Source organism: Pedobacter sp. AJM, from assembly GCF_002197755.1.
Taxonomy (GTDB): domain Bacteria; phylum Bacteroidota; class Bacteroidia; order Sphingobacteriales; family Sphingobacteriaceae; genus Pedobacter.
The window spans coordinates 1-57,671 of the sequence record NZ_NHOT01000001.1 but is presented as its reverse complement, the minus strand read 5'-3'; the positions used below and the strand labels follow the sequence as shown (position 1 = coordinate 57,671).

At 41.7% G+C, this 57,671-nt stretch carries 34 protein-coding genes and 1 tRNA gene (1 of these 35 running past the window's edge); 8 read left to right on the top strand and 27 right to left on the bottom strand.

Annotated elements, in window-relative coordinates; all coding sequences use genetic code 11:
• The 14 genes from CBW18_RS00190 to CBW18_RS00125 form a co-directional block, all read right to left on the bottom strand.
• Positions 1–427 carry the 5' portion of a DUF5627 domain-containing protein gene (locus CBW18_RS00190; RefSeq protein ID WP_088299256.1) on the bottom strand. The gene continues 605 nt to the left of window position 1, outside the view, so only the first 427 of its 1,032 coding nucleotides appear in the window; the start codon lies at positions 425–427; the stop codon falls past the left edge of the window.
• 28 nt (positions 428–455) lie between these two features.
• Complete coding sequence (locus CBW18_RS00185; protein ID WP_088299255.1) at positions 456–2,228, bottom strand: RagB/SusD family nutrient uptake outer membrane protein; 1,773 nt, start codon at positions 2,226–2,228, stop codon at positions 456–458.
• Positions 2,229–2,249: 21 nt separating this feature from the next.
• On the bottom strand, positions 2,250–5,117 hold the full coding sequence (locus CBW18_RS00180) for a SusC/RagA family TonB-linked outer membrane protein (protein WP_088299254.1): 2,868 nt from the start codon (positions 5,115–5,117) through the stop codon (positions 2,250–2,252).
• 16 nt (positions 5,118–5,133) lie between these two features.
• Positions 5,134–7,029, bottom strand: coding sequence for a RagB/SusD family nutrient uptake outer membrane protein (locus CBW18_RS00175; protein ID WP_088299253.1), 1,896 nt, complete (start codon positions 7,027–7,029; stop codon positions 5,134–5,136).
• 11 nt (positions 7,030–7,040) lie between these two features.
• Positions 7,041–10,121 carry a SusC/RagA family TonB-linked outer membrane protein gene (locus tag CBW18_RS00170; RefSeq protein ID WP_088299252.1) on the bottom strand — a complete coding sequence of 1,027 codons (3,081 nt, stop codon included), beginning with the start codon at positions 10,119–10,121 and terminating at the stop codon, positions 7,041–7,043.
• Positions 10,122–11,076: 955 nt separating this feature from the next.
• Positions 11,077–12,858 (bottom strand): glycoside hydrolase family 43 protein, encoded by a 1,782-nt coding sequence (locus CBW18_RS00165; protein ID WP_253248922.1) that lies wholly within the window; start codon positions 12,856–12,858, stop codon positions 11,077–11,079.
• Between the two features lie 165 nt (positions 12,859–13,023).
• A complete protein-coding gene (locus CBW18_RS00160) occupies positions 13,024–14,601 on the bottom strand; it encodes a glycoside hydrolase 43 family protein (protein ID WP_088299250.1) in 1,578 nt (525 codons plus the stop codon).
• Between the two features lie 26 nt (positions 14,602–14,627).
• Complete coding sequence (locus CBW18_RS00155; RefSeq protein ID WP_088299249.1) at positions 14,628–17,114, bottom strand: glycoside hydrolase N-terminal domain-containing protein; 2,487 nt, start codon at positions 17,112–17,114, stop codon at positions 14,628–14,630.
• 34 nt (positions 17,115–17,148) lie between these two features.
• Positions 17,149–19,572, bottom strand: a complete 2,424-nt coding sequence (locus tag CBW18_RS00150; RefSeq protein WP_216359172.1) for a glycoside hydrolase family 127 protein — start codon at positions 19,570–19,572, stop codon at positions 17,149–17,151.
• A gap of 18 nt (positions 19,573–19,590) precedes the next feature.
• Entirely contained in the window at positions 19,591–21,525 is a 1,935-nt protein-coding gene (locus CBW18_RS00145; RefSeq protein WP_088299248.1) for an alpha/beta hydrolase-fold protein, read from the bottom strand.
• A 78-nt stretch (positions 21,526–21,603) separates the two neighbouring features.
• The gene (locus CBW18_RS00140) at positions 21,604–22,572 is read right to left on the bottom strand and encodes a glycoside hydrolase family 43 protein (protein ID WP_088299247.1); all 969 of its coding nucleotides are present in this window, start codon (positions 22,570–22,572) and stop codon (positions 21,604–21,606) included.
• A 48-nt stretch (positions 22,573–22,620) separates the two neighbouring features.
• Complete coding sequence (locus CBW18_RS00135; protein WP_088299246.1) at positions 22,621–23,496, bottom strand: sialate O-acetylesterase; 876 nt, start codon at positions 23,494–23,496, stop codon at positions 22,621–22,623.
• A 260-nt stretch (positions 23,497–23,756) separates the two neighbouring features.
• On the bottom strand, positions 23,757–25,697 hold the full coding sequence (locus CBW18_RS00130; RefSeq protein ID WP_088299245.1) for a sialate O-acetylesterase: 1,941 nt from the start codon (positions 25,695–25,697) through the stop codon (positions 23,757–23,759).
• A gap of 259 nt (positions 25,698–25,956) precedes the next feature.
• Positions 25,957–30,126, bottom strand: a complete 4,170-nt coding sequence (locus CBW18_RS00125; RefSeq protein ID WP_088299244.1) for a hybrid sensor histidine kinase/response regulator transcription factor — start codon at positions 30,124–30,126, stop codon at positions 25,957–25,959.
• A 594-nt stretch (positions 30,127–30,720) separates the two neighbouring features.
• On the opposite strand from CBW18_RS00125, the gene CBW18_RS00120 reads away from it, so the two are divergent.
• From CBW18_RS00120 to CBW18_RS00110, 3 genes are all read left to right on the top strand, one after another.
• Complete coding sequence (locus CBW18_RS00120) at positions 30,721–31,809, top strand: endo-1,4-beta-xylanase (RefSeq protein WP_088299243.1); 1,089 nt, start codon at positions 30,721–30,723, stop codon at positions 31,807–31,809.
• A gap of 99 nt (positions 31,810–31,908) precedes the next feature.
• The gene (locus CBW18_RS00115) at positions 31,909–34,533 is read left to right on the top strand and encodes a glycoside hydrolase family 3 C-terminal domain-containing protein (RefSeq protein WP_088299242.1); all 2,625 of its coding nucleotides are present in this window, start codon (positions 31,909–31,911) and stop codon (positions 34,531–34,533) included.
• Position 34,534: 1 nt separating this feature from the next.
• Entirely contained in the window at positions 34,535–36,577 is a 2,043-nt protein-coding gene (locus CBW18_RS00110; protein ID WP_088299241.1) for an alpha-glucuronidase, read from the top strand.
• 70 nt (positions 36,578–36,647) lie between these two features.
• Here the strand turns inward: CBW18_RS00110 and CBW18_RS00105 are convergent, their stop codons facing one another.
• On the bottom strand, positions 36,648–37,517 hold the full coding sequence (locus CBW18_RS00105; protein WP_088299899.1) for an AraC family transcriptional regulator: 870 nt from the start codon (positions 37,515–37,517) through the stop codon (positions 36,648–36,650).
• Between the two features lie 231 nt (positions 37,518–37,748).
• Positions 37,749–39,410: an alpha-L-fucosidase gene (locus tag CBW18_RS00100; RefSeq protein WP_088299240.1), complete on the bottom strand. Its 1,662-nt coding sequence runs from the start codon at positions 39,408–39,410 to the stop codon at positions 37,749–37,751.
• 288 nt (positions 39,411–39,698) lie between these two features.
• On the opposite strand from CBW18_RS00100, the gene CBW18_RS00095 reads away from it, so the two are divergent.
• Positions 39,699–40,517: an alpha/beta fold hydrolase gene (locus tag CBW18_RS00095; RefSeq protein WP_088299239.1), complete on the top strand. Its 819-nt coding sequence runs from the start codon at positions 39,699–39,701 to the stop codon at positions 40,515–40,517.
• Between the two features lie 485 nt (positions 40,518–41,002).
• Here the strand turns inward: CBW18_RS00095 and CBW18_RS00085 are convergent, their stop codons facing one another.
• The 5 genes from CBW18_RS00085 to CBW18_RS00065 all read right to left on the bottom strand — a co-directional run bounded on the left by CBW18_RS00085 (position 41,003) and on the right by CBW18_RS00065 (position 44,192).
• Positions 41,003–41,998 carry an alpha/beta fold hydrolase gene (locus CBW18_RS00085; RefSeq protein ID WP_253248921.1) on the bottom strand — a complete coding sequence of 332 codons (996 nt, stop codon included), beginning with the start codon at positions 41,996–41,998 and terminating at the stop codon, positions 41,003–41,005.
• A 1-nt stretch (position 41,999) separates the two neighbouring features.
• Positions 42,000–42,560 carry a TetR/AcrR family transcriptional regulator gene (locus CBW18_RS00080; RefSeq protein WP_088299237.1) on the bottom strand — a complete coding sequence of 187 codons (561 nt, stop codon included), beginning with the start codon at positions 42,558–42,560 and terminating at the stop codon, positions 42,000–42,002.
• A 456-nt stretch (positions 42,561–43,016) separates the two neighbouring features.
• Positions 43,017–43,093 (bottom strand) — tRNA-Ala (locus CBW18_RS00075).
• 46 nt (positions 43,094–43,139) lie between these two features.
• On the bottom strand, positions 43,140–43,355 hold the full coding sequence (locus tag CBW18_RS00070) for a hypothetical protein (RefSeq protein WP_088299236.1): 216 nt from the start codon (positions 43,353–43,355) through the stop codon (positions 43,140–43,142).
• Positions 43,356–43,496: 141 nt separating this feature from the next.
• A complete protein-coding gene (locus CBW18_RS00065) occupies positions 43,497–44,192 on the bottom strand; it encodes an HAD family hydrolase (protein ID WP_088299235.1) in 696 nt (231 codons plus the stop codon).
• Between the two features lie 568 nt (positions 44,193–44,760).
• Here CBW18_RS00065 and CBW18_RS00060 point away from each other — a divergent pair.
• The gene (locus CBW18_RS00060; protein WP_088299234.1) at positions 44,761–45,375 is read left to right on the top strand and encodes a hypothetical protein; all 615 of its coding nucleotides are present in this window, start codon (positions 44,761–44,763) and stop codon (positions 45,373–45,375) included.
• A gap of 326 nt (positions 45,376–45,701) precedes the next feature.
• Positions 45,702–46,331, top strand: coding sequence for a carbonic anhydrase (locus CBW18_RS00055; protein ID WP_088299233.1), 630 nt, complete (start codon positions 45,702–45,704; stop codon positions 46,329–46,331).
• Positions 46,332–46,493: 162 nt separating this feature from the next.
• Here the strand turns inward: CBW18_RS00055 and CBW18_RS00050 are convergent, their stop codons facing one another.
• The 3 genes from CBW18_RS00050 to CBW18_RS00035 all read right to left on the bottom strand — a co-directional run bounded on the left by CBW18_RS00050 (position 46,494) and on the right by CBW18_RS00035 (position 49,461).
• Positions 46,494–47,261: an SDR family NAD(P)-dependent oxidoreductase gene (locus tag CBW18_RS00050; protein WP_088299897.1), complete on the bottom strand. Its 768-nt coding sequence runs from the start codon at positions 47,259–47,261 to the stop codon at positions 46,494–46,496.
• A gap of 72 nt (positions 47,262–47,333) precedes the next feature.
• Positions 47,334–48,173: a 5-dehydro-4-deoxy-D-glucuronate isomerase gene (gene kduI, locus CBW18_RS00045; protein ID WP_088299232.1), complete on the bottom strand. Its 840-nt coding sequence runs from the start codon at positions 48,171–48,173 to the stop codon at positions 47,334–47,336.
• A gap of 442 nt (positions 48,174–48,615) precedes the next feature.
• Positions 48,616–49,461 (bottom strand): hypothetical protein, encoded by an 846-nt coding sequence (locus CBW18_RS00035; protein WP_088299231.1) that lies wholly within the window; start codon positions 49,459–49,461, stop codon positions 48,616–48,618.
• Between the two features lie 720 nt (positions 49,462–50,181).
• Between CBW18_RS00035 and CBW18_RS00030 the strand changes: the two genes are divergently transcribed.
• Positions 50,182–51,498: a M23 family metallopeptidase gene (locus tag CBW18_RS00030; protein ID WP_088299230.1), complete on the top strand. Its 1,317-nt coding sequence runs from the start codon at positions 50,182–50,184 to the stop codon at positions 51,496–51,498.
• An 8-nt stretch (positions 51,499–51,506) separates the two neighbouring features.
• Positions 51,507–51,929 (top strand): secondary thiamine-phosphate synthase enzyme YjbQ, encoded by a 423-nt coding sequence (locus CBW18_RS00025; RefSeq protein ID WP_088299229.1) that lies wholly within the window; start codon positions 51,507–51,509, stop codon positions 51,927–51,929.
• Positions 51,930–52,007: 78 nt separating this feature from the next.
• On the opposite strand, the gene CBW18_RS00020 is transcribed toward CBW18_RS00025, so the two are convergent.
• From CBW18_RS00020 to CBW18_RS00010, 3 genes are all read right to left on the bottom strand, one after another.
• A complete protein-coding gene (locus CBW18_RS00020; protein ID WP_088299228.1) occupies positions 52,008–52,988 on the bottom strand; it encodes a YihY/virulence factor BrkB family protein in 981 nt (326 codons plus the stop codon).
• Between the two features lie 97 nt (positions 52,989–53,085).
• The gene (locus CBW18_RS00015; RefSeq protein WP_088299227.1) at positions 53,086–55,692 is read right to left on the bottom strand and encodes a PAS domain-containing protein; all 2,607 of its coding nucleotides are present in this window, start codon (positions 55,690–55,692) and stop codon (positions 53,086–53,088) included.
• A gap of 101 nt (positions 55,693–55,793) precedes the next feature.
• Positions 55,794–57,113 carry a DUF3887 domain-containing protein gene (locus CBW18_RS00010; RefSeq protein ID WP_088299226.1) on the bottom strand — a complete coding sequence of 440 codons (1,320 nt, stop codon included), beginning with the start codon at positions 57,111–57,113 and terminating at the stop codon, positions 55,794–55,796.
• Positions 57,114–57,671: the final 558 nt, after the last annotated feature.

The following is a 57,671-nucleotide window of genomic DNA, read 5'->3' as shown; positions in this document are numbered from 1 at the left end:
CTTTGGGATCAGCAAAAAATGCATCTGTTAATTGTACATCCACCCCACCTAAAACATCACCGGCATTGATTCTGATTTGGTTAGACATTAAGCGATAGTATTCTGCCGGCATCGGCAAAACCTGTCCGCCGCCATTATTAAACTTCAGCCCATTCAGCAATGTTTCAGCCTTCTGAATATCAATTACCACATCGTTTTTATTTTCATAACCTCCGCCAAGGGTAGCTTTAATGGAAACCATGTGGTTTTTATCCATTGAATTGTCTACAATTAAATCTTCTCCCAAAACCACTGTTCTTAAAGGATATTGACTGGCAAAATAAACTGTTTTATAGTCAAATTCAGGAAAGGCAATCTTCTCGTTTTTACAGGAGGCCATCAGGCTAAGTGCTAATGCGAGAGCGATATATATATTGTTAATTTTCATATTGTCTAAATGATTAATTCAGTGTTACTTATTTCCAACCTTGATTTTGCAGCAGTTGATTATACTTCAGGACTTCTGAGTTTGGAATGGGGCCGTAAATCATATATTGCTGAAAGGCCCTCGTTTCGGCATTAAATGGCTTATAAATACCGCTATTGACATCTAAGCCTCTGGCCGTTTCATTAAGTTTTGACAGATCTGCTTTCCAGCGCCTGAGGTCCCAAAACCTAAAACCTTCGAAAGAAAGCTCCAATCGGCGTTCATTCCTGATCAGTTCACGCATTTTGGCTACATCGGCCTTACATTCTTCCAGGTAAGGATCGTTATTGAATCCGAAAGCCCGCTTACGAATGGCTTTTATGATGTCGTATGCAGAATAGGTTCTGGTTCCGGTGGCGGTTGGCCCCCATGCTTCGTTTGCTGCTTCGGCATAATCGAGGTAAATCTCGGTATAGCGGATCCGTGGATTATAATGTGTTTTACCACTTAAAGAGATCGGGTTACGGTTAACATCCATCCTTAAACGCTTTTTCATGTAATAACCTGTACGCGTAGAAGTTGCACGAACATTAATACCGTTATCTGTGCCGGAAGCACTACCTGTTCTGATCACGGCATTGGTTACACCGGCGGTTGCCCCGTCAAAAATAATATATTTTGCAAACCTCGGGTCTCTCGACGCATATGGTGCATTGGCATTAAAATTAGCGTTCGGATGATTTATCGGGTAACCGTTTGCCATAGCAAAAGATTCTACCAGGTTTTGTGTGGGATTCATTAATCCGTTTCCGAATAAAGATGGCGGAAAATGCTGCCCTTCCTGGGTACCGTCATTAGTGATGATATTTTCACGCCAGATGATTTCAGAAGGATTACTACCCCCACCTAATCCATCAACCTCTGAGTTGTTGGCATAATAAGTACCTCCATTTGCCGGAAGGGCATTGGCTCCGCCTTTATAATCGATCACACGGCCGGCATATTCAGCAGCATCAGCCCAGGTAGTGGTATTGGCACTATTCTGAAATGCCGGACTGGCCGCCAGCAGTGCTGCTCTTGCCCTAAACGATCTTGCTATTAATCCATTAAACAACTGACGTGCATATTGTCCCATTACCCGATTGTAGGTTTCCACATTTCCGGTAAAAGCTTTAAAGCGATCGGGTATCTGGCTTGCAGTCGAAATATCATTATACTCCACGGGTAAGTAAGCTTCGGCGCTATCCAGGTCTTTGTAAATTTGTTTAATACAGGCATCAAATGTAGCCCGCGGAACATTAAAATCTGTTTTAGGGGTTTGATAGGCTGTTACAATCGGCACGCCCATCAGCTGTCCATTGGTGGCAATACCGCCATGGTTGCGCAACAGAAAATAGAGATACAATCCACGAAGACCGAAAGCCTCTCCCCTCATTCTCAGGTTAAAAAGCCTGGAACTTTCTGCATCCGTTGCCCACTTGACTTTCGGTGAATTTTCCAGGAAAAGATTGATGTATTGCATGGCTTCATAAGACTGGTTCCAAACCGATGCAGGATTATTGGTTGATGTCCATGAACCCGCAGCAGCCTGCAAATAACCATTGGTAAGCTGGTTGGTTACGGCATCATCAGTGGCATATTCAGAGTTATCGTAATAAGCGGGAATGGTACGGTAAGCGTTGATTAAAAAACCTTGTGCAAAATTCGCATCCGTATACATCTGATCAATCGTCTTCAGATTTTCTGGTTCAGGCTCCAGAATTTTTTTGCAGCCAGTGAACGAAAGCACTGCCAACCCTAAAATTAATATTTTGAATTTCATATCATTAAAAGTTATAGGTCATTAAAAAGATACCCTTGCACCCAGGTTAAAGAACCGTGTTTGCGGTGCTGTTCCAATGTTGGTTTCCATTAGTTTCCGTTCTGATGAAATCACCAGTAAATTATCTCCTTGTAGGTATAAGCTTAGTCCATGCACAAATGAATCATTGAAAATTTTCTTATCAAAATCATAAGTTAACTGTACCCGGTTAAGATCGAACCGATTCGTTTTATACATCCAGAAGGTAGAATTTCGGAAGTTATTATTGCTATTGGTGGTTAAACGCGGATAGGTTGCCGTTGCTTTGGTTTGCTCGGTCCATCGGTCTAACACCGCCTCAGAATATTTTCCACTTCCGCCAACCCAGTAGTACGAGCTGTTTTTAAATCCAACGGCTCCCCTGGTACCAGATGCCAGGGCAAATAAGGTGAAGTGCTTATATTTTAACGTGAGGTTTAACCCGAAGCTAAAAGGTGAAGCGGCCCATCCTGTATGGCCCAGATCCTGCTGATCCCTGTTATCAATTAAGCCATCATTATTTAAATCCTTGTATTTGATATCTCCTGGCTTCACTGTACCAAAGGTTTGTTTGGCATGAGCATCAATTTCTGCCTGATTTTGAAAAAGACCCTCACTGATGTATCCATAATAAGCATCTAACGGACGGCCGGCCCTGGCCAGATAAGCCTGATCAATGATTTCATCCCTTTGAACAGCCTTACTATTATAGAACATTCCTGATACGCCAAGCGAATAAAATAACTGTCCGGCTTGTTTGTTCAGGTTCAATGCAAAATCAAATCCTGTACGTTTGTCTTCATTAAAATTGATCCATGGGCGGAAATCTCCTGAGCCGGAAAAATAAGAAGGATAAATGGTGAGGCCCCGGGCAAGTAATCCTTTGGTGTTTTGTGAAAAATAATTAAAATCAAAAGTTAGGAGGTTTTTAAATATTGCAACATCCAGACCTAAACGAAACTCATTTCTTTTAACAAAAGTTAAATCAGGATTTTCTGCCTGTCCGGATAAGGTGGTTCTGCCACCCGCAACATTGTCTCTCCATTGGTAATATCCACCCAGGATAGCATTGTTGCTGTAATAACCCTGGTATAAATAATAATCTACCGGCTCATTTACATTATTGGCCCTGTAGCCCGTGATATCCAGATCTTGTTTAATAGAAGCATATGATGCAGATAGCTTAAGATCATCAATAAAAGATAAATGATCTTTAAAAAATGATTCATTAGACATGCGCCATCCAACTGTAACTGCCGGAGAAATTCCGTTTCTGTTACCTGGAGGTAGTTTTGCGGAGTGAATCAATGCCGCTGAAAAATCGAAATAATATTTACTCCTGAAGTTATAAGCCGCCTGAAAACCAAGATTCGTGTTGAGAACAGGTTGATAATCGCTGCCACCTTCATTGTCGATATCACTTGAAAACTGTGTTTTATACCACCAGCCTAAAACATTTGCAGAAACCGTATGGTCCTGAGCAAAAGTTCGGTTGTAATTAAACTGCGACCTGAATGACATGGTTTGCGTGTAAGTAGAACGGCCAACATATTCATTAGTGGAGTTTTTATCTTCTCCGAATTTCTCCAATGCGGTGATCACATCCTTACCATTTACAGTTGACCATGTTGGTCTGTAAGTGGCATAGGGTAATAGATAGGCTTCAGAATACAGAGAAGAATAATCCATACTGGTTCCGGTTTTAAAACTTAAACCCTCTGTTATTGAACTTAAATCTGCCTTCAGGTTCAGGTTGTAGAGAAAAGTATTGGATTTGGTCCGAATGTAACCTGCGGCAAGCATATCTGAGAATACGTTTGTAGGGTTGGTACTTTGTCCGCCCAGTAAAAATTTTCCATCGATAATATGATTGCTATTTTTAACAATCGTTTGCAAAGCCGCATTACCGGGGTCAAGCATATCAATTGGTATAAGTGGCGAAAACCTGTTGAAATTAGGTGCAATGGTAGAACTTGAACCCCAAAAATTTCCTCTGCCAGTGTAATTACTATTAGAGATGGCTACTGCATCAGCTGATGCGGTGAGCCATTTGGCAATGTTCATATCTACATTTCCCCTCACATTGAATGCCAGGTCGCTATTGTTTTTTTGTTCCCCGTATTTGACCAGGCTGTTGTTATAAGAAAGGCCAATATTGGTATAATAACGTGCAAAGTTGTTGCCACCGGAGACTTCAGTGGTTACATCTGAACGGGAATAGGTTTTCCTCAAATAATCCGAGCTGAAAAAATCTACATCAGGATACTTGTAAGGATTTACACCAGACCTGGTATTGTCAATATCCTGCTGCGTGTATCCCGCTCCTGAAGTGGCAATTCCATCATTGGTTAAGGCTTCATTGTACAAAGTCATGTAATCAGCTGATTTTAAATAGCCGGGAAAACTTTTAGGCACAAAAATCCCTGAATTGAGCCTTACTTTAATTTTTAAAGGATTTTCACTTCCACGTTTTGTGGTAATGAGGATTGCACCCTTGGCTGCGGTACTCCCGTATAAGACCACTGCACTGGCCCCTTTTAAAACCGTGATAGCTTCTACTTCCACCAAACGTACATCTGTGGCGCGGCGCGGAATACCATCAACCAATATTAATGGTGCCTGGCCCCAGATATTTCCGGTATAACCGCCAACAAAACTCTGAAGATTATCCAGACTATAGGTGCCGTAACTTTTATTCAGTAAATCTGAAACGTTTACGACAGACACCCCTCCGAGAAGATTTTTTTTCGCGACCTTATCAAAGGCAACATTTACCAAACTGTCTTTGGTTTCCTGTGCATAGGCTCCATTGAAGCTGAAAAAGCAGATCAGGAGCCAAAAGCAGTAAGCATTTATATTTTTTGTGTTCATCTTTTCTCCCTTAAAATTACCAACCTGGATTCTGCTTGAATTCTTTATACATGTTTATATCCTCTACACGGAAAGGCAGCCAGTAATGGCGTTGCCCAAGCTGTCTTTCAAACAACACTGTTTCCCTGAAATTTCTTACCCTTGCATTTTTAGGATCTGCGTAAACCTGAGCGTTTGGTATTGCCCGATCAAACTCTACTGCTTTTTTTAAAGTATAAGGACGTTCAGTAAGCAGTAACCATCTTCTTAAGTCATTGAAACGATGTCCTTCAAAAGATAATTCTACAGCTCTTTCGCGCCTTAATTCACCAAGAAAATCAGTAGTTGAGCCCAAAAATTTGCTGGCAACGCCTGCCACGCCGGCTCTGGTTCTGATTTTATTCACAGCCTCAACCGCACTAAGCGAATAACCTGCTGCCATACTTTGGGGGCTGCCATATCCTGTTGCTGTGGCTTCTGCATAAAGGAGGTATACATCTGCCAAACGCATTAAACTGAGCACAAACGTATTGTTCTCCCGGTATCCGTCATATTCGTTCATCAGTTTAGATACAAATTTGGAATTCAGGTATCCTGTCCACACTTTTTTATTACCGTCGGCAGTTCTATAAAGTCCGTTGGTATATAGGCTGGCATACTGGCGAAATTCATTGTTACCAACGCTTTGCGCGGTAAGTACACATTTCTCGCCGTCAATTAAAATATCGTTATAAAAACGTGGGTCTCTGTTTTTCCATGGATATTCCGGGTCATAACCACTTTCAGCATCCTTTTTTTCTGCATCTGTAATAGGTAAACCATTGGCCATGCCATAGTAATCTGCATAGTTAGCTGTTGGATAAACCTTAATTCCGGTTTGATGGATCACGAGAGGACGATAATCATTTACCTGGTTCCAACGCCAGCGTCCGCCCGCATTTGCTAAATTTTCCAGAAAAATAGATTCTTTTAATCCTGGAATTTTGCCGTTTTGGTTAAAGGTGTAAAACAAATCGCGATACTGCGAAAAAGGAGCCAGTTCATAGCGGTTTGTACTTTCTGTAATTTTTAAAGCTTCGGCCAGTACATCAGCGGCTTTTTTACAAAACTCAGTATTATAGCTGCTGTTTCCGGTTGACGCCCTGTTCATCAGCGGACTTCCTGCCCACAAGTAATTTTTCCCCATAAAACACAGGGCCATAATTTTATTAATCCGGGTGTTGTTGTTTCCTGAGGTTTGTTTGCCCACAAGTGTCTGATCCCAGTCTACAGGAAGCAAGTCTGCAGCACGCTTTAAGTCTTCGGCCACTTTATTGGCACTTGCCTGATAGCTGAGTCTTGGGATTTTTATCACCTCATCACTTGGCAATACCTGGTCAATGTAAGGCAATCCGCCCCAGTACTCCATTAACACAAAATGAAAGTAGCCCCTGAAAAAATAAAGCTGGCCTGCAATCAGGTCTTTTTCTTCCTGGGTGGCATCGGTTAGTTTATCCAGATTTGCCAGCCCTATGTTGGCTTTCCTGATGGCATACCAGGAGAGACCCCATAGTTTTCCTTTTGATCTGTTCGGATCATTAAGGGTTCCATTAGCCGGATCGCCTCCTGTACCTAAAAAATTGTAGAAAGTATTGGTCCAGGCCATGTAGTTACCCTGATCAATATGATAGGAGATCAGGCGGGTTTCGCCCACTTCCCAAAATTCCTCTTCACCAAGATTGAAACTGTTATGTGCTTCAACAACACTTAACAGCGGGATACAGTTATAGAGTTCTTCAGTAAAGCCCTGAAAGTTCCTGAAATTTTTGTAAGGATCGGTTTCCTGGATATCAGCTAAAGGCGATCTTTCCAGATACTTTTTACATGAAGGTAATGTTAATGTACCCACCAGGATAATTGCTGGGAACAAAATATTCTTAAAGAGATTTTTCATCTTCAAATCGTTTATAAAGTGATGTCAATACCAAAATTGAAACGTTTAACTGTTGGATATGCCCCACCTTGGGAAACTCCGCTGAAGTTGGATTCCCGGTCGTCCGGCATGTTTGTCCAAAGAAACAAGTTGTTGCCGTTCACATAAAACCTGCAGGACCTTATTCCCAGCTTGCTGATTGATTTTCCCGAAAGGGTATAACCCAGTTCTGCGTTTTTTAAACGGATGTAAGAGGCATCATAATAATAGCGGGTTCCGCTGCCACCAAAAGCATCAAGAACACTCCAGCGTGGTGGCGGAACTTCTCCTCCTCCATCCTGCAGATACCAGAAAGGACGTTCCACAAATACCACATTACTTTTTCCCTGGTAATTCGGAAATTCAATTTCACGGGTAACATTATTTACGGCATAAAATTGAAAGAACAGGTTAAAACGTTTCCATTCAAAGCCAATACTGGCATTATAGGTATTTTGAGGGCTTCCCGTGTAACCATAAGGCGCCCTGTCTTTATCATCAATCACCCCATCTGCATTAAAATCAATGATGTTATAATCTCCGGGAAGTTTGTTTTGATTGTTAGATAAGCGCACTGTGCTGCCGTATAAATCATCCCAGCTTTTGATAAAACCATTATCCAGAAAGGAACGGGTTTGGCCAATGGCATAACCTTCCTGTTTCTGATAATCTGGCGTGAGTTCCGGATCATCTCTGAAATTAGTTTTATTGGTGGCATGTGTTAAGGCCAGGTTTGCCCATGCCCTGATGCCTTGCCCAAATGAATGTGTTAGGCGCAGTTCAATTTCATAACCTCTACTGCTTACTTCACCCAGGTTTGCTCTCGGGGCACTGCTGCCAAATCCATAATAAGAAGGAATGGCCCGGGCGCCCCCGCCAATCATAATATCTTTTCTGTGATCTCTGAATATATCTATGTTTCCGGAAATATCACCTTTAAAAAAACTATACTCAATACCCAGATTTCGTTTTTCTACGGTTTCCCATGACAGGTTTGGATTACCCATTGTCCCGATCCGGTAAATGGTATAAGGCGTAGCAATAGCCGGACTGCCCATTGGCGTATTGTTTCCATACAGATAGGAATCGCGGAAGGGCCATCTTGGTCCTCCTAAAGCATCATCCCCAATTCTTCCCCATGATGCCCGTACTTTTAATAAATCAAGAAATTTTAAAGACTTCATAAATTCCTCGTTACTAATGGCCCAGCCAGCAGAAACTGAGGGAAAAAATGCAAAGCGATAATCCGGGCCGAATTGCTCAGACCCATTGTAGGCACCATTTGCTTCAAATAAGTATTTTGATTGATAATTATAAGTGGTTCGGAATACCCAATCTTCACGAAATGTTGGAAAGGCACTACCCCTGGCCGTTCGCTGACGTTGGACCAAACCCATTCCGGTAACGGCATGTGAACCGAATGTACGGTCATAGTTTACCTGAAACTGGTAGTTCATGTTCCGGAAGGTAGCATTTTTATCAACTTCACCGGCAGCTGTTGACCATTGAATGGCATCCGTAAAGTCAAACTGGGTTCCGGCATTCCTTTGTTGTTCAAATGAGATAATACCGGTTAGCGGATTAACATATTTTCGCTGTGCGGCGTTGAACTGGTCATTAACGCCCCGTTTTCTTTCCAGAAAAGTATTATCCAGCGATAAGCTACCTCTCAAACTCAATCCTTTGGTAAGCATATCAAGCTTTTGCTGTAGAATGAAATCCGTTGTCAGCTGCGTACTTGTTCTTTTTTCAACACCTGAATACGCCAGCCAGAAAGCCGCATTGGGCTGATCCTGTGTAGCTGTTGGAAAAAAACCATAGGTACCATCACTATAAATAGGACGAAATGAATCAGGTGCTGTTCGATAGGCAGATGACCAGAAAGACTGGTCGCCATCAGCCATATCATAAGGCAACTGGCGTACACCATTTGATCCGAATAATTTGGTTGAAAATTTGGTTGTCCTGGTTAAGTTGAAATCGAGATTACTCCTCACGTTGGTACGGTTATAGCCAAAATTTGATTCATAGCCACGCTGATTCGGAAATGTTTTAAATAAATCCCCTTCACGCGTCAGATCCAGGCCGGCAAAATAGGTCACAAACTTAGACCCACCGGAAACATTGGCAGAGGTATTGTAAGACATGGCCCTGTCTTTAAAAAGTTCTTTTTCCCAATCTACATTAGGATACCTGTCCCATTCGTTTGCATTTAGCGGATTCCGGTACTTATCAATCATCTGCATCGCAGTATAACCAGACCATGCGTTTTGATCTACCACAGATTCACGTTCAATAATCCTGTTTTTAATCATCAGGGCATCATATGAATCGTATTTTTCGGGCAGTCTCGAAGCAACTTTAGCCGTTAAGTTCGACCGTACCTGTACTTGTGCCCTGCCTTCAACGCCTTGTTTGGTAGTCACCAGAATTACACCGTTTGCCCCTCTTACACCATAAACTGCGGTGGCCGAAGCATCTTTAAGTACAGACACACTTTCTACTGATGAAATATCTATAGAACTGATAGAACGTTCAATACCATCGATTAGAATTAATGGCGAGCTGTTATTCCAGGAGCTTTGTCCACGGATCAGAATTTGCGGATCTTCTCCACCCGGCATACCGGATGAAGCGGTAGTAACCACGCCAGGAAGATTTCCGGTTAAGGCCATTCCCAGATTGGTTACCCCTCCGCTACGTTCCAATACCTTGCCACTGGTTTGGCTAATGGCACCCACCACACTGGCTTTCTTTTGTTGTCCGTATCCCACTACAATAACCTCGTTAAGCACTTTGTTATCATTGTTCATAGATACCACGATATCATTTTTATCAGTAAGGGTGATTTCTTTTTGGCTCATCCCGATATAATTAAATAAAAGCGTGCTTTTCTCTGTCGGGATTTCCATTGAAAATTTACCCTCACCATTGGATACCACACGGGTATTGGTGCCCTTTAATGTAATGGTTACACCCGTAAGCGGGTCATTCTGTTCATCTACAACGGTACCTCTTAATATCCTTTTTTGCTGAGCCATCACCGCATTGGCCATGAGCAATAAGGAGAGCATAATAAAAGTTATTCTGAGTAATAATGCGCTAAATTTTTGATGTATATGCCGGCCATTACTACTTGTAATTGTGTAATTGTCCATCATATTAATTGATTTAGAAAATGCAGAATTTGATTTGTTCGGTTGTGCATAGAAGGCTCATATTCTATGGCTTTGAAGTTGGATTTCTTCATCATACATGGGTTAGAATTTGGTTAGTATAAAATGCTGTAAACTGATGCAGGTCTGAGTTAGAGACATTGCTATTGTTTAGTTAGGTAGGCGGTCTCATATGGGCAATATTTGGTTTATTTGTATTAATGGATCATATCTAAAATCGTCCATTCAGTTCAATCCATTAATCAGGTGCAATAAATTCCATCATCGGACAGCTCACCTGCCCCATAAAAAATCTGTAATTAGTTAAAATGCACGCTAATGAAAAGGATTAAGTTTGGTTAAATTTAGATTCATAAGTTATTTGGTTAGCCTTACATCTCAGTTAAGATGTGTCTTATATTTGGTTGAGATAAATGTAGGATCGTGTGTAATTTATAGATAGCACAATTGTTTAAATTTATAGGATTCATGTTCAGGGCAGGTAAAAGCAGCCAAAAAACCGCCCTTAGAGACATATAAAAGCAATTATGACGAAAAATTATTTTAAAATATTTATTACCCTGAATAATATTTTTAAGACTTAGTGTATTTTAATCTCCAAAACATAAAAAAAACGCATAAGCATTCATAATGGGAATGTTTCAGCAGGATAACAAAACACCAAACCTGCGAAAAATACCGAAAAGACTAAATGATGTATGATGTATTAGTCATAAAATGGACATAGTGATGTTATTAATATTCATCCGATAATTAAATTGTCTCAATACAAAAGGAGGATAAATAAAAAGCCCTGGTCGTGTTTCCACAAACCAGGGCGCATACTTTAAAATTTACTTTTTATAACGATTGCTTACAATTTAACCTCGCTTGCTGAAGTAGCATAAAGTCCGATTAGGGCACCGGTGAATCCTTTTGCCACATTTGTTGAAAGGATATCACCAGAAACGGTACCACCCAGATTGGTAAATTTCTTGTTTCCTGTAGCATAGCTGAAAGTGTAATCATCACCCTTTGCAGCTACCTTCAAATTGATAGGGCGGTTAACATCAATTTTTACCTTTGCCAATATGGTTGAGGCATTGTCTTCCGTACGTTGCAATAAAAGGTAATAATCATTATCTTTTTTAGTGACACCAAAAACATAGTGATAGCTTTCCTTTTGCAGACAAACAATTCCGGCCAGATCTTTATCCGTATCTGGTTTATAATTCATCGTTACCGTGGTGGAGAAGCTATTGTGCTGCTGCCGCTGAAACAATGCAGAAATGGGTTCAGCCGCTTTTACATCTTTAGCAAAGGGCTTAATCTGCAAACCATTGGGCGTTACTGCAGCAAATTCTTCTCTCGGCCCTCTTAATCCAATCCAGCGGTAATCCAGCTTTCCTGCAGAAAAGTTATCCCGGAAAGTAAAGTTTCCATTTGGGAAAAAACCAGGTTTGCCGGTGTTATTTTTAACCCCTGCAGGCATTTTCAGTTTTGTTTTTAAAGGCTCCAGTCCACCTTCAAAAACAGGAAACTCTCCATCCCAGTTTACCGGAAGAATATACGTTTCGCGACCAGTATTTACACGGTCTTTTTCATTTGGCCTGATGCCCAGGAACACGCCATAATACTGTCCGTTCGGACCTTCTACCAGATCAGCATGACCTGCCCAGTCTATTTTATCTGCCCTTTTAGCCGGAAGATGACGCTGACTTAAAATTGGATTTTTTGCTGAAGGTACATATGGCCCTTTAACGTTATCGCTCACAAAAATAACCTCACTGTGCGCACCGCCTGTACCGCCTTCGGCACACATCAGGTAATACTTATTATTCTTTTTATAAATGTGTGGCGCTTCAATCCATATCGGGCGCTTGCTCAGGTCTACCCCGCCATTCACAATAATTTTATCCGTACCCGGAATAATCTGGTCATTTACCAAATCATACTCCCAGATTTTGATGGCACGGTGACCGGTATACAATTCCTTTTCAGGAGCATCATTGTGCACCACGTAGGCCGTTCCGTTATCATCAAAAAACAATGACGGATCGATGCCATCAAATTTTAGTTTATAAGGCTCACTCCATCCTTTGGCCGGATCTTTCGTTTTCACCACCATATTCCCCATTCCGCCTGCAATCTGCGTGGTAATCATATAGAAGGTATCATTAAGCTTGTTGTATAAGATGGCTGGTGCATAAATGCCGGCACTCATGCCCGAACGTGCCACTTTTAGTTGCGAAGTGCGGTCTAATACATGTCCGAGTTGTTTCCAGTTTACTAAATCTTTAGAATGAAAAATAGGAACCCCCGGAAAGAATGCAAAAGAGGAAACCACCAGGTAATAATCATCTCCTTTCTTGGTGATGCTGGGGTCTGGATAACACCCCTGAAGGATGGGTGTATAAAACTCATCGGCTTTTAGGGGATATTTTTTATAAATATCATCGTCACCCTGATAAACGTAATTACTAAATAAAGGAATAGCTGATGGCACTGGTTTACGGCCATCAGCATTCTGAGTAAAAGCGCTAAATAAAAAAAAGGTGAAACAGGTTAATGCACCTGCGAGTATAAGTTTAAAAGAAAAATATGGTTTGTCCAGATTTTTCATTTTTAGAAAAAGGTTTTCAAATGGTTTGTTCATAAATCAGTTTATATTGGTTATTCCAGATGAATGCTGGCCATTATCACCACACATTCATACCCTTAATAAATTCCGAAGATAGGCCTATCAGATACCGCAGCGTTGAACTATTGACTAAATTATTAGCATTATTGTTCAATTTTGGTATAAAAAAGGCTTGTCTTTTTATTCTGTGCTCTGAATGGAAGGCTTTTCTGACAAATGGAAATAATCAAAATCAACATAGCCACCTGATTCTTTTTCTGCATAGTTAAAAAGTGCAAAGCGATAACCCATAAAGTGCGGAATGGTATAGCTCATTTTTACCGGATCGCCAATGCTTATCCATGCTTTTCCATCCAGGCTATAAAAGAATGTAGCGAGATCTTTTCTTTCAGCAAAATTGCAATCAACCCTGAAGAATATTTTGTTTTGCTGAATGGGAATTGCTGTTGATAATTTGGCTTTCCCCCCGGTAGCATTGACGAAAACGATCGACTTATGCTCATTATCTACTTTTATACCGATTTGTCCATAATTTTTCTGTAAAACTGCCAGGCCGGCAAAATCACCGTTTTTCATATTGGAAAGATCCAAAGCCGTAGTGGCCGATGAAAATGGGCCGATGGTGCGTTGCGTAAGCGTATTCCTGGCAGTAAGAAAGCTGGTATCAATACGTCCGGTAGTTAACCGCAGATAACCTTTTCTTTGGTGAACCGACCAGTATTGTGCATCAGGATTATGGTTCCATTGCCAAACCAGTGGCAAATCACGTTCTCCTTTTTTTCGGATAAATTCATCTGAAGCAGCAATCGACGGAATCATTCCTTTACTTTTTGGCAAATGAAGTGTTTCGGGCACTTTGCCGTCAATCCCTAAGATGGGCCAGTCATTTTCCCATCTGATCGGCACGAGGTAAGGAATCCGTCCAACGGCGCCATTATCCCGAAACAAATAGGCAAACCAGTCTCCTTCAGGTGTATCAATCATGCCACCTTGCGCCACACCCTTATCCTGTAAAGCTACTTTCCCTTCATAAGGGCCGAATAAATTATCCGAGCGGTGGATCACTACGGTCCGCATTCCTCCTTTTGGCCAGGTGATATTGAACAGGTAGTATTTTCCTTTCACCTTAAATAATTGTGAGCCTTCGGCAGGCAAGCCGCCTGCATTACCCGAAGGCATTCCGGCATCTTCTATTAATATACGTTCAGGCACCTCGGTATTGATTCCGCTGAGGTCAGCCTTCAGCTCAACCAATTTAATTTTCCCGCTGCCATATACCATGTAGGCTTTTCCGTGATCAAAAAATAAAGAATGATCATGAAGACTGGGTTTGAAATCTATCCTTTTCCAGTTTCCTTTTTCGATATTTTTGGTGCTGAAGATGGTCGTCTTTCCGGTAGTCTGAGCGAAAGTGCTCACGTAATAAATCCCCTCATGATAGCGCAAACTGCTCGCCCAGGTACCTTTTCCATAGGCACTTTTACCATTAACCAGATTCAGTGCATCTACATTGGCCAGTGTATCATAGGCGTAACCCACCATTTGCCAGTTCACCAGGTCTTTTGATTTCATGATCGGCAAACCCGGGCTCATGTGCATCGTGGTGCTGCTCATGTAATAGGTATCACCAACCCGGATCATGGAAAGATCGGGTACATCGGCAAAAATAACCGGATTTTGTGCCTGTTGCTGAGCAAATGCCTGCAGGTTTAACAAGGCGATAAACAGCAGACAGGCCAGTAATTTTCTCATCTTCATTTTATATATTGTTTTGATTGTAAAGATCATTTTAACAGAAGTGTGTAAGATTTTCCTGCAACTGTAGGAATATCATATAAGAAAGTCTCCCGCAAAACCGGTTCGGCAGTTACTGCATGTTCAGACAACAGGGCAGCAGGTGTTTTAGCTACGGCATAAAATACATTTGGATTGCTTCCCTTAGCGGGTTGCAGTACAAATCCCCGGCCTTTTAGCTCATCGGGCACCCGAAGACGCAGGTTACCGCCAATGGTTGACCTGATTACAACTTTAGTCAGTTTACCCGCTACCCATCCCATTTCCTTTACTTCAAAACCACCCCTGGCGCGTAATCCTTTTATCGTTCCCTGCTTCTTCCATACCTCGGGAAGTGCCGGCAGGAGCTGCAGGGCTTCATCAGCACTTTGCATCAGCATCTCCGTAATCCCGGAGGTGCAACCAAAATTTCCGTCAATCTGAAAAGGCGGGTGCGCATCAAAAAGATTGTTATAGGTACCTCCACCGCCCGGATTTACGCCTAATGGTGTCAATTGGTTCTGGATTAGCCGATAGGCATGATTTCCATCCTGCATCCTGGCCCACCAGTTAATTTTCCAGCCCATGCTCCAGCCGGTTGAAACATCTCCCCGCTGCAATAGCGTATTTTTGGCTGCCGAAAAAAGTAAAGGTGTGCGATATGGCGAAATCTGATTGGAAGGGAAGAGCCCATAAAGGTGTGAAATATGACGGTGTTTGTCATTCGGACTGTCGATATCATCCAGCCATTCCTGCAACTGTCCGTACTTACCGATGTGCATCGGGGGTAATTGGGCCCGCATCTTCGCCAGGCTATCGGTGAAATTCTGATCAATGTTCAGGATTTTTGCGGCCTGGATCACCGAAGAGAAAACATCAAACACGATCTGGTTATCCATGGTTGTGCCGGCATCTATAGATGAACCCCCATGTGCCTGGGGTGCATTTTCGGGGGAAGTGCCCGGATTAACCACCAGCCATTTATATTTCGGGTGTACTACCAGAAAGTCTTTGTAAAAAGCCGCTGCTCCTTTCATCACCGGATAAACCGTTTTCAGGTAGTTTTTGTCGCCATTATAGAGATAATGTTGCCAGAGGTGCTGACTTGTCCACCCGCCACCGGCATTCCAGATGCCCCAAAATGCCCCATCCACAGGGCCGGTACTTCTCCAGATATCCGTGTTATGATGGGCGACCCATCCTCTTGCACCATACATGTTCCTGGCGGTGACTGTACCGGTTTCAGCCATTTCTTTTACCATTTTCAGAAAAGGTTCATGCAATTCAGCAAGATTAGTAGGTTCTGCCGGCCAGTAATTCATCTGTGCATTGATATTGATGGTGTATTTACTATCCCAGGCCGGATAAAGTTTATCATTCCAGATGCCCTGTAAGTTTGCCGGCTGCCCCCCGGGCTGCGAAGAACTGATCAGCAGATAACGCCCGAACTGGTAATAAAGGGCTACAAAAGCCGGATCATCTACCTTTCTGAAATTTGCCAGCCGCTGATCCGTAGGTAATGCAGCAGCAGGAGTTGTTCCCAGGTCCAATTGCACCCGGTTAAAATATTTTTGATATTCTGCTACATGGGTATGATACACGCTGGCATAAGATTTTGCCACGGCCTTTTTCAGGTATGCTGAAGCACGGGCAGCAGCATTTCCACTCACATCAAGATAATTATTAAAATTGGTGGCAATGGAAATATAAACCGTAACCGCATCTGCCCTTTTTACCGTGATACTGCTGTCTGAAACAATGGTACTACCCCCTTCATTTTTGAATTGGCTGATAACCTGGTATTTTACTTTTCCTTTTACCCCTTCATGGTCACTTGAAGTGCCTTCCATCATCAGGTCTTTTGCTTCCGAAGACCTGACCACATTTTTGTGTGGCGTAGTATAAGTCGCTGAGAAAGAAATTTGTCCAGGCTTGCTGGCCGTAAACCGCATCACAATCACCCGGTTACCAAAAGCGGCAAATGTGGTTCTGGTATAGGTTACCCGGGCAACTGTATAGCTGGTTTTCGCCACAGCCTTTTCCAGGTCCAGTTCCCGACGATAGTTTTGATAAACATCCTGACCTGGAAAACTGAGTTCGAGATTTCCTGCTGGCTGGAAAATCTGTCCGGAAGATTTTTTTCCAAACATCACTTTATTGGCCAGGTTTTCTGCCGCTTTGTGTTTTCCATCAAAAATCAACTGCCTGATTTCTGCTAAATAATTGATGGTTTCCGGAACATCATTCTGGTACGGGCCTCCGCTCCAAAGCGTATGTTCATTGAGTTTAAGGATTTCCCGTTCCACATTTCCATACACCATGGCACCAAGCATGCCATTCCCCACAGGCAGGGCATTTTCCCACACTTTTCCGGCAGGCTGATGATACCAGAGTTTTAATCTGGAATCATCAGCTTGCTGGGCTTTTAAAAAAGAACTAAAAGCAGCTGAAAATAAGAATATGAATGTCAGTATCCTGAGGTGTTTGCCTGGGTTCATTGAAAGGTTTTTATTGCTTTAGGAATGATATCGTTTATTCAGGCTTCACTAAACGGACATAATAAACCCTGCCGGTAGCTTTCTTATCCAGGGATACAAATTTCACCCGGATATTTTGTTTGCCTTTAAGCATGCTTACGGGAATTTTATATTCCTGGTTGTAAAAGCCAGGTTTATGTTGCACGGCAGCAGGATTAACGGTTAATAATTTTTGGTCGTCAATCAAAATATCAAACTGACCATTGGCATTGCCTATAGTATGATAACGGACATGAAGTAACAATGCGTCCGAACCGCCGGTACTTAACTGATAACTAAAATATCCGCCGTTGCCGGCATCCCGCCAGAATTCATCCAAATAAGATCCGCTTTGAGAACGTTCGCTCTTCAGCTGATGATCCACTTCGGGCTGCTGCTCGCCAGGGGCTACAAAATCCACCGTACGTGCTGAAAGTGCCATTTTCTCCGCCTCGGATTGCTTTACCTCATTCAGATAATCTTTATATTGACCTGGTGTTAAAGCCATCCAGTACATCATATACCTCGAATCATGAATGCGGTAAAAGGGTTCAAGCGTTAGTGGTTCGGGATTAATAATTTGTTCATTGACAAAAGAAAACTGCATGGGATGACCCGCAACCGGAACAAGCTTACCGGAGATTTTAGTTATATCCTGATCAATTAAAATTGGTGCCTGATCAATGGCTAACTTCTGACCACTGGCAATATGCCCCCAGCGACTATCATTTGCGATCAGTCCGTTAAGGTGTTCCGTTTTGGTTTTGGCACCCAGCAAAATTGGTCCGTGCATAATGGCCACATATTCCGGAAGGTTAGGCAGACGCTCAATGGTTGATTCCATCGGCATATCAAGTTCTACCACATCCCCTTTTTTCCACTTACGCTGAATAGCGATATAAGATGAAGGAGATAAGGTATAGCTTATTTTTTTTCCATTGATTTTGACTTCCATACTATCCTTTTTCACCCACGAAGGGTGTCTGAGCAGGAGGGTAAATGCTGCTGAACCATTTGTTACGGTTAGCCGGGTACGCGCTTCATCAGGAAACAGGGTTTCTTGCTTTAGTTTAATATTCTTTTCTTTCCAATCCAGTTCAGAAGCAATAAACAGATTCAGGTATAAGGAATCTTTACGATGTGTATAAATAAATTCGTTGTATTTACTATGGTTTTCCATGCCACTGCCCACACAACACCACATGGCTTCATTTGGTGCCGAATAAACCCGGTAGTGCCTTGGCCTGGCTGGTGTAAAATAAACATATCCGCCATGTTGCGGATGCTGCGTAGAAAGAATGTGGTTGTAGAGTGCGCGTTCGTAAAAATCAGCGTATTTCGCATCGGGTTTCTCCCTGAACAATCCCTCGGTAAGCTTAAGCATATTATAGGTATTGCAGGTTTCAGGGCCTTCCACATCATTTACAAAATCAGCACTGGCGGCGGCACTCGGAAAAAACTCCCTGCGGCTGTTTCCACCAAAGGCCAGACTGCGTTTTCCGGTAACGGTTTCCCAGAAAAAATGCCCCGATTCTTCATAAGCACTATTGTGGTTTAATTCGCCGATCCGCTGAAAACCAATGGCCTTCGGCACCTGTGTATTGGCATGTTTATTATCGAGGTTATCCTGATCATTTGACATTGGTTTGAGTAACATCTGATGCGAAAAACGCATGGCCGCATTCAGGTATTTCTGGTTACCGCTAAGCTGATAGGCATCAGCCAGCACCTCATTCATTCCGCCATGCTCTATATCTAACATTTCCTGCATCTGTTGTTCAGAAAGACCTGATGTGATGTCAATGGCCCAGTCGCAGAATTTAAGAAAAACATCTTTGGCTTCCGCACTTTTTCCGTATACCCAGGCATCACGCAAACCGGCAAATGTTTTGTGTAAGTTATACCAGGGCACCCAGGCCGCCTTATAAGCTTTAAAATCTCCGTTTTTAAGTTTCGACCATACCTCACGACTGTTTGGTACGCCACCTGCATAGCCTTTTCCCCAATCAGGCTGCCCTGCCGTATTTTTGCGCTGGCATGCTTTCAGCACCTCAACCATTTTATCCATGCGGCTTTTACATTCCGGGTTATTGGTAGAAGCATAATTAAAAGCCAGCGCAGAAAGGTAATGTCCGCCAACATGCCCGTCAAGGCCATCCCAGTTTTTATAGCCACTTTTAACAACTGGCAACTGGGCTTCCTTCAGGTAAGGATAGAGTAATTTATCCAGATCATAACTCAATAAAGTTTGAATGTTGAGGTCGCGGGCATGGCCAAATGGCCCTTTAAGCAAAGTGACCTGCTCGAGTGGAAAGGTATTGGGATACAACTTGTCCTGTGCAATCACGGTTCCGCAAAAGCTTGTCATCAGTACAGCAGCAAAGCAGCATTGCGGTAAAATAGTTTTAGCGGCTGGAAACTTCCATAGCATCTTCATCATTATATTATTTATATCGTGTTATTTAAAAAGTAAGGCAGAAAACTGGTAAAGATTATTGCGCCATACCGGCCAGGTATGGCCGCCAGGGTACTCCTGGTAAGTGTAATTGATGTTTAAATTTTTCAGTTTATCCATCATGACCTGACAGTTTTTATAAGCAATATCTTCCTTACCACCCATGGCAATCCAGAACTGTTTCAGGTTAGCATTGATTTTTTCACGGTTGTTTTTCATGAAATCGTATTGGGCATCGGCTACCTCATTCTGGCGACCAACAATCCAGCCGGAGCTGAACACGCCCAGATATGCAAAATCAGCTGTATTTTTGATTCCGGTATACAGGGTATGCATTCCGCCCATTGATAAACCTGCCAAAGCGCGGTTTGCAGCATCGGTTTTGGTACGGTACGTTTTTTCCACGAGTGGAATGATCACCTCCTTGAGTTCGGATTCAAACGTTTTTAATCCGCTTTCAGCGAAAGCCGATCCACCCACGTTGGCATCAGGCATGACAATGAGCATGGGTTTGGCCTTTTGCGCCGCGATCAGGTTATCCAGGATCAGATCAGTTTTCCCTTGGTTTGCCCATCCCGTTTCATCTTCACCTCCTCCGTGGAGAATATAAAGCACCGGATATTTTTCACTGGTACCGGCATCATAACCTGGTGGCGTATATACATACAACTGTCTCCAGGAGTTGGTGACTTTAGAAAAATACTTCTTCAACCGGATATCACCATGTGGCACATCTTTCAAAGCATAATAAGCACCACCTGTAAATGGTATTTCGATACCACTAGCCATCCTGCCCATTCCATAATACGTTTTACTGGCCGGATCGGCTACCGGAATGCCATCGATAATGAGCGAATAATAGTGAAAGCCTTCGCCAATAGAATCAGTGGTGGCCGTCCATTTTCCCTGGCTATCCTTTACCATATCATATTTTTTCCCTAAATCTACCTGTACCTTTTGGGCTTCTGGTGCAGAAATACTAAACATCACCCGGTGATCATCCAGAATCTGCGGATATTTGTTTGATCCGATATTAGTTGAGGCCGGTGCTCCTGCTACCGGATATTTAGAAAATGTGGCGGTATCTACGGGTTTGAAAATTAACTGCGAAAACATATACAAACCATCTTTCCATACCTTAAAATCATGTACACCTGGCTCAATGAAATAAATATGCGGGACATCATTTTTTTGCAGGTAATCATGTGTACGCTTGCTGAAGCTGATGAGGTTATCACTTGCCCCACAGGAAATAAACAATAACTTCAGCATTTCTTTTGCTTTTTTCGGATCAGGTACCAGTTCCTGAGGCGATTTGGTATTTGGTGCAGAAGAAAATCCACCTACCCAGGCAAATTTATTCAGATTACCTAAACCAAAATTGAGAGACTGGCCTCCGCCCATTGACAAGCCGGCAATTGCCCTGTGCTCGCGGTCTTTGTAGACGCTTAATTTCTTCTCCACATATGGAATGAGATCATTCAGCAAGTCTTTTTCAAAGTTGGTAAAGGCTTCTACTTTATCTTTCGCCATAATGTTACCCGTTGCACGGTCATCTTTCATGGCTCTTCCGTTGGGCATTACCACCACCATCGGTTCAATTTTCCCATCTGCATACAGATTATCAAGAATGACCTGTGGTTTTCCACCCCTGAACCATTCTTTTTCATCACCTCCTATGCCATGCAAAAGATATAAAACCGGGTATTTTTTATTTTTAGCGTAACCCGGCGGCGTGTAGACCAGGGCCCGGCGATTGTTTCCAACAGTTTTGGAAGCATAAGTCAGGGTATCGATTTTCCCATGGGGTATATTTGGTTTTTCTACGTCAAATTCCGGCGGGCCCGGTGTTACCATGCCCTGTGAGAAAGCCGGAAAGGTAAATAGCGCTGAAATGCCGAAGAGCAAGGCGATATGAAATTGTGAAGGTTTAAGCATATTTGGTTAGGTTAATTAAGGTTATCAGGCACAGCAATGCTGTCTGTACTGTTGCATTTTATGATTGAATGGGCTGGTTTAGCGTTTACCAACGGCAGCGACACCTTCAGTTGTTTGAATGATTTTCTGAATCGTACCATCCGGATTGTAATGCATATAATCGATGCAAATTGATCTTCTGTAACTTCCACCGGTTGGCAACTTGCCGTTATGATAGAAAAAATAGGATTTTCCTTTAAAATCTACAATTCCCGGGTGCGTAGTAAAACTATTGGCTACGTTTTCCTGAATAATCCCTTTGTACACCCAAGGGCCCTGCGGACTTTTAGCCATACAATATTCAATCATTTCGGGTTTGGTGCCGGCGCCCGCATAAACCAGGTAATAATTTCCCTTTCTTTTATAAACCCAGGGGCCTTCTATATAGTTTTTAATATCCAATACCGTAATCGGCCCATCCAGCTCCGTCATATTTTTTTTAAGTTTTACACTTTTGCAACTGCCGTTGCCCCAGAAAAGATAGGCCTGGCCATCATCGTCGATAAATACAGTAGGATCGATATCATCCCATCCGTGTTTTTTATCTTTGGTCATTTCATTGGTGATTAGTGCCTTTCCTATCGCATCTTTAAATGGCCCCGTCGGATGATCTGATACAGCAACCCCAATGGCCATTCCGCCGCCACTTTCCGCATTTTTCTGATGCCCTGTTGATACAAACCAGTAAAACTTACCGTTACGGAAAATACATTGTGCAGCATAAGCATCTCCGCCTGCCCATGAAAATGTTTTGGGTGAAAGCAGCGCGCCATGGTCTTTCCAATCGACCATATTCTGAGAAGAAAACACATGCCAGTCGGGCATTTTATAGTTGGTATCTTTTACTGTAGCCGTATCATGCCCGGCATAAAGATAAACGGTATTTTTATACACGATTGGTGCCGGATCGGCCGTAAAAATATTTTTAATAACGGGATTCTGTGCCTTTAAATTACTTTGTGCGGAGCAGATCACCGCAATCAGCAGCATCAGGTAAGGGAATTTCATATCGTTCGTATTTGGTTAGTTTAATAATTAAACTGCAGGGATTTAGTCTTATTTTTTTAACAGCGAAAGCATTTGTGCAGCATATCGCTTTCCAAGTTCACGATAACCCGCAGCATTAAAATGGAGTTTATCAGCAGCTACAGTACAACCTTTTGAGGAAATGACATGTGCAGCAGGAATGGTTTGAGGCAGCTTTGCAATGATATTGTTCATACTGGCACAAACCCCACCCTGATCTGCATTCACAACCTCGCCCGCAAGCAATGGCACTTGATCAGGTTGCAGATGAAGATCCTGAAGCAGGTGATCATAAACGCCTTTTACTTTGTGCACCCATAAGCTATCGCCGGTATTGGATTCCCCTTGATGTAGCAATATTCCTTTAATAACGCCTTTTTTCTGTGCTTCCTTTGCCAGGCTTAATAAACGACCATAAGGATTACCATCATATTGCTGAAGCATACCTTTCATCCATTCTGGTGCAGTGGCCGTATAAGAGGTATAATTGTCTTTATCAAATAATTCAATTTTGCATCCGCCGACAGCTACTACAATCACCCCAACGCGTACTTTTTCAGGAAGTTCAGCAACCATGGTGCGCCCGAAATAATCAATTGGTGTTAAGCCGGTATTGCAACGGGTTAAAGGCGGAACGGCAGTGTACCATTGATTCATTTCCCGCTTCAAATCCGGACAATTAACCGCCTGCAAAACCTGAAAACGAGGGTCAACCTGAACGGTATCCTGTGCCTCAAAACGGGCATTTCCTTCCATATTTGACTGGCCCAGGCAAAGGTAAATATGAAAATCCGGGTCTTGTGCAAAGGAAGTAAATGGCAGGGTTAAAAATAACAGCGCAGGTATAATGATCCTTTTTAAATTAACAGGCGATAAAATTCTGGTTAGCAGTTTTTGGTCATTCATGGTGATAAATTAATATTCATCGTGCCTTTCCTGATTTAAAAAATCACTATAACTTAATAATGACCCGATCAGGAATACCACAGGATAAAACTAGGCGATATGCCCGTTTCAGACGGGAAGTTTTGATGATTATTATAGAAAATATGTTTACCGTTGATTTTGAGAGGTAACGCTTTGGATACAAACATCTTTAAGTACCCTTGAATGAAAAGAATAAAACAGGTATGGAAGGTCATTAATTAACCTGAAACTTAATCAGGCTACCTGTCAGTACGAAACGGTGAGGCCGGAAGGTTTTCCTGGTTATATAAATTTGGATTAACCGGATTATCTGCCCAGGCATAACGTACATACATCGGCTTTTCAATCTGTGATGAATGAACAATCACCTGATCACCTTTAATTTCTGCATCTGCCCATACAAATTTCTTGTCTGCACCGGCAATTTCAAACTGTGAAAGGGCTTCTCCATCGATTGTTTTCAGGCCTGAACCGATATGATCAAAACGGAGGATCATCTGACGACCTTCAATAGCCGAGGATTTGTAAATTGGCCCCGAATAAACGAGATTTTTTCTTCCGTAACTCCATCGTTCAGCAATCAATGCCAGGCGTTCGCCAACATCTTTTTTATCATCCGGATGAATGTCATTCCACTCTCCAAGATCAATTGTAACGGCCATTCCGGTATGGGGTACCTGGAGTGTTTCCAGTGCTGCTTCTCTCAACAAAGCCCAGGCACTTTCACCTGGCTGATAGCGCATATCGCCGTAATTGGGCAGTTGAACATAGTAAAACGGAAGGTCAGGTTTTTTAAACTGCGTCCTCCAGTCCTGAATCATGGCCGGCAATAACTTTTTATAGGCCAATGCATTGCCAACATTACTTTCACCCTGATACCACAATACGCCTTTTATCCCGTATTGAATAGCAGGTGCTACCATCGCATTATAAAGTGCGGTAGGTTGCGCCTGTTCCTGAATGCGGAAGGGGCCCTTTCTAAATACAGGTCGATAAGTTTCTCCTACTTTATATTGCCATTCTCCTTTCAAACTGATTATCTGTTGATTGGCTTCAATCGAATACGGTTTATCTGGCACAAAACCTCCTTTTCCATTTGAATTTTCAACCCGAACCACCAAAATATTTTTACCGGGCTTTAGTACACCGGCGGCGACATGGTATCTTCTTTGAGGATACTGATAGCCCGTTGAACCCACAAGCGTTCCGTTGAGGTAAAGGCGGTCTGCATCAACTATTCTTCCCAGCTGGATAAAGGCAGGAGCATCGGCCATACCAGCAGGTACTTCTATTTCTTTCCGGAACCAGACCACACCATCCAGATCCCGCACGCCCTGATCTTCCCAGTAACCAGGCAGATCAAACTTACGCCACCCTTTAGGCTGGTATGCCGGATCAAACCATTTCACCTCCTCCAGCAAGCCTTTATCGGCACTTACTGCCGGCGGGGCTTGGTTGGCATCGGCCATCCTGTTTATTTTGTTAACCGCAGCCGTGTCTTTATTACGGGCAATAACCTGACTGACTCCATCCATTCCTTTTAATCCGTCTTCCCCTGTCCAGGCTTCAATTGTGGTTCCGCCAACACTTGAATTGATGATCCCGATGGGTATTTTTTGTTCTTCATAGATTTTACGTGCAAAAAAATAAGCCACAGCAGAAAAATCATTGATGCCTTCCCGGGTGGCCGGTTTCCAGTTGCTTTTAGGCAGGTCTTTGGATGGTCCGTTTAAATTGGTGGCAGTGGGCACCCAGAATTGCCTGATCTGCGGATAATTTGCATCAGCAATGTCCTTTGCGTAGGTAATATTGTGTACCTTCAGCTGGTGTACCATATTGGATTGTCCGGCGCAGAGCCATACATCACCAAAAAGAACATCTTTTAATACCACTTTATTTTTACCGGAAAATTCCATGGTATAAGGCCCGCCCGCTTTCACGGCCGGAAGTGCGATGCGCCACTTTTCATCTGCACCTGCTGTAGTGCTGAATTGCTTTCCCTTAAAATGGAGTATCACCCGTTCGCCTGGTGAAGCCCATCCCCATATTTCCAAAGGCTGATCGCGCTGCAGGATCATGCTGTCGCAGATAATATGCGGCAATCTGATCTGGGCATTTCCTGCCGAGGCCCCACAAAAAATAAGGTATAGAAAAAAAATAAAGCGCTTGCTCAGGCTCATGCTATAATTGGTTAATCTTCAAATTTAGTTTAATTGCCTAAGCCAATAAAACAGATTTGAATAAAAAAGTGCGATAAATGTTTAAGTTGGCCTCCTATCGGCACCTTTTCGCTGAAAGGAAGAAGAACGTAAAAAAACAAACACCTGATCTGGAAACCCAATCGTTCACAGCTTTATGCCTGTGCTGGTTTGGAAACGAGCGTGAGCGGGGCAAGAACAAATTTAATTCAAAGCCAACACCCAGATCAGGGTGACCATCTTACTTGTCCTTTGTAACATGATCCTCCAACTTCCGTTTCAGATTCATGTATTCAGAGGGCTGCATATTGTATTTGGCCTTAAATGATTTCGCAAAATAATTTGGCGTGGCAAAACCAACCATATAGGCAATCTGCGATACATTCAGATCGCTTTTTTCGAGTAATACGGTTGCTTTATCCAGCTTAACCGACCTGATATACTCTACTGGTGAAAGTCCTGTCAGTTCTAAAATTTTATGGTAAAGCGAACCCCTGCTCATGCCCACATGTTTACTTAAATCTTCCACAGACAGCTTTGGATTGTTCAGGTTTTCCTCAATATACAGTGCAACCTTATTCAGTAAGCGGTTGCTATGCGATTCGATGACCACCTCTGGTGCCTGAACTTTAATTTGCTTGGTATAGGTATCCCTTAACCTTTGATTCAGTGCCAGCAGGTTTCTAATTTTCGCATGCAGAATTTCAAAATTAAAAGGCTTGGTCAGGTAATCATTTGCACCGGTTTCCAGTCCCTTGATCTGCTCTTCTTCACCCGTTAGGGCTGTTAATAAAATAACCGGGATATGGTTTGTACGCTTATCTGATTTCAATTTTTTGCACAATTCAATTCCATTCATATAAGGCATATTGATGTCGCTAACAATGATCTGTGGATGGTTAGCCAGGGCTTTTTGCCATCCTTCCTGACCATTACAGGCTTCATGTACCTTGAAAGATGATTTTAATCCATCCTTCAGGTAAAAACGAAAATCCTCATTATCCTCTACCAGTAAAATAGATGGAATTTCTCCCCCTGATGTCTGTTTGGCAGTTTCCTCATTTTCTTCCGCGATCACTTCAGTTTTTCCTGAATCAGAGAAATCAATGGTTAACTCCTCTGAAAATTCTGCTTCAGCAAATGGCAACTCAATGCAAAAAGTACTTCCCACACCGGGTTCGCTCTGTACGGTAATGTCTCCCCCATGCAGTTTCACAAATTCCTTTGCTATTGATAAACCAATCCCACTTCCCTGATTTAAAATCGGAGCGATGCCATCGGCCTGAAAAAAACGTTCAAATATCTTTTCCTGGTCTGCTGTGTTGATGCCGATCCCTGTATCAGTAACCTTAATCACTAAGGCCGATTGACCGTTGCCTGCCGAAAATTCCTTTTTTTCCAGCTCTACGGAAATGGTACCACCCTGCGAGGTAAACTTAAACGCATTAGACAACAGGTTAAACAGTACACGCTCTATTTTATCGTGATCAAAAGCAGCATTAAAATAACGCAGCTGACTTTTAAAAATAAGCTGAATTTGCTTGCGTTCACTCAAATCATTAAATGATTCGAGTACTTCTTTAATAAAAGCCACAATATCGGTTTCCGAACGGTCTAATCTCAATTCATGATCTTCAATTTTCCTGAAATCAAGAATTTGGTTCACCAGGTTAAGCAAGCGCTTGGTATTGCGTTTAATCATGCTCAACGGCGCAACAACCTGACTGTCTTTTTCTTCTGCAATCAGTTTATCTACCGGCCCCATAATTAATGAAAGCGGTGTACGGAATTCATGGCTCAGGTTGGTTAGGAATTTGATCTTCAGTTTATCCAGTTCTCTTAACCTTTCGGCTTCCTGTTTTTCCTGCATGCTGCGCTGATCGGCCTTCATTTTCTCCTGAACCACGGCAAATTCCCTTTTTAACTTCCGGATGCCACGGTGACGGATATACAGCAAGGATCCGGCAATTAAAACAACATAAAAAATATACGCATAAATGCTTCGCCAGAAAGGTGGCCGCACGTGGATACGGATGGAAGTTTCTGCTGCATTCCACAAACCATCATTGTTACTGGCTTTAACATGAAATACATAGTCACCCGGATCCAGATTGGTGTAGGATACCGATTTAGAAGATCCGGCATTGATCCATTCATTATCAAAACCTTCTAAACGATACGAATAGCGGTTTTGCTCCGGCGCAGTATAATTAACGCTCACATAACTCAATGTAAAGCTTTGCTTATAATCCAGGTAAATATCTTTTGCCACTGAAATATCCTCTTCAATCGGCCCGTCTTCTGCCGGAAGAATGGAAGTATTGGATATTCTGAGGTCAGTAAAAAGAACTGAAGGCAGATTTTTATTCTTTTTAAAATACTGCGGATTAAAATAATTAAAACCATCAGCACCACCAAAATAGATTTCACCATCAGGAGTGCTTAGTCCGGCGCCCACTACAAAATTATTGTTCTGAACGCCGTTATAAATAGTATAATTGGTGAACGTATGTGATTTTCGGTCAAAGCTACTGATGCCTTTATTGGTGCTCACCCATATCTGTCCCTGCCTGTCTTCTTTTATAGCGTATACAGTGGCATTGTTTAGCCCTTCCTTTTCACCAAAGGTGATAAACTTTTTAGTAGTCTGATTATACAAGCTTAATCCACCGCTGAACGTTCCTACCCATAAATCACCGGCATGGTCTTTCAGAATAGATAAAGTCAGATCATTGGGTAATTTATTTTCTGCTTTGTTCAGGATGGTAAACGTTTTGCCGGTTTGGTTAAAGACGGCTATGCCCGATCCGTATGAACCGATCCAGATATTGCCGGCGTTGTCTTCTTCAATAAAACGGATAAAATTATTGCCGGGATAATCCACTTCATTGATGGCCTTCGGGTTTTTGCAGTATTTAATCAATGCCTTATTGTCGGCATTTAGCACATTTACTCCACCACCATTGGTTCCTACCCAGATTTTACCAGTGTGGTCTTCTTTAATACAGAAAATATCGTTTGAATTTAAGGCATCGGCACCTGTACCCTGTTTATACTGCTTCAGGTTTTGCGTGGCCAAGTCCATCACCACCAAACCATTTGAATAGGTACCCATGTAGAGTTTTTGCTGCCGGGTCAGTTCCATGGCCATGATGGATATGTTATTTAAGGCACTTCCATCGGCAAGGCCTGCATTAAACCGCTGCACCAGTTCTGTTTTGCGGTTAAACAAATTCAAACCTCCACCATCAGTACCTACAAATATATCGCCTTTATATGCGGCAAATGATGTGACAACCGAACCATTCAAACCATTACGGTCCAGAATATTACTTTGCTTCAGGTGAAATAAATTCAGGTTGGTATCATATTTACATACCCCGCCATGATAAGGCCCAAGCCAGTAAATCCCGGCGTTATCTACATAGATGCAACTGATCGATTTACCGGTGAGGCTGTAAATATCCCTCGAATCGGGCCTGTATCTCGACATCCTGCCACTTTTAATGTCCAGCACGTTTAAGCCATCTTCCGTTCCGATCCAGAGCTGATTCTTCTGATCAACAGCCAGGCTTCTGATGCCATTGTTCATCAGCGTATTCAGGTCACCTTTGTTATTCCTTAAGGTTTTAAAGCCTTTTCCTTCCGGAAGCAGCATACTCAGGCCATTTCTGGTACCAAACCAGATGTTTCCGGTTTTATCTTCCACGATTGATGAGACAGCATTATCACACAAACCGGCAGGATCAGAAGCATTATGCTGAAATAACTTGAAAGTGTTGGTTGCCCTTTGGTATAAGTAAATGCCATTGTTTGAACCTACCCAGATTCTGCGTTTACTGTCTTCAATCAGGCAGTTAAAGGTGAGTGCAGGAAAAGAACCTTTGGAGCTATACTGGCGAAGGTGGTTTTTAATTTTGCGGGTTTTGGGATCAAGCTCATCCAAACCATTAAATGTGGCAACCCATATCTTACCTTTATAATCACTGCAGATAGAACGAATGATATTACTGCTCAGTGCATCGGCTTTGTTTGCAGGGAAGGTAATAAAAGCATTTTTCTTCCGGTCAAATAAACTCAGAGAACCGCCCGAAGTACCAATCCATAAATTTCCTGATTTATCTTCATGCAGGGATCTGATGTCATTAGACTGGATGCCCGTAGAATCATCTGATTTATACCGGTATACGGTAAAGTTACTTCCGTCAAACTTATTCAGTCCGTCTTCTGTCGCGAACCACATCAAACCATAGTGGTCCTTTTGAATCGCATTCACCGTATTGGAAGAAAGTCCGTCTCTGATTTGTAGGGAAGTAAAATTAATTTTTTGTTCTTGTGCATGTCCGGACATTGTGAAAACCAGACAAAGCGTAAAACAAAAAACAGTATTTAAAACAACGCGGTTCAGCATGATGATTTGGTCAATTTTTTATTCCGGTTAACTTTAAACCTGCAAAATCTGATGATTTTCCAAGCGGTAAACCAGTTATCCTTTGCAAATAGGCCATGTGTTTGAACAGGCCTATTGGGAGATGATTTGGTTAAAGCCACCAATTTATATAAAATTTAATAGTACAGCGAATCAATTATTCATTTGATGATGATGAACATGCATTTCAGTCAGTTCAGCTTAAAGTTAATGTTCAGCAATGCTTTAAAATAAGTGCTGTATGAAGCTCCGGTTTAAGCGGGGCGGTCCTGCCAGTTTGATGGTATATCATATTTGGTTATTTATTTTTGTCTGGTTACGGGATAGCCCCGGTTACCATTGAATTTGCTAAATTAGGACAAATGAAAACAGCGGAGTGTGATTATTGTAAAAAGTGCGGCAACAGATGTTCATTTTTATCCGTTTACAGGGTTAAAAAGCATTTCACATAAAGTAAAGGCGTGCAAAATCACTTTGTAATCTAATCGTTAGAAAACATTTGTTTCCGATATTTATCCATAAGAGCACTGTTAAAAATCAAAATGTGGCGAATTTGCAAATCCTAAAAAACCAAATATGACAAAAAGGAATGTGTTCATCATCGGTACCCTACTGTTGATGGCTTTTGGCATCATCATGACAGCCTTTAAACCAATGCTGCCGAAAGCAAAGGGTTTAAAAGACTATTACCGAAACTACTTTCCTATTGGCGTAGCCATTACCCCACGTGATCTGGATGGCACAAATAAAGCACTCATCCTAGATCAATTCAATAGCGTGACAGCAGAAAATGCCATGAAAATGGCCCCGATTCATCCTGTGGAAAATGAATACAACTGGCGAAACGGAGACGCTATTGCCGGTTTCGCCAGAAAAAACAACCTAAAAATGAGGGGGCATTGTCTGGTGTGGTACAATCAGGCACCGCGATGGTTTTTCAAGGATGAACAGGGAAATACCATATCAAAAGATTTATTATTGAAACGGTTAAAGGAACACATTCATACTGTAGTCAATCACTATAAAAAAGATATTTATGCCTGGGATGTCGTAAATGAAGTTATTGCTGACGATTCTACTTATTTCCGCAATTCGCAATTTTATAAAATAGCAGGTGAGGATTTTGTAGAAATGGCTTTCCGTTACGCGCATGAGGCCGATCCAAAGGCCCGTTTATTTTATAATGATTATAATACAGAACAACCTAAAAAGCGGGATAAAATTTATAAAATGCTAAAGACCTTGCTGGCCAGGGGCGTACCCATTCATGGCATCGGCTTACAGGGACATTGGTCGGTAAGTAACCCAAGCCGTTCCGAACTTGAAAAATCAATCGCGTTATTTGCCGGCCTGGGCCTGGATGTGCAGATTACCGAACTGGATGTTTCTGTATACGATGGCAACCAGGGCGGGCAGCTCATTCAAAATGCCGAACAAAAAGCAAAGGCAGAATTTACCCCGGAAATGGAATCGCGCCAGATGGAACAATATAAAATGATATTTGAAGTATTGCGGAAATATAGAAAAAACATTACCGGCGTAACCTTCTGGAACCTGTCTGACCGCTATACCTGGCTGGATGCCCGGGGCAGAAAAAATTATCCCCTGTTATTTGACACTGAACTAAAGCCCAAAAAGGCATTTTATGAAGTGACCAAGTTTTAGATCTGATATTAGATCCACAATTTATCAACCTATAAAATATTAACCATCTGCTAAAACGATTAATTCGCCATGAACTTTGGTGATCGCTAACCAAAACCTATGAGAAAAGCCCAACCTTTAAAAATCTTCATCACCCTTTTACTTTTAACGGGTTTCAGTTCAGTAAAAGCACAGCAATACCCATTTCAGGATTATAAACTGCCTTTTGAAAGAAGAGTTGATGACCTGGTTTCACGCCTGACACTGGAAGAAAAAGTATTTCAGATGCTCAACTCTGCCCCGGCCATTCCGAGGTTAAAAATCCCGGCATACGACTGGTGGAACGAAACCCTTCATGGCGTGGCCCGTACCCCTTTTAAGGTAACCGTGTTTCCGCAAGCCATTGCCATGGCAGCCACCTTTGATTCGGATGCCCTGTTTAAAATGGCTGATTATGCTGCACTTGAAGGTCGTGCCATCTACAATAAAGCGGTAGAATTGGGCAGAACCAATGAGCGCTACCTGGGTTTGACCTACTGGACACCCAATATCAATATTTTTCGCGATCCCCGCTGGGGCCGGGGTCAGGAAACCTATGGTGAAGACCCTTACCTTACCGCTACTCTGGGTGATGCTTTTGTAAGAGGCTTGCAGGGTGATGATCCTAAATATTTAAAGGCCGCTGCCTGTGCCAAACATTATGCGGTACATAGCGGACCGGAACCACTGCGGCATGTATTTAATGCCGACGTCAGTCAGTTTGACCTTTGGGATACCTATCTTCCTGCGTTCGAAAAACTGGTTACCCAATCTAAGGTGGCGGGTGTAATGTGTGCTTATAATGCCTTTCAGGGGCAGCCTTGCTGTGCCAGCGATTTACTTATGACAGATATCCTGCGCAGGCAATGGAAGTTTACCGGTTATGTAACCTCCGATTGCTGGGCGATAGATGATTTCTTTAAAAACCATAAAACCCATAAAGATGCTGCTGCAGCCTCTGCGGATGCTGTTTTTCATGGTACTGATATTGATTGTGGTACAGATGCTTACAAAGCCTTGCTTACTGCAGTTAAAAACGGGATCATTACAGAAAAGGACATCGATGTTTCCGTAAAACGCTTATTTATGATCCGCTTCAGACTGGGCATGTTCGATCCGCCAGCGATGGTTAAATATGCCAATACCCCCATCACCGTATTGGAAAACAAGGATCATCAGGCACATGCACTGAAAATGGCCCGCGAATCAATGGTTTTACTGCGCAATGAGGCCAATACCCTTCCGCTGAAAAAAAACCTGAAGAAACTGGTGGTTTTAGGTCCGAATGCAGATAATGCCATTGCCGTACTGGGTAATTATAATGGTACCCCATCAAAAATCACCACGGTACTGGAAGGCATCAAAAACAAAGTTGGTCCAAATACAGCGGTGGTGTATGAACAAGCCGTATCATTTACAAACGATACCCTTTTAAATTATCTTGATCTGAACAAACAACTGAACATCGACGGTAAGCAGGGATTTAAATCAGAATATTTTAAAGGGGAGAAACTGGAAGGAAAACCAATTCTTACACAAATGGAGGCCAGCCTTAACCACAGTTGGCAGGAAGGCCAGCAGATGGAAGGAGGCCTTACCGCAAATCATTTTTCAGCACGATACACCACCGACTTTAAAGCCGCGCAAACAGGCAGCATGACTTTTGAACTGGAAGCTGATGACGGCTACCGCTTTTTTGTAAATGGAAAAAAAGTATTGGATGCCTGGACCAGAAACCGCTGGGGAGCACAAACCTATAAGCTACAGACCGTTAAGGATAGTACTTATAACCTGGTTATTGAATACTGGCAAGGCGAAGGTACCGCTAAAATCCGCTTCTCCGGTGGTGCATTTATGCGTACTGATTTTAATGCTTTGGTCAAGCGGCACCAGGATGCAGATGCCTTTATTTTTGCAGGAGGCATCTCTCCTCAGCTGGAGGGCGAAGAAATGAAGGTCGATCTTCCTGGTTTTAGCGGTGGCGACCGGACATCCATCATGCTTCCACAAGCGCAAACAGCATTAATGAAAGCCTTAAAAAACAGCGGTAAACCAGTGGTTTTTGTGATGATGACAGGAAGTGCCATTGCCATGCCTTGGGAAGCAGAAAATATTCCGGCGATTGTTAATGCCTGGTATGGTGGTCAATCGGCTGGTACGGCCATCGCTGACCTGCTTTTTGGCGATTATAATCCATCTGGCAGGCTCCCGGTTACTTTCTATAAAAACGACCAGGATCTGGCCAACTTTAATGATTACAGTATGGAAAACCGGACCTACCGCTACTTTAAAGGAAAGCCGCTTTTTGGTTTTGGCTACGGATTAAGCTTCACCACTTTTCGTTATGAAGGCTTTAACGCACCCGCAACAATTAAAGCGGGTAAAGGCACTAAAGTCACCGTAAAAATCACCAATACCGGAAAAATGGAGGGTGATGAGGTTGTACAACTATATGTAACGCACAGTGATCCGGCGATTAAAACTGCCAGGAAAGCCCTTAAAGGTTTCCAAAGGGTAAGCCTGGCCCCTGGCAAAAGCCAGCTCATCAGTTTTAACCTGCAACCCGGCGACCTTACCTATATTGATCAAAACGGCAAAAAACAACCGCTGAAAGGCAAAATAGACATTACTGTTGGTGGCAGTCAGCCCGACGAAACCTTGAAAACCAGCGGAAATATTTTAAGCCACACGCTTAACATCAACTAAAATGAAAAGAACAATATACCTGGTACTGACTTTTATCGCCTGTGCCTATCTTGCAAAAGCTGAAGACGGACATGAACTTTGGCTGCGTGGTAAATCTGCTGCAAGTGTTCAGATACAGCACAGCAGAAAATCATCCGTTCTGGATATTGCGATAAATGAGCTGAAAACGGGATGGCTGGGCAAAAATGAGGCCAACATAAAGTTCGAATTCAGCCAGCATGCATCCATTAAAGGTGATGGCTTTCGCCTGGAACAGGATAAAATTATTGCCAGAACCGATCTTGGCATCCTTTATGGAACCTATGAACTGCTCAGAAGGCAGTATCTGGGCAAAACGGATGATCACTTTAGTTCCAACCCCTCCTATTCTCGCCGGATATTGAATCATTGGGATAATCTGGATGGATCAGTAGAACGTGGTTATGCCGGTCAATCCATCTTCTGGAAAAATGATCAGGATTTAACCATCAGCAAGGCAGATGAGGCGCTTTATCAATTATATGGCAGGGCCAATGCTTCCATCGGCATAAACGGAACAGTATTAAACAATGTGAATGCCTCGGCAAAAATTTTAACGGCACCCTACCTTAAAAAGGTTCAGGCCATTGCCGGAATTCTACGCCCCTATGGTTTAAAGGTTTACCTGTCTGTTAATTTCTCCTCACCGGTTACCATCGGAAAACTAAAAACTGCCGATCCACTTGATCCACTCGTCAGAAAATGGTGGGCAAACAAAGCGAAAGAAATTTACCAGCTGATTCCTGATTTTGGCGGTTTTCTGGTGAAGGCTAATAGTGAAGGGCAACCGGGTCCGCAGGATTTTGGCCGCACACACGTGGATGGTGCGAATATGATGGCTGATGCGGTATCTCCTTTCAACGGAATCGTGATGTGGCGGGCTTTTGTTTACCAAACCAGCGAACAGGACCGAACAAAACAGGCTTATACAGAATTCCTTCGCTACGATGGGAAATTGAAGAAAAATGTGATCCTCCAGGTCAAAAACGGACCATTGGATTTTCAGCCCCGTGAACCTTTCAGTGCCTTATTTGGTGCAATGAACCAGACACCGGTGATGCCGGAATTTCAGATTACGCAGGAATACCTCGGCCAATCCAAACAACTTGCTTTTCTCTCTACCCTCTGGGAGGAATGTTTAAACAGCGATACTTACCAAAAAGGCAAAGGAAGCACTGTTGCGGTGGTTACTGACGGAACACAGGATAAAAGTACATTCACTGCTATTGCAGGTGTGGCTAATATCGGTTCAGACCGCAACTGGACCGGGCATATTTTTGCACAGGCCAACTGGTACGCTTTCGGCAGATTGGCCTGGAATAACCAGCTTAAAAGTGAAGACATTGCCGATGAATGGATCAGACAGACATTTTTAGGTGTTCGGGAGAATGCAAAGGACCAGTCATTTGTGAAACCCGTTAAGAAAATGATGCTCGAAAGTCGCGAAGCAATAGTGAATTACATGATGCCACTTGGCCTGCACCACATCTTTGCCGAGGGACATCATTATGGCCCTGCGCCCTGGTTTGCCAATACTAAAATCAGGGCAGACTGGACTTCTGTATATTACCACAAGGCAGACCTGGAAGGGCTGGGTTTTAACAGGAGCCAGAGCGGAAGTAATGCCGTAGCACAATACCATGAACCATTGCGTTCCAGATTTGATGACCTGAATACCTGCCCGGAAGAATACCTGTTGTGGTTTCATCATGTGCCCTGGACTTACCGACTTAGAAATGGTCAAGATCTCTGGACAGCACTCTGCTATCGTTATGATACCGGCGTACAACAGGTGCGGGATTTCCAGAAAACCTGGGATAAAATGCATGGCCTGGTCGATGAAGAACGCTTCATGGCAGTACAATCCAAGTTGCGGATACAAAGCCGTGATGCCCAAATCTGGAAGGATGCCTGCCTGCTGTATTTTCAGACTTTCAGCAAAAGGGAAATTCCTTTTGATATCGAGCGCCCTGTTCATGACCTCGATGCCCTGAAAACCCTGAGCAAAAGTAAAAGTTATGAGTAGTTTTGGTACGCCATACCGCCTCGTTTTTGCGAGGCGGATTTTTCAGCAACCGAAGGATATTAAACAGTATTTAATATCCCGGGTTTTGGTTCCGGTATGCTTTTGGACTAAGTCCGGTGATTTTTCTGAATATCCTGGAGAAATATTGCTGATTTTCAAAACCAGTTAATCTGGCAATCTCTCCATATTGTATATTGGTGGTCATAATCAGATATTGTGCCCTTTCAATACGCTTTTCCAGTATAAAATTGACCGGACTTTTGCCTGAATACCGATGAAAGATTCGGGAGAAATAATCTGTATTGAGATTTGCATCCGAAGCCAGTTGACTGACTTTAAGGGGCTTTGCGATATTAATCTGTATATAACTGATTGCCGCGAGAATTGCAGAAGGTATAGCCTCCTGATTGGAGATCCCAAATCTTTCTGACTTCATAAACCTGGATAACAGCTGCAAAATAATGCCCTGGGTTTCAAATTGTGTGGCAGCTGTTTGAAGCTCATTCAGTTTCGTATACTCCTTATAATAAACATCTTTTTCATATACTTTTGGATTATCAGAACGGTTGATTCCTCTTCCGGGGTTAATCTCAAGCAGCCTTTTAAAGTTACCTACATCAATGGCAGATGCAGCTACACTTAAAACCTCCCTGCAATGTCCGAATAAGGAAATGCCATCTGGTGACTCTTCAAAAAACTGAACAAAATATTGCGACAAATAATTCTCGCAATGCAAATCACAGAGGGTAAAACTAGGAATGAGATACAGATGACCTGCTGCAAGTGGCGTACGTCCGGCTGGACTATTGATATAACCTGTTCCATCTTCAATGTAATAAAGCCTGTAGTAAGGGCTGATGACATTGATAAAATTCCAGCTGTGTCCTAACCTTACGGCATCAGCATTTAAAAGATGAAAATGGTTTTTTATAAATTTCATGGATAACAGCATACTAAATCTTCCTGACGTTTCTTAGGGGAGACGATGTAGCGCGCAATGAATATATCAAATGCGGTCAATGCATCAAAGTAATCTGATCATTAATTATCCATTAGTTCAAAAAGAGATTTCATTATATGGACTAAGACCGCTCATCATCATATAGAAAACGGCCGGAAAAAATCCGGCCGTTCTCATCTCAAATAAGTTGTGATATGGAGCCGTGATGAATTAACTGATTTTTATGGGGACGGCAAAAGATGGCAATTTGCTGTGCGCCGGAAAGGTTACCTTCAAGCCATCTGCGGTACGTGAAAACGGCAAGGGTGCACCTGTTGCAACCAACTCCACTTTATTAATTTTTTGTCTGTAATACGGACTATTCTCTGCCAGGCTTTTGATGAATATGACGTCTTTTTGCGGTACAGACATGATGGTTGCAAATAAAACATCACCTTTTGTGGCAAACCTTACATCTTCCACCGTAAAAGATTTCCCCTTGCCTTCATTAAAACCTTGTGCCGTTAGTGCAGCAGCAGCCTGTTGTGCCGGACCTTCACCAAAAATCTTCCAGGGGCGGGTTTTATAAATACTTTCACCATTCTCCCGCATCCACTGGCCAATCTCTTCCACAATTTTAGCTTCCAGCTCATCCATGGTGCCATCCCCCCTTAAAGGTATATTTAACATCAGATTTCCATTTTTACTGACAACATCAATAAGTGTATGTATAACTGACTGTGGGGTTTTATACCTGTTCTGATCATAAACTTCGCGGTTATAATGCCAGTCGCCGATACAGGTATCCGTTTGCCATGGTAATGGCTCAATAGCATTGCTTTGACCTCGTTCAATATCCCACACCATGGCCTTTCGCTGTTCAACATCCAGAATTTTGCCTGTGATTACCGCCTGAAGGCTTCCTTTTTCCTTTATACTTTTATTGTAGAAATGAGATGCGATCTTCAGTCCTGCATCACTGATTGGCCATAAGGGGAGCTGCGAATCGTCAAAATAGATCATGTCTGGCCCGTACTTATCAATCAGCTCAATGGTCCGTTTATAAAAATTTTCAATATATTTTTGATCGGGGATGCTTACCCCATTCCCCCAGTTCCACTGGCGGTGAATCATGCCATCATCTAAACTGTTTTCACTTAAGGCATGGTTCTGGGCATACAGTTCCTGAGGGTCAAGCCCCTCCCACCATTGGCCTTTACCCTGAGCTTTTGTGAGCTTCCCGTCATATGGAACACCTGCCAGTGGCCCGGATTTATCCGAACGTTGTGCTGTTTCAAACCAACTCCAGGCATGTGCGGCATGCACACTTACACCAAAGTGTAATCCTCTTTTGCGGGCTGCATCAGACCAACCTTTAACAATATCTTTTTTAGGGCCTATCTTGGTCGAATTCCAGTTTTTCTGGTAAGAACTGTCATATAAATCCAGGTTATCATGATGGTTCGCCAAAGCCATAAAATATTTCGCACCTGTGCGGTGATAAAGATCTACAATGGCCTGGGGATCCCATTTTTCTGCTTTCCAGGTATTGATCACATCTTTAAACCCAAATTTAGAGGGATGTCCATATTTTTTGAGGTGAAACTTATACTGACCGGAACCTTCCATATACATATGCCTGGCGTACCAGTCGCCTGCCTCTGGCTGACATTGAGGCCCCCAGTGTGCCCACATCCCAAATTTGGCATCACGAAACCACTCGGGCGTCTGGTAATTTTTTAAGGATTCCCAGGTAGGCTGAAAGGTGCCCTTCGGCAAACCAGTATTCGGGTGACCTATCATATGTTGGAGCAATGATGCTTTAGCAACCTGTGTGAGATAAAGTCCGGGGATACCGGCAGCAATGTACCTGAGCAATGTTCGTCTCTTCATAAAATATTTGGCTAAAAAGATTAAAAACAAATATACAGACCTCCCTGCTTATAGTTTTTGTATCAGTGCGACAAATTATTGTACTGATCCGACTTTTCGCTGTTTAGCTTCCCTAAAGCATTCAATATTTTTCTTAAAAGATTAGCGTTTGATTTTATCTGTACACGCCAACATCAAAGCATTGCCAGACGGTGTTGAGCAATCTATCAAATAAGCGGAAAAAGAAGCCTGAGAATTCAGTAATATTCCGTTCTTTGAAACATCTTTGCTTCACATTCCTTATAGCTTATGAAAGTATACTTCATTCGTTTCATTTTCTTTTTCGCCGGCATTGCTTATGCTCACGGACAAACCGATACTTTAGTTGATGTGGGAACTTATCAACTCCACTTTAAAATCAGAAAAGGCAAAGAAGCACCAATATTCTTTGAATCTGGCGGCGCACTTGATGCAGGACAATGGGATGCTATCGCGACCATACTTCATCAAAAATTAAATGCAACCATGATCACCTATGACCGCCAGGGCTTTGGGTCAAGCGGACTGGATACCACTGCGTTCAATATCCAAAACGAAGCAAAAGGTCTTCATATTGCCCTGCAAAAACTAGGATATGCCAATCGAGATATGTTACTGGTTTCCCACTCATTGGGTGCATTTTATTCCATCCTGTACGCATCTGAAAACCCTTCCACTGTTAAAGGTATACTCCTGTTAGATCCCAGAATACCTTCTAAAGCCGATATGCGCTTTGCCAGTAGCGTGTTTAAAACCTTAAACCGAAGTAATTTCAGCAAAAATGAACTTGGTTTATATTTCGTATTGGCACAAATGGCGCAGAATAGTCATTTGATCAGAAAGAAAAAAATCCCATCCCATATTCCGGTTTTGGTAGTAATGGCTGAAAAAGGACCGTTTGACAATCAGGCTGATAATGACAGATTTCAGGAAGCGCAGCGGCGTTTTATCCGCACACAAAAAAAAGGAAGCTTAATTCTTGCCAAAGGAAGTGCGCATAACATCCCACAGGATCAGCCGGAACTGGTGATATCAGAAATTGAAAAATTTTACAGGAGCTATGTTGGATCAGCGATTTCTTCTGATTGATAACCACACCAGCCAGAGAATCAGGCATCGGTACTACAATAGTGGCATAAGCCTAGGCAAATGATTTGTTCATACCCCTTTATCCCATACTCCGCCAGGAGATCTGTTTATTTAATCGTGCGGTAAATTCTATTTTGAAACGGATTTATCTTTTGATCTGAATAATAAGCGGCTGAGACAACATTCCCAAGTAAAGCATGCAATTCAAGTAAGATAGCGTTTTTCATGTTCGGATTAAAATAGATCACATAGTAGAATTCCGGGGGTTGCCCCGGATCTAAATAAATTCCCTTTAAAGTAAAATCCAAAATCTTTTTATCCGGTTTTTTAAGATCATTCTCACTAAAGGCAAAACATAACAGATAGCAGCTATAAATCAAGTTAACCTCTTTCTCTCTTTATTTTTAATCATTAATTACCACAAACGAACGGCAAACCTAAGTGTTCATACACAAAATTTATGTCGTACCATACCGTATAAGAATTTATTTAGATTTCAAAAATTCCAGTATTGAACTTCCCACCTCTTCAGGCCGCTCTTCCTGAATGAAGTGGCCACTATCCTTGATCTCTTTTAATTGTAGATTTTCAATATAATTTGGCAAGGATGCCTTCAGCATTGCAAGTCCGGCACTACTTCCAATTCCTAAACATGGTGCCGTTATCATCTTCATCTGTTTAATATCCTGAATATCTTCCGGAAATGCCTGATACCAACCATTAGAACCCATAATTGCTTCTTTGGATTCGTAAGCTTTTGCATAAACCTTCCTGTCAAAATCATTTATACTTTCTTTGTCAACCAGCATTTTATCGAAGATCCAACTCTGTACAATATGATAGCGCCCTTCTAATAACAGCTCCGGTAATTCCTTTACCTGATTGAAGGCCACCCACCAAGGATGCACAGGCATCCCGATTGGCATCATAGGCAGTTTATAAAGATCTTCTTCGGGGTGTGGGGTGTCCAGCACAATTAATTTGTCAGTTTGATGGGGAAAGTGGCCGGCAAAACTGATGGCAATGTTGGCCCCGATGTCATGACCTGCAATACTTACTTTATCAAATCCTAATTTTTTTATTAGCGATGCGATATCTCCAGCCATTGCTTTCTTACTATAGCCTTCACTTGGTTTGCTTGAAGACCCCATGCCGCTATAATCAACAACAATTACTTTATGATGCTTTGCCAGCATCGGCATGATTTTATGAAAGCTCCACCAATTCTGCGGCCAGCCGGCAAGCAGTATCAATGGTGAACCTTCACCACCTTGTACAAAATGGAGTTTAAGTCCTCCTATATCCTGGTATTGGTTAGTGAACCCAGGCAATAGGCTTACAAGATATTCATCATCATATTGTTCTTTTTGTGGTAGTGTCAATTTTGAATTCATAGATTTTTTGTTTTGTGCAATGCTTCTGATGCTCGTTAGGATTAATATTAAAAGCAATACTGTTGTAAGCTTATTTCTTTTTTTCATTTCATGAATTATTTATGCCAATACTGCCTTTAAAAGCAGTCCAGGAAAGCATCTTAATATCATTTACTGCTACGTCTCCGCTCGTTTGTGCTGCTATGGCAATGTCTATCATACCTCCAAAAAGGTTGTAAATCCACGGGAGTGGGATCGTGCTTTTGATGATCTGTTTTTCTTGTAACGCTAGAATTAGCTTAAACCATTTTTCTTTGACATTGTCATAAACTTCCACTTCAGTAGCAACTACATCAGCATATCCGCTACGATCAAATAGCTTTTTAACAAAAGAGTATTCTGTACCAATTGTTAACGCCGCGTAAAACATGTTCTCAATCTGTTTCAAAGCTTCATTACTGCTATCATAGGCTTGATTCATGGCTAAATTACATGTGGTCATCATTTTCTCCTGACAACATTGGATTAAAGTACTTCGATCTTTAAAGTACCTATGGATTGTTCTTCTATTCAATCCAAGATGATTTGCAATCTCATCAATGCTTGCTTTTTCATTCTTGTTTAAGCAGAAAACGGCAGCATCAACAATTTTATCCTTTGTACTTTTCATGACGCAAACATAAGACAAATGTCACACATAAGAGACATTTTTAAAAAAAATTTATTTCTTATAAAAAAGTTATGGATGAAGATTGTGTTTGCATCAACTAAGCTGTGTAGAAAGCGATTTAGGGGCTAAGAATAATTTATATATGAATCCTGTTAGCAAAAAAATTGATTCTTTGGAGCTGGAATTTAAAAGGGGTTATAATCTTGTCGGAAAAGGAGGCATCCATTCCAAACAGTAAATCTTTCCTACAGCTGTAAAATTATGCACCAGTTACGACAAATAGAAAAAATGTCTAAAAAACGAACATCTTCTTGATCTTCTTTGGAAGAATTTTGATTTTTTCGCCCCGCCGGACGGGGAGAATTTTAAATTCCCGAGGCCTTTAGTGGCAGACTTTCATCAAAGTGACGAAGCAAAAAAAATTCCAAGTCATTGTTTTCAACGACTTGGAATTATTGGTGGAGAATATCGGATTCGAACCGATCACCTCTTCACTGCCAGCGAAGCGCTCTAGCCAAATGAGCTAATCCCCCTTATGGTGCAAAAATAGCAATTAGTTTAGCTAAAGCAAATGATAAATTAATTTATTATTAAAATTCTTTTTAAACGCTTCAGCAACATCATCGACAGCACACTTAGTGCCGAAGGTAAAGGATAATCGATAAACAGAAAAAGAATAAAAGTAACCGCCAGCAACAACACCAAAAACATCAGCGCTTTAAAAAAGGTGTCCATGTAAAACATGGCTACAATAGCTAAGGTATATATTGGAATGGAAATGACGATAAGAAACATTAAACCTAAAATAGAAGGTTCATGTTAAGTCAGCATTATATTGCAATTAACTCACGTTCTTATTCGGTCGTTTCTGATCAGCAGGAACCAATGATCAAACATGAATGCTGCCAGAAAATGATCCCGCCATCCAATTTTATTTCATATCCGCAATTTTAATAAAACCTCCGATAAACTCTCCATCTGATAAAAATTAGGGTGTTCAATGGTATGATCAATATGTTCATGCGCCCAGGTGGTATGAAATGGAATGTGAATGGCATTTCCACCGATGGCTAAAACCGGTAAAACATCAGATTTCAGTGAATTACCAATCATCAGAAACGCTTCCGGTTGACAATCCAGGTGCCTGATTAACTTCTGATAATCTTTTTCCTGCTTGTCACTCATCACTTCAATGTGGTGAAAATAATGATCCAGACCAGATTTCGTTAGTTTTCGCTGCTGATCCAGTAAATCGCCTTTTGTTGCCACCACCAACCTGAATTTTCCATGCAGGGCTTTCAGCACCTCTTCCACTCCCTCAAGCAGTTCCACTGGCTTATTCAGCATGGACTGCCCTAACTCAATCACCTTTTGGATCACCAAGGGATCCGCTTTTCCTTCCGTCATGCGTAAGGTAGCTTCAATCATACTTAACATAAAGCCTTTGATGCCATAACCATATAAAGGCAGATTCAGGATTTCAGTTTCATACAAAGCCGCAACAATGCTTTGTATAGGCATAAAATCTGCTAACAGCGAAGCAAACTGCGCTTCCGCCTCACGGAAATAAGGTTCATTTACCCAAAGGGTATCATCGGCATCAAAGGCAATCACCGAAATTTGATTATCCATAATTCTGCTTAATTTTGCGTGACAAAGGTAAAAAACATCATGATCGCATCAAGCATATTTGCCTGCCTGCGCGATCTGCATGAATGATTCAAACCAGTACCGGGACATCCTTTTCAAAAATGGTATACGCTGGAATATTTGTTAGTGGAGAACGCGCGACTCCGGCGTGAAAAAGAAATCACCCGCTTTCTATGCCTGTGGCATCCTGATAATAAGTTTCATCCACATCAAAAGCCTTTTTGCAAAAAAAATGACCATAAAACTGCAAAAAATTAGTTTAAAGGGGGGCTGAAGAAACAGTTAATAAAAATTAAACAACTGACATGCTGACTTTTAAAACTAATAGAGATACTTGTGTAACGTTTTCATTAATTCATGCGTTTATCTTAAAAAAAACACCAATATTAAGAATATATTTGCAACCTTTAAACCAACGGCTCAATATGTTAAAAATATTAATTTCTAACCTGATTTTCAAAATACCTGCCCGGCCATTTCAATGGCAGTTCCAATTAATTAATAAACCTGTGCTTTAAAACAGTTTTTTTGTTGATGTAATAAAAAATTTATGAGTGCTCACATAAACGTATATACAAATTCTCTAACGGACAAACTGATTCCTGAAATTATAGAACGCTTAAATCAACATGAACATGTATTAAGCCTGGAACCGTCATTTACATTTAATAATCCAAGAAGTATTTTGTCTTTGATTTTCAGGTGGACTAAACCAAGTATTGAAATTCTGAACAACAGCGATCTTAAAGCACAGTTTAGCACATCTTTTAAGCCCTTTGAATTGGCTGAATTCAAAAGAAAAAACGTCCGCCAAAAGGTGGTGAAACAAAGCTTCATCAATAAATTATTGGGCAAAAAGAAAACCAAGGTTTATAAACCGATTAAAATCAGTGCTGAGGTAGAAGCGCAACTTAAAGGCTATAATAAGGTTTTTTCTATTAAATATTATCCTGGAAACTTATTTGAACATCACCTGGCTTCTTTATTTGGAAGCATTGTAACGGAAATGGGTAAAGGAATCTGTCATTTCACCAATGATGATACCTGGTATACAGATAAAAACGCAGTGGCAGAGTGTATGGCTAATTTGTATTCATTGGAAGAACTTTCTAACGTAGCAGAAGAAAATGTGCTGAAGATCCCCCTCGAGAAAACACGCCTTTAATTTATTATCGTCACTATAAACATTTTCTAACCAGACTTTCTTGTAAACTGTCATTTATGATTTTTTCTTTTTAACCTTATGTTAAGGCATTAATTTTAGCAAAAAGGAAATAACGACAAACATTTTATTTGACCGTTTGTTAAAAAACAGATAAATACGCTGATTATTCATCGCTGAATAAATGTTTTGCCGGTGATTGATTTAATGCCACATCTTTTCTGTAACATTTGGAATTTAATTGTGGAAAGGGTATCTTTTTTATTTTTGGCGCAGATAGTATATCCTTTATCTTAACGATAATACAACTATAAATTTAAAGTAAGCATATGAATGTAGAACAAGTTTTTAAAAATAACGAGGAATGGATCGGCCGGAAACTGGCTAATAATCCGGATTATTTTACAGAATTAGCAAAAGGCCAGACACCTGAGTTTTTATACATTGGATGTTCTGATAGTCGCGTTACTGCCGAAGATTTAATGGGTATACAACCTGGACAGGCTTTTATACACCGAAATATTGCCAACCTGGTCAACAACGTAGATTTAAGTGTGATGACCGTCCTGAATTATGCGGTCCGTCATTTAAAAGTGCAGCACATCATCGTTTGTGGCCATTACAATTGTGGTGGGGTTAAGGCTGCCATGCAACCTGCAGATATGGGGATTTTAAATCCATGGCTCAGAAACATCCGCGATGTTTACCGTACGCACCGTGATGAATTAAATGCAATTGAAGATGAATCCGCCCGCTACAATAGATTGGTGGAACTAAACGTACAGGAACAATGTGTGAACTTACTTAAAACAGCCGCTGTGCAGGAAGCCATTACAAAAAGAGGTTTAACCGTACAAGGTTGGGTATTTGATATCCATACCGGCCGCTTAATTGATCTAAAAATAGATTTCGACAGTATCCTGAAAGACATTAAGGAAATTTACAACCTTTATCCTTAATCATATAGTCAGCCGTAATTGGCTATAAAAATTTTATTTAATAAAAAACCGGTGCCTGAAGGATATGGATGTTTAATACGCCAGCTTCAGACACCGGTTTTAATTTATAGATAGCGTTGTTTAAAGACTTTAGACTCCGAACTCAAGGCTTTGGACTCCAAACTACCTTCCCATCCAGCCGCCATCAACAGTTAATATGGTACCATGAACGTAATCGCTTGCATTTGAAGCCAGAAACAAGGTTGGGCCTTTAAAATCTTCTGGTGTCCCCCACCTTCCTGCGGGAATACGAGATAAAATAGCAGTACTTCTTTCCTGGTCTTCGCGCAAAGCTGAAGTATTATCGGTTGCAACATAACCCGGGGCTATGGCATTTACGTTTACCCCCTTAAATGCCCATTCATTTGCAAAAGCCTTGGTTAAGGAGGCAATCGCACCCTTACTGGCAGCGTAACCCGGAACCGTAATTCCACCCTGAAATGATAACAGTGAAGCGGTAAAAATGATCTTGCCACTTCCCCTTGCCACCATGTCACGCCCGATTTCTCTTGTTAAAATAAAAGGTGCATCTTGATTTACGGCAATTACCTCATCCCACATCTCATCCGGGTGCTCGGCAATTGGCTTACGCAGAATTGTCCCGGCATTATTTACCAGTATGTCAATTTGCGGATGTTCTGCTTTAACTTTTGCTACAAAAGCCAGGGTAGATTCACGTTTACCAAAATCACATTGATAAGCATAAAACTTTCTTCCCAGCTTTACAACTTCCTGCTCAATTGAACTTCCTTCCAGTTCCAGACTGGCCGAAACACCAATGATATCTGCTCCGGCCTCTGCCAGGGCGACCGCCATGGCCATGCCGATTCCTCTTTTACAACCCGTTACCAATGCAGTTTTACCTGCCAAATTAAATACGTTAGCTAACATTTTTTGTTTAGTTATCATGATATCGGGATCTGCAGCACTAAATCCAGGATTCCCAATACCATTCTTTCAAAATTATTTTAATTCAGTAATGGCACAGTGGTCCATATCACCATAATCCAGGTTTTCACCAGCCATTCCCCAGATAAAGGTATAGTTGCTGGTTCCGGCTCCGGAATGGATGGACCAGTTGGGGGAAATTACCGCCTGATCATTCTGCATCCAGATATGACGCGTTTCCTGAGGCTGCCCCATAAAATGGCAAACACTCTGTCCCTGCGGAACCTCAAAATAGAAATAGGCTTCCATTCTTCTGTCATGGGTATGGGCAGGCATGGTATTCCAGACACTGCCTGACTTTAACTCAGTCATTCCCATCTGCAACTGGCAAGTGGGTAATACACTGTTCACCAAAAGTTTGTTGATAATGCGGTGATTAGCTGTTTCAGGAGTGCCCAGTTCAACTATTTCTGCTTCGGCCTTGCTGACTTTCTTTGTTGGATAAGTATGATGAGCAGGTGCAGAATTGAGGTATAGTTTACCTGGTTCAGCAGCATCTGCCGATTCAAACGAAACAACCTTTGTTCCTTTCCCGATATACAGGGCCTCTTTATATCCAAGTTCAAATTGAACGCCATCAGCGGTGACAATGGCCTTACCGCCAACATTGATCATGCCCAGTTCCCTGCGTTCTAAAAAGTAACTGGCTTTTAGATCGTCAGGATTTGGCAAATCCAGTTTCTGATGAACAGGCATGGCACCGCCAACAATGTACCGGTCAAAATGTGATAAGGTTAAATTAACCTGGTTAGCCCCAAAAATGCTTTCGATTAGAAAATTTTCCCGCAATGCTGCGGTATCCATTTGTTTAACTTCTTTCGGGCTCTGGGCGTAACGGCTTTCGAATGTATTCATTGGTTAAAATTTGAGGTGTGGTTAAAATTGAAAGATCAATCTTCTCCACAAATATATTTAACCGATCCTGATTAAAGGAATTAATAGTCAAATTGTTTTTGTCAAAAGACGAATACGTCAGTGTGCAGCTATATTCATGGAATCATCAGTTTAAGCGATATTTTCGAGATACTGCAGCACCTCTTCTTTTTTTCTGCTGGAAACGCGTATATTTTCTTTATGCTCCGTTTGTAAATAACCTTCTCGAGAGTATTTTTACGTACCTGAATTGATTAAATACGATTGATGACATCTCAGAAAGCCCAAATGGTGTAAGCCAGGCTTTCGTATTCCTTCAACCCTTTTGACACCACAATTTCCCGTCTGATGTTTAAATAGAAACTCGTAAACAAATTTTCTAACTGGCTTTTTTATCGGTTTCCGGTACTTTTATTTCTTCTGGTTAATTCTGATGTTGCGCTGCAGACCGAACCCAAACCAACCTATTATTGGCTGTAAAACGATATTGATCCTGCCACCATTTGGCACCGCCGCGACAAGAGGTAAGGAATAATTTCCGCTTCTGATCAAGGGTAACATCGCACAGGCAACTGCAACCGGCTTTCCCATAATCGGGTTCAGACAACTGATCAAAACGCTTTGATACAGGGTTATATAACCATATGCTAAACATGCGGTACACCCCCATACCGGCATCGGGAATAGAGAATGCCAAATCATCATAACCATCAAAATTATAATCGGCAATGGTGCTTTGCCGGGCTGCATTTGGCGAATCGAAATCAGGCAGCGCAGCATTAAATCGTTTACCGTCGGGATATTGAATATTTAACTTATTGTTATCAAAATGGTTAAAACGAATTAATGCACCATGTAAAAGGTATTGATCATCATTATGGTCACCCTTATGTTCCATATTTTGTAACTTAAATCTTTTGTTATCCTTGTTGCGCAGATACCAGATGTTATCAATACCATTTATGGTTTGTGTAAGGCCATAACGGCCATTTATCTTTCCGTCAATCAGCTCATCCCACACTAATGTTTCCACATCTGGCTGCCCGTCTCTTCTACCGCTTTTATCAACGTGATAACTTTTAATGCGCAAGGCGATAATATGAGTTTGGCCCTGGTATTTAACAAAAGCACCTTTGCCTCCATTTCTAAAATAAATACTTAAGGAAAAGGGTTTACTTAAACCAACTGATTGCAAGGTGTAGGGCTGTGCAAGGCTTCTATTGCCCAAAAATACAGATAAGAGCAGGATCAGTTTTGTTACTATTTTCATTTCAATATTTCTTTAGTTTACCATTTGCAGGCATCTTATAATTCCTGAGCACACTCACTATACACCACGATTAAATTTCATCTTCCGTGAAATGGTGCCTTCCTCCTCATTTTGTTCGTTATATTTTCCATTTAAACTTAATTCAAATTAATCAATCTTTTACATCATTAAAACAAGTAATTGCAATTTGCTGCAGCCGGGGTAACAGCTGTTAGACGTTGCTTAAGATTTGATGAAACGATTATCGATGGATGATATTTAATGCTATTTACAGGGAGATGTTGGATAAACATCAATCTCCTAACTGTTTATCCTTTGGTGCAGATGTATTAACCTTTTGCTTACCTTTTGTTTACCCTTCGTTTACCCCTTGTTAACCCTTTGCTTACCCTTGGTTAACCCCTGGCTTACCCTTTGTTAACCCCTGGCCTACCCTTTGTTAACCCTTTGCTTACCTAAAAGGTAACAAAACACACTACAAATGGTATTTAGGAAGCGAGCATACTGGTATTCTTAAAATTAACCAGTATCAGACCAATGATGATGCATTGGTTATTGCTATGGTGATAAAACTATAATAATTGCTGCTTTTTAATCTATTGCCTGCTTATCCCACTCCCATCGCATGAGGGTTACATCTTTAAGGCTTAAAGAAATAAGACCTATCATGAAAGCAAACTTGTGTACATCACATTTGTTATTCAACTATAATCCATCCAGATGAATAGATTACTTGATAGAATACTTCCCTTTATTTTACTTACCTCCATGATCCTGTCCTGTAAATCAGGGAGGGTGAATTTGTTTAAAGCCGCCAGCCCGCATGAACAGTATCTCAGAAAACTCGAAACTTCAGGCTTAAACAAAACCGCCATGGGATCAGCCTGGATCAAAACTGCCTCTTTAAGTATGGAAAAGGCATTGAATATCAATATTCCTTATCTGGAAACCGGTTATTTTGCTTCGGACAGAACACCTGCCGCCGCTTACAAATTCACGGCCACGAAAGGACAAAAGATAAACATCTCCATCACTAAAAAACCGACAAATGCTGCCATGCTCTACCTTGATCTCTGGCATTTACCGGCAGATGGAAAAATCAGGATGGTGGCATCAGCAGATACGCTGAATAACCCCATCCAATACGACATTGAGGCTTCAGGAAATTACCTGATCAGATTACAGCCTGAACTACTGCAAAGCGTTCAGTATACTTTAGAAATCACCTCAGGCCCTTCACTGGCTTTTCCTACGCAATCAAAAAGTAAAAACATTGGAAGTTTCTGGGGCGACGGACGAGACAATAATGCCCGGAAACATGAGGGAGTTGATATTTTCGGCACTTTTCGAAGTCCGGTTTTAGCCATTGCCGAAGGTACCATCACCCGTGTAAATGAAAATAACCTGGGCGGAAAAGTGGTTTGGCTGAGACCAAAAGGTAAAGATTATACGCTATACTATGCACATTTGGATGAACAGATCGCCATGCAAGGCCAGGAAGTAAAAACAGGTGACACCATTGGTTTGATGGGCAATACAGGAAACGCCAGAAATACCCCCACGCACCTCCATTTTGGGATATATGCTTCTGACGGAGCCACGAATCCTTTGCCATTTATTGATCCGGTACCGAAAACACCTCAAAAAATTATTGCTCCCCTTAACAGTCTGAATGAAAACTTAAGAACTTCGAAAGCGATGAAATTTTACCGTGCGCCTTCTCCGGCTGCCCTTGCAGAAAACCTGGATGCGGCTACTCTTCTGAATATTCAATCGGCAACCGGCCATTTCTATAAAGCTGAATTACCTGATGGCAAAACCGGATTTGTACTAAGTGCGGCATTAAGCAAAATAAACAAACCCCTAAAAAAAATTAAAGTTAATTTGGCCCAGCAAATGGTTTACGACCAGCCGGATAGTGCAGCCGCTGTAAAAAAGACACTGGCAGCCGGACAATTGGTAAACGTTTTAGGTAATTTTGGAAATTATCAATTCATCACTGAAGATCAAGTGCCTTTGGGTTGGATTGTTAAGTAATTTTGAATATGAAAATATATCAGCATGCGCTTTCATTGCGCGCAAGAAAAAGAGGATTTCACCTCATTACGGATGAAATAGAAAATTCGATGAAAGAAATCAGTTTGATAAAGGCCGGTATTTGCCAGGTATTCATCCAACATACCTCTGCTTCATTAACCATTAACGAAAACGCCGATCCCACGGTAAGGGTAGATTTTGAAATGTTTTTTAACAAAACAGTAATGGAAAATGATCCGGCTTATGAACATGATTATGAAGGTGCTGATGACATGCCCGCACATTTAAAATCAGCTTTACTGGGCAGTTCCGTTACCATTCCTATCCGGAACGGAAGGCTGGCACTTGGCACCTGGCAAGGGATATATTTAGGTGAACACCGCAATCATGGCGGTCCCAGGCAACTGATCATCACCGCCTGGGGAGAATAATACGCGATAGCGTAAAGGCCTGCCTCTCAAATCAAATCTCCATCACCGGAACATTTTAAGTGTGCTTATGTGAAAGGATTATTTTTCCGATGCATGCTGCTTCACCTCTTCAACAAGCTCAGGATGATTATCCTGGATAGAAACATGGCCGGTTTCAACCTCTACCTCCTTCAGCGTTACCGCATAGTGTGAAGGATAAATTTCTGATCCGTAGGCGATGGCATAAGCTTTGGTAAATTCGGCTCCGAAATATAAAATGATGGAGGAATAATATGTCCACATCAACACGACAACCAACGATCCTGTGGCACCATAGGTTCCACCCACATCACTTTGTCCGATATAAAGGGAGATGGCGAACTTTCCAATCATAAACAAGATGGCGGTAACCACTGCTCCGGCAATTACATCCCGCCATTTAATAATCGCATCTGGCAATACTTTAAAAATCACCCCAAAAATTAAGGAGATAACAGATAAAGTTACTATCTGGTTAATGACATAGAATACATAATAAGAAATATCTGCAAAACGGGCCTGCAACCTGGCGCTAAATATATCTAAAAGGGAAGTTACGGCTAAAGAAACCAATAGAACAAAACCTAAACTAATGATCACAGAGAAAGACAGAAACCTGTTCTGCAGCATTTTCACCCACCCTCTTTTAGGTTTAGGTTTGATGCCCCAGATGGTGTTAATCGAATCCTGAATGTCGCCGAAAATAGTAGTTGATCCAATCAGTAACGTAACAATACCAATAATCAGGGCAATGGTACTTTTGCCATCCAGGTAAGCATTTTTAATCAGCTCCTGCAAGGATGCTGCAGATTCGCGACCTAAAAAGCCCTCCAGTTGCGCATATACCTGGCCTTCAGCTATTTCTCTTCCTAAAAAAATACCACATAAAGAAATAATTACCACCAGAAGCGGCGCCATCGAAAACACAGTATAATAAGCCAGTGAACCACTTAACTTCGTAACCTTATGGTCTCCAAAACCTGTAAAAGCGGCTTTTAACACGCTCCATATTCCCTTGATAGTGATTTTGTTCTTTGCCATAAATAGATCGGATAGAATAAATATATACCTATCCTAACTGTTCTGCCGGCAAAATTGTTTAAACTTTATAAGAATGAACATCAAAAGTCATCAACTTTTAATCACTTAACGGGATCGAGAAACTAAAAACAGAACCTTTGCCCTCTATGGAGTCAACCCATATTTTGCCGCCCAGTCTTTTAATAATTTCTGATGAAATATACAGTCCTAAACCCAAACCCGGAAAAGTATGTTGCTTTTCCCCGCTCACCCTGTAAAACTGTTCAAAAACATGATCTTTTAATTCGGGGCTGATGCCAATTCCATAATCTCTTACCGAAACCTGAACACGATCTGCCAGATCATGCGTATAAATCACCACTTCACTGGCACCAGGAGAATACTTGATGGCATTGGTTAACAGATTGGTTACCACCTGGCAAATGCGATCACGATCACCGATAATATTCCTTCTGAACCCCAGGTCTGCCCGAATAGCGTGATTAAAGGAAGTCCGCTGAACATCTTCAATCACCTCCTCAACCATCTCATTGAAATCAAATTCCGTTGGGTTAAACTGCAGCCTTCCGGAATTCATTTTAGTGACATCAAGCAAATCGCTGATCAAACTGCTTAAACGGTCTACCTGTTTATTCATCCTGGCCAGAAGATCCGCATTTTTAAAATCACCGGAACGCTTAAACATAGCTTCCAGTACCTGTGCATAGGCTTTAAGACTGGTAACAGGTGTTTTTAATTCATGACTGGCAATACCTAAAAAGTCATCTTTTTGCTTTTCCAGTTCCTTTTGGTGATGAATATCTGTGTTGGTACCATACCATTTGATGATATTTCCTTCAGCATCTTTAAGTGGAATTGCCCTGACCAGGTACCAGCGGTAGGTTCCGTATTTATCCAGGCAGCGAAATTCAATTTCATACGGATTACCCGTTTCTAAAGAGGCTTTCCAGGTTTTAATGGCATCAGGAACATCATCAGGATGTACATTCTCTGCCCAGCGGCTGCCCAGTGTTTCATCATCGCCTTTACCGGTTTGGTCAAACCATCGTTTATTGATATAATCCAGGTAGCCGTCTGGCTTACTAGACCAAACTACGGGCGGTACACTATTGGCTAAGAACTCCAGTTCTTCCACTGCATTTTGCAAGGCTGCATTTTTATCAGCCAGAATTTTCCGGATGTTTAGTTCCGGACGTAAATCTCTGGCGATGGCTGCTATTGCCACCGGCATATTGGTAAATTCTTCCCTGATCATATAAAACTGTTTATGAATGGGGATAATTTCTCTGGTTACCTGATGGATTAATTCAAGTTCTCCAGACCATTTTCCTTCAGCAAAAAGCACGGGAAGGATTTCCTTTTTAATCTTGTGATTTGATGCCTCGCTATGGTAATCAAAAAGATTGGTGTTCAGCAATTGGTCCTTATCAATGCCGATAAGGGCAATACCTGATGGATTGATATAGCGGGTACGGCCATCTATGTCGCAGTAATTACAAAAATCTTCGCTGCTGCCGATGATGGCTGCCAGTTTCTGAAGATCTGCCTTTACCCTGATTTCCGGCCTTAAATCCCTGGCGGTGGCTCCCCTTCCGATAATCTCACCTGTTTCCAGATCTTTGATCAATAAATAGCTAACCATACAGGGAATACTTTCCCTGGTTTGATAGTTAACCAGGGTGATATGGCCCGTCCATCCCCGTACTGCATCAATCTCATTGATAATGTGGTTCTGTACACGTGCCAATTCTTCAGGAGTATAAAAATCACCGGCACTGAATTTACTGACGTCTGCATCCAGCGCTACGCCCAGCATTTTCCTGGAGGCTTCATTCATGTAAATCAGTCTGCCATCTAAATCGGCAATAGTCATGTGGTCGGCATTATGATTGACCAGCGTTAACATCTGATGTTCCCTTTGCCTGGATTTTACTTCATCTGTGATATCCTGTACGATACCTGCAAAGCGGTAAGCAATATCGTTTTCATTAAAATAAGCTTTTCCTTTACAGTGAACCCATCTGATCTGGCGATCTTCTTCATTGATGGTGCGGTATTTAATATCATATTGCCCGTCATTGACCTGATGAATAGCCTTAGATACGGCCTCACGAACCATTTTCTCATCCTGAGGATGGATACAGGACAATACTTCTTCATATTTAACCTCGCCCTCTTTACCAAATCCAAAAAGGGTCCTGCATTTATCATCCCAGTTTACTTTGTTGTTAATGGGATCAAAATCCCATGTGCCAATTTCAGCCGATAGCAATGCAAAAGATAAACGTTGCTGTGTTTCAATAATTTGCTTTTTTGCTTCTACCAGCTCGGTAAGATGCGCGGCGGTATTAATAATGGCAAAAACTTCCCCCTGATCATTTCTGATGGGTTTATAGGTAAAAGTAAAATAGAAAGTTTGTAATACACCATTTACCTCCAGATCTGCAGGAGATTCTTTGGTATGATAAGTTTCCCCGCTTTGAAAAACCTGACTTAATATCTGAAAAAATGGTTGTCCCTCCAGTTCAGGAAGTGCTTCCATGAGTTTTAATCCAATAATTGAGGCTGATTTACCCCACAAATCAAGCATAGCCTGGTTTGCAGCTCCTATTATCATATCCACTCCAATATATAGGGCTGTTGGCATGGGTGATGCCTCTACCAGAGACTTATATCTCTCCTGCTCAGAAAATAGCGTTGCCATTAAATAGTTTTGTTCATTAAAGATAAGAAATACTATTTAATCAGAAATAAAAGCAACAAAAAAGCCTTGATTAAATCAAAGCTTTAGAGAATATTTCATGTTTATTTACTTTTAATCCACGTGGCAATATCATTAACCAACACTTCTGAAACATTTTTTGGGATCTGGTATTGTGCAGAGCTGCCTTTTTCGGCTTGTACACTTAGCAAGTGGTTAAGTTCAGGATAATATTTAAGCTGAACATTTTTCTTTTTTCCCAATGCCACATTCCAGAGGTCATAATCAGTTTTACTTACCTGGAAATCATTTCCGCCCTGCAGGATATAAATTCTTTGTTTATTTAATCCTTTCGCTGCATTAACCTGATCATAGGCATTTAAATCGGCCCAGTATTTTGCCGGTATACCCAATATTATGGAATCTGGTTTGATGCTTGTACCCAACTGTGAGATTCTGCTTTTATTGATCTGTTTAACAGCCTCATTCAGTTGCGCTTTATTCTCTGCTGTGGTATCTTTAGAAAGATTAAACATGTATTTATTCTGTTCGATAATGATATCCGTTAGCTTTCTTGCCGGAGCCGCCGCCAGAATGATGCCGGCCAGATCTGGTGTGCTAGTTGCAATTCTCGGTGCTAACATACCACCCAGGCTATGTCCGAATACGTATACCTGCTTTATATTTGCCCCTGTAATGGTTTTGGCCATGGCAATAGCAGCCGCAGCATCATCCAATACTTCATCCTTTACGGTATAAACATTTGCAAATTCATTGGGGTATACCAGCGTTCTTTTCACATAGCGTACCGAGCCGATCCCTTTGGAAGCCAAACCTGTGGCCAGATCTTTAAAAGGTTTATTTGCACCGATCGTTTCATCCATATCGCTTGGCCCCGAACCATGCACAAAAACCACCATCGGAAAATTCTTCATATCTTTAGGTGTGGTAATGATGGCAGCCAGTTGCTTTCCGGCTGCACCAATATAAACTGATTTTTCGCTATAGTGACTCGTATCAGCATAGGTGGGTTTTAAATAAGCCGATGCTGTTTTAGGCGGAGCCAGAAAAATGCCCACAATTTTTTGTGCTTTATTGAAACCTAAAATAAAATTCTGATCTCCGTTACTGAATTTACCTTCAACAGTTACGGCAAAAAATTCACCCTGTGCCTTACTTTGAATCGCATCGAATGATTCTGCCTTTCCGAATTTGGTTCCCATATCTAACCATAACTTTTTTAATCCTTCTTCGGTAAGTTTGCTTTTCAGGGTGTCATCAAAAATGGCATGCGCATCGGCAAATTTTTCTTCCTGTAATAACTTAAAGAAATCATTTGCGCCATTAAATAGTTGAATCACATTTTGTGAAAATGCACTTGTGGTAAACAAAAGTGCGATGATCATTAAAATATTTTTTTTCATGTCTGGTCTTGAAATTGTAGATATTCAAAGTTAATAATATTTACCACTCAAAAGCCGCTGAATCAACTACCTATTTAGTTTTAACTTTTTTTAACATTTAGCAGAGTAAGAATAACATGTTGTCGTTTCTCTTTCAGCATATTCTGGCATCCTTCACCTTCATCAACTGGTTAATGTGTAACGATGAGCCTGTCAGCAAAAGGTTTATTTTACAGATCAAAGGCTTTCGCAAAGTTTTGCTACCTGCTGCTACGGAAATCTTTAAAAGATGCGGAACGATTATTGTTAACAGTGGTTTGCGTGTTATCAACTCGCCTATAAACAGCAGCAGTCATTATTTTTTTAAATAAAAAGATACCTGAGCACAATATTTCGATATCTCAGCGTTTATGTATGTGAGAGCGTTAATTTAGATGACGGGGATACTGCCTTAATGGTGGAATCCCCGTTTCTTTTTTTAAGAGGATTTTTTTAGTCTGAAAAAATAGGATAGTGATGAATTTTAAAATTAATTTCTTTTTTACGCACCATAAATCTATCGGTTGCTATCTTAACAAC

Bases quoted from the DNA above. Each gene is read 5' to 3' on its own strand.
- CBW18_RS00185 (WP_088299255.1), bottom strand. From the start codon at position 2,228: ATGAAATTCAAAATATTAATTTTAGGGTTGGCAGTGCTTTCGTTCACT.
- CBW18_RS00180 (WP_088299254.1), bottom strand. From the start codon at position 5,117: ATGAACACAAAAAATATAAATGCTTACTGCTTTTGGCTCCTGATCTGC.
- CBW18_RS00175 (WP_088299253.1), bottom strand. From the start codon at position 7,029: ATGAAAAATCTCTTTAAGAATATTTTGTTCCCAGCAATTATCCTGGTG.
- CBW18_RS00170 (WP_088299252.1), bottom strand. From the start codon at position 10,121: ATGCTCTCCTTATTGCTCATGGCCAATGCGGTGATGGCTCAGCAAAAA.
- CBW18_RS00165 (WP_253248922.1), bottom strand. From the start codon at position 12,858: ATGAACAAACCATTTGAAAACCTTTTTCTAAAAATGAAAAATCTGGAC.
- CBW18_RS00160 (WP_088299250.1), bottom strand. From the start codon at position 14,601: ATGAAGATGAGAAAATTACTGGCCTGTCTGCTGTTTATCGCCTTGTTA.
- CBW18_RS00155 (WP_088299249.1), bottom strand. From the start codon at position 17,114: ATGAACCCAGGCAAACACCTCAGGATACTGACATTCATATTCTTATTT.
- CBW18_RS00150 (WP_216359172.1), bottom strand. From the start codon at position 19,572: ATGATGAAGATGCTATGGAAGTTTCCAGCCGCTAAAACTATTTTACCG.
- CBW18_RS00145 (WP_088299248.1), bottom strand. From the start codon at position 21,525: ATGCTTAAACCTTCACAATTTCATATCGCCTTGCTCTTCGGCATTTCA.
- CBW18_RS00140 (WP_088299247.1), bottom strand. From the start codon at position 22,572: ATGAAATTCCCTTACCTGATGCTGCTGATTGCGGTGATCTGCTCCGCA.
- CBW18_RS00135 (WP_088299246.1), bottom strand. From the start codon at position 23,496: ATGAATGACCAAAAACTGCTAACCAGAATTTTATCGCCTGTTAATTTA.
- CBW18_RS00130 (WP_088299245.1), bottom strand. From the start codon at position 25,697: ATGAGCCTGAGCAAGCGCTTTATTTTTTTTCTATACCTTATTTTTTGT.
- CBW18_RS00125 (WP_088299244.1), bottom strand. From the start codon at position 30,126: ATGCTGAACCGCGTTGTTTTAAATACTGTTTTTTGTTTTACGCTTTGT.
- CBW18_RS00120 (WP_088299243.1), top strand. From the start codon at position 30,721: ATGACAAAAAGGAATGTGTTCATCATCGGTACCCTACTGTTGATGGCT.
- CBW18_RS00115 (WP_088299242.1), top strand. From the start codon at position 31,909: ATGAGAAAAGCCCAACCTTTAAAAATCTTCATCACCCTTTTACTTTTA.
- CBW18_RS00110 (WP_088299241.1), top strand. From the start codon at position 34,535: ATGAAAAGAACAATATACCTGGTACTGACTTTTATCGCCTGTGCCTAT.
- CBW18_RS00105 (WP_088299899.1), bottom strand. From the start codon at position 37,517: ATGAAATTTATAAAAAACCATTTTCATCTTTTAAATGCTGATGCCGTA.
- CBW18_RS00100 (WP_088299240.1), bottom strand. From the start codon at position 39,410: ATGAAGAGACGAACATTGCTCAGGTACATTGCTGCCGGTATCCCCGGA.
- CBW18_RS00095 (WP_088299239.1), top strand. From the start codon at position 39,699: ATGAAAGTATACTTCATTCGTTTCATTTTCTTTTTCGCCGGCATTGCT.
- CBW18_RS00085 (WP_253248921.1), bottom strand. From the start codon at position 41,998: ATGAAAAAAAGAAATAAGCTTACAACAGTATTGCTTTTAATATTAATC.
- CBW18_RS00080 (WP_088299237.1), bottom strand. From the start codon at position 42,560: ATGAAAAGTACAAAGGATAAAATTGTTGATGCTGCCGTTTTCTGCTTA.
- CBW18_RS00070 (WP_088299236.1), bottom strand. From the start codon at position 43,355: ATGTTTCTTATCGTCATTTCCATTCCAATATATACCTTAGCTATTGTA.
- CBW18_RS00065 (WP_088299235.1), bottom strand. From the start codon at position 44,192: ATGGATAATCAAATTTCGGTGATTGCCTTTGATGCCGATGATACCCTT.
- CBW18_RS00060 (WP_088299234.1), top strand. From the start codon at position 44,761: ATGAGTGCTCACATAAACGTATATACAAATTCTCTAACGGACAAACTG.
- CBW18_RS00055 (WP_088299233.1), top strand. From the start codon at position 45,702: ATGAATGTAGAACAAGTTTTTAAAAATAACGAGGAATGGATCGGCCGG.
- CBW18_RS00050 (WP_088299897.1), bottom strand. From the start codon at position 47,261: ATGTTAGCTAACGTATTTAATTTGGCAGGTAAAACTGCATTGGTAACG.
- kduI (WP_088299232.1), bottom strand. From the start codon at position 48,173: ATGAATACATTCGAAAGCCGTTACGCCCAGAGCCCGAAAGAAGTTAAA.
- CBW18_RS00035 (WP_088299231.1), bottom strand. From the start codon at position 49,461: ATGAAAATAGTAACAAAACTGATCCTGCTCTTATCTGTATTTTTGGGC.
- CBW18_RS00030 (WP_088299230.1), top strand. From the start codon at position 50,182: ATGAATAGATTACTTGATAGAATACTTCCCTTTATTTTACTTACCTCC.
- CBW18_RS00025 (WP_088299229.1), top strand. From the start codon at position 51,507: ATGAAAATATATCAGCATGCGCTTTCATTGCGCGCAAGAAAAAGAGGA.
- CBW18_RS00020 (WP_088299228.1), bottom strand. From the start codon at position 52,988: ATGGCAAAGAACAAAATCACTATCAAGGGAATATGGAGCGTGTTAAAA.
- CBW18_RS00015 (WP_088299227.1), bottom strand. From the start codon at position 55,692: ATGGCAACGCTATTTTCTGAGCAGGAGAGATATAAGTCTCTGGTAGAG.
- CBW18_RS00010 (WP_088299226.1), bottom strand. From the start codon at position 57,113: ATGAAAAAAAATATTTTAATGATCATCGCACTTTTGTTTACCACAAGT.